The 40,437-nt window shown below is 73.1% G+C and carries 43 protein-coding genes (1 of these 43 running past the window's edge); 25 read left to right on the top strand and 18 right to left on the bottom strand.

Features of this window, described 5'->3' with window-relative positions; translation table 11 throughout:
- The 3 genes from L332_RS29940 to L332_RS27400 all read right to left on the bottom strand — a co-directional run.
- The coding region (locus tag L332_RS29940) for an SDR family NAD(P)-dependent oxidoreductase (protein ID WP_144061102.1) at positions 1–239 on the bottom strand (239 nt) is incomplete at its 3' end.
- An 8-nt stretch (positions 240–247) separates the two neighbouring features.
- Complete coding sequence (locus L332_RS27405) at positions 248–1,762, bottom strand: CoA-acylating methylmalonate-semialdehyde dehydrogenase (protein WP_021011554.1); 1,515 nt, start codon at positions 1,760–1,762, stop codon at positions 248–250.
- 90 nt (positions 1,763–1,852) lie between these two features.
- A complete protein-coding gene (locus L332_RS27400; RefSeq protein WP_021011553.1) occupies positions 1,853–3,013 on the bottom strand; it encodes an iron-containing alcohol dehydrogenase in 1,161 nt (386 codons plus the stop codon).
- 135 nt (positions 3,014–3,148) lie between these two features.
- Between L332_RS27400 and L332_RS27395 the strand changes: the two genes are divergently transcribed.
- Complete coding sequence (locus L332_RS27395; RefSeq protein WP_021011552.1) at positions 3,149–4,045, top strand: LysR family transcriptional regulator; 897 nt, start codon at positions 3,149–3,151, stop codon at positions 4,043–4,045.
- A gap of 168 nt (positions 4,046–4,213) precedes the next feature.
- Here L332_RS27395 and L332_RS30810 read toward each other — a convergent pair whose 3' ends face one another.
- From L332_RS30810 to L332_RS27380, 4 genes are all read right to left on the bottom strand, one after another.
- The gene (locus L332_RS30810) at positions 4,214–4,438 is read right to left on the bottom strand and encodes a fumarylacetoacetate hydrolase family protein (RefSeq protein WP_268743641.1); all 225 of its coding nucleotides are present in this window, start codon (positions 4,436–4,438) and stop codon (positions 4,214–4,216) included.
- Positions 4,439–4,521: 83 nt separating this feature from the next.
- Positions 4,522–5,781: an alpha-hydroxy acid oxidase gene (locus tag L332_RS27390; RefSeq protein WP_021011550.1), complete on the bottom strand. Its 1,260-nt coding sequence runs from the start codon at positions 5,779–5,781 to the stop codon at positions 4,522–4,524.
- Positions 5,782–5,825: 44 nt separating this feature from the next.
- Positions 5,826–7,157 (bottom strand): MFS transporter, encoded by a 1,332-nt coding sequence (locus L332_RS27385; protein WP_021011549.1) that lies wholly within the window; start codon positions 7,155–7,157, stop codon positions 5,826–5,828.
- A 125-nt stretch (positions 7,158–7,282) separates the two neighbouring features.
- Positions 7,283–7,984, bottom strand: coding sequence for a FadR/GntR family transcriptional regulator (locus tag L332_RS27380; protein WP_021011548.1), 702 nt, complete (start codon positions 7,982–7,984; stop codon positions 7,283–7,285).
- Between the two features lie 63 nt (positions 7,985–8,047).
- Here L332_RS27380 and L332_RS27375 point away from each other — a divergent pair, with 63 nt between their 5' ends.
- From L332_RS27375 to L332_RS27350, 6 genes are all read left to right on the top strand, one after another.
- Entirely contained in the window at positions 8,048–8,290 is a 243-nt protein-coding gene (locus tag L332_RS27375; protein ID WP_021065117.1) for a hypothetical protein, read from the top strand.
- Positions 8,287–8,724: a type II toxin-antitoxin system VapC family toxin gene (locus tag L332_RS27370; protein ID WP_021011546.1), complete on the top strand. Its 438-nt coding sequence runs from the start codon at positions 8,287–8,289 to the stop codon at positions 8,722–8,724. The genes L332_RS27375 and L332_RS27370 overlap by 4 nt, the downstream gene beginning before the upstream one ends.
- Before the next feature lie 89 nt (positions 8,725–8,813).
- Positions 8,814–10,268, top strand: a complete 1,455-nt coding sequence (locus L332_RS27365) for a DUF3375 domain-containing protein (protein ID WP_021011545.1) — start codon at positions 8,814–8,816, stop codon at positions 10,266–10,268.
- Positions 10,265–10,975, top strand: a complete 711-nt coding sequence (locus tag L332_RS27360) for a DUF4194 domain-containing protein (RefSeq protein WP_021011544.1) — start codon at positions 10,265–10,267, stop codon at positions 10,973–10,975. Before L332_RS27365 ends, L332_RS27360 begins: the two co-directional genes overlap by 4 nt.
- Before the next feature lie 2 nt (positions 10,976–10,977).
- Positions 10,978–14,301 carry an ATP-binding protein gene (locus L332_RS27355; RefSeq protein WP_041204152.1) on the top strand — a complete coding sequence of 1,108 codons (3,324 nt, stop codon included), beginning with the start codon at positions 10,978–10,980 and terminating at the stop codon, positions 14,299–14,301.
- 26 nt (positions 14,302–14,327) lie between these two features.
- Positions 14,328–15,446 carry a Wadjet anti-phage system protein JetD domain-containing protein gene (locus L332_RS27350; protein WP_158316740.1) on the top strand — a complete coding sequence of 373 codons (1,119 nt, stop codon included), beginning with the start codon at positions 14,328–14,330 and terminating at the stop codon, positions 15,444–15,446.
- Here L332_RS27350 and L332_RS27345 read toward each other — a convergent pair.
- The 3 genes from L332_RS27345 to L332_RS27335 are packed head-to-tail and all read right to left on the bottom strand — an operon-like array spanning position 15,437 to position 16,654.
- On the bottom strand, positions 15,437–15,694 hold the full coding sequence (locus tag L332_RS27345; RefSeq protein ID WP_021011542.1) for a type II toxin-antitoxin system RelE family toxin: 258 nt from the start codon (positions 15,692–15,694) through the stop codon (positions 15,437–15,439). The genes L332_RS27350 and L332_RS27345 overlap by 10 nt on opposite strands.
- Positions 15,691–15,951 (bottom strand): type II toxin-antitoxin system prevent-host-death family antitoxin, encoded by a 261-nt coding sequence (locus L332_RS27340; protein ID WP_021011541.1) that lies wholly within the window; start codon positions 15,949–15,951, stop codon positions 15,691–15,693. The genes L332_RS27345 and L332_RS27340 overlap by 4 nt, the downstream gene beginning before the upstream one ends.
- A 55-nt stretch (positions 15,952–16,006) precedes the next feature.
- Positions 16,007–16,654 carry a hypothetical protein gene (locus tag L332_RS27335; RefSeq protein ID WP_021011540.1) on the bottom strand — a complete coding sequence of 216 codons (648 nt, stop codon included), beginning with the start codon at positions 16,652–16,654 and terminating at the stop codon, positions 16,007–16,009.
- Positions 16,655–16,805: 151 nt separating this feature from the next.
- On the opposite strand from L332_RS27335, the gene L332_RS27330 reads away from it, so the two are divergent.
- The 5 genes from L332_RS27330 (at position 16,806) to L332_RS27310 (ending at position 23,100) form a co-directional block, all read left to right on the top strand.
- On the top strand, positions 16,806–17,738 hold the full coding sequence (locus tag L332_RS27330; protein WP_021011539.1) for an SDR family oxidoreductase: 933 nt from the start codon (positions 16,806–16,808) through the stop codon (positions 17,736–17,738).
- Between the two features lie 102 nt (positions 17,739–17,840).
- Positions 17,841–18,239, top strand: coding sequence for a VanZ family protein (locus L332_RS27325; protein ID WP_021011538.1), 399 nt, complete (start codon positions 17,841–17,843; stop codon positions 18,237–18,239).
- A 102-nt stretch (positions 18,240–18,341) separates the two neighbouring features.
- Positions 18,342–19,370, top strand: a complete 1,029-nt coding sequence (locus L332_RS27320) for a 3-oxoacyl-ACP synthase III (protein WP_021011537.1) — start codon at positions 18,342–18,344, stop codon at positions 19,368–19,370.
- The gene (locus L332_RS27315) at positions 19,367–22,126 is read left to right on the top strand and encodes an alpha/beta fold hydrolase (protein ID WP_021011536.1); all 2,760 of its coding nucleotides are present in this window, start codon (positions 19,367–19,369) and stop codon (positions 22,124–22,126) included. Before L332_RS27320 ends, L332_RS27315 begins: the two co-directional genes overlap by 4 nt.
- The gene (locus L332_RS27310) at positions 22,123–23,100 is read left to right on the top strand and encodes an NAD-dependent epimerase/dehydratase family protein (RefSeq protein WP_021011535.1); all 978 of its coding nucleotides are present in this window, start codon (positions 22,123–22,125) and stop codon (positions 23,098–23,100) included. Before L332_RS27315 ends, L332_RS27310 begins: the two co-directional genes overlap by 4 nt.
- 62 nt (positions 23,101–23,162) lie before the next feature.
- Here the strand turns inward: L332_RS27310 and ctlX are convergent, their stop codons facing one another.
- Together ctlX and L332_RS27300 are read right to left on the bottom strand one after the other, a co-directional pair.
- Positions 23,163–24,164, bottom strand: a complete 1,002-nt coding sequence (gene ctlX / locus L332_RS27305; protein ID WP_021011534.1) for a citrulline utilization hydrolase CtlX — start codon at positions 24,162–24,164, stop codon at positions 23,163–23,165.
- Positions 24,165–24,240: 76 nt separating this feature from the next.
- The gene (locus L332_RS27300) at positions 24,241–24,639 is read right to left on the bottom strand and encodes a cupin domain-containing protein (RefSeq protein WP_021011533.1); all 399 of its coding nucleotides are present in this window, start codon (positions 24,637–24,639) and stop codon (positions 24,241–24,243) included.
- A gap of 55 nt (positions 24,640–24,694) precedes the next feature.
- Here L332_RS27300 and L332_RS27295 point away from each other — a divergent pair, with 55 nt between their 5' ends.
- From L332_RS27295 to L332_RS30480, 3 genes are all read left to right on the top strand, one after another.
- Positions 24,695–25,024 carry a cupin domain-containing protein gene (locus tag L332_RS27295; protein WP_021011532.1) on the top strand — a complete coding sequence of 110 codons (330 nt, stop codon included), beginning with the start codon at positions 24,695–24,697 and terminating at the stop codon, positions 25,022–25,024.
- 4 nt (positions 25,025–25,028) lie between these two features.
- A complete protein-coding gene (locus L332_RS27290; RefSeq protein WP_021011531.1) occupies positions 25,029–26,009 on the top strand; it encodes an NAD(P)H-quinone oxidoreductase in 981 nt (326 codons plus the stop codon).
- 283 nt (positions 26,010–26,292) lie between these two features.
- Entirely contained in the window at positions 26,293–26,439 is a 147-nt protein-coding gene (locus L332_RS30480; RefSeq protein WP_021011530.1) for a hypothetical protein, read from the top strand.
- A 23-nt stretch (positions 26,440–26,462) separates the two neighbouring features.
- Here the strand turns inward: L332_RS30480 and L332_RS27285 are convergent, their stop codons facing one another.
- Positions 26,463–26,747 (bottom strand): hypothetical protein, encoded by a 285-nt coding sequence (locus tag L332_RS27285; RefSeq protein ID WP_021011529.1) that lies wholly within the window; start codon positions 26,745–26,747, stop codon positions 26,463–26,465.
- 172 nt (positions 26,748–26,919) lie between these two features.
- Here L332_RS27285 and L332_RS27280 point away from each other — a divergent pair, with 172 nt between their 5' ends.
- Positions 26,920–28,461: a flotillin family protein gene (locus L332_RS27280; RefSeq protein ID WP_021011528.1), complete on the top strand. Its 1,542-nt coding sequence runs from the start codon at positions 26,920–26,922 to the stop codon at positions 28,459–28,461.
- Between the two features lie 67 nt (positions 28,462–28,528).
- On the opposite strand, the gene L332_RS27275 is transcribed toward L332_RS27280, so the two are convergent.
- Together L332_RS27275 and L332_RS27270 are read right to left on the bottom strand one after the other, a co-directional pair.
- Complete coding sequence (locus L332_RS27275) at positions 28,529–29,239, bottom strand: SRPBCC domain-containing protein (protein WP_052588758.1); 711 nt, start codon at positions 29,237–29,239, stop codon at positions 28,529–28,531.
- 2 nt (positions 29,240–29,241) lie between these two features.
- The gene (locus tag L332_RS27270) at positions 29,242–29,598 is read right to left on the bottom strand and encodes an ArsR/SmtB family transcription factor (protein ID WP_021011526.1); all 357 of its coding nucleotides are present in this window, start codon (positions 29,596–29,598) and stop codon (positions 29,242–29,244) included.
- A 101-nt stretch (positions 29,599–29,699) separates the two neighbouring features.
- Here L332_RS27270 and L332_RS27265 point away from each other — a divergent pair, with 101 nt between their 5' ends.
- From L332_RS27265 to L332_RS27250, 6 genes are all read left to right on the top strand, one after another.
- On the top strand, positions 29,700–30,476 hold the full coding sequence (locus tag L332_RS27265; protein ID WP_021011525.1) for an SseB family protein: 777 nt from the start codon (positions 29,700–29,702) through the stop codon (positions 30,474–30,476).
- Between the two features lie 68 nt (positions 30,477–30,544).
- A complete protein-coding gene (locus L332_RS27260; RefSeq protein ID WP_021011524.1) occupies positions 30,545–31,609 on the top strand; it encodes a 2,3-butanediol dehydrogenase in 1,065 nt (354 codons plus the stop codon).
- A 174-nt stretch (positions 31,610–31,783) separates the two neighbouring features.
- Positions 31,784–31,924 (top strand): hypothetical protein, encoded by a 141-nt coding sequence (locus tag L332_RS30475; protein ID WP_021011523.1) that lies wholly within the window; start codon positions 31,784–31,786, stop codon positions 31,922–31,924.
- Between the two features lie 2 nt (positions 31,925–31,926).
- The gene (locus tag L332_RS29630; protein WP_021011522.1) at positions 31,927–32,556 is read left to right on the top strand and encodes an ArsR/SmtB family transcription factor; all 630 of its coding nucleotides are present in this window, start codon (positions 31,927–31,929) and stop codon (positions 32,554–32,556) included.
- A gap of 84 nt (positions 32,557–32,640) precedes the next feature.
- A complete protein-coding gene (locus tag L332_RS27255) occupies positions 32,641–33,927 on the top strand; it encodes an MFS transporter (protein ID WP_021011521.1) in 1,287 nt (428 codons plus the stop codon).
- Positions 33,928–34,060: 133 nt separating this feature from the next.
- The gene (locus tag L332_RS27250) at positions 34,061–34,552 is read left to right on the top strand and encodes a glutathione peroxidase (RefSeq protein WP_021011520.1); all 492 of its coding nucleotides are present in this window, start codon (positions 34,061–34,063) and stop codon (positions 34,550–34,552) included.
- Positions 34,553–34,734: 182 nt separating this feature from the next.
- Here the strand turns inward: L332_RS27250 and L332_RS27245 are convergent, their stop codons facing one another.
- The 3 genes from L332_RS27245 to L332_RS27235 are packed head-to-tail and all read right to left on the bottom strand — an operon-like array spanning position 34,735 to position 37,872.
- On the bottom strand, positions 34,735–35,916 hold the full coding sequence (locus tag L332_RS27245; RefSeq protein ID WP_021011519.1) for a thiolase family protein: 1,182 nt from the start codon (positions 35,914–35,916) through the stop codon (positions 34,735–34,737).
- A gap of 30 nt (positions 35,917–35,946) precedes the next feature.
- Positions 35,947–37,107, bottom strand: coding sequence for an acyl-CoA dehydrogenase family protein (locus tag L332_RS27240; RefSeq protein ID WP_021011518.1), 1,161 nt, complete (start codon positions 37,105–37,107; stop codon positions 35,947–35,949).
- A 6-nt stretch (positions 37,108–37,113) separates the two neighbouring features.
- Positions 37,114–37,872, bottom strand: coding sequence for an SDR family NAD(P)-dependent oxidoreductase (locus L332_RS27235; RefSeq protein ID WP_021011517.1), 759 nt, complete (start codon positions 37,870–37,872; stop codon positions 37,114–37,116).
- Between the two features lie 241 nt (positions 37,873–38,113).
- On the opposite strand from L332_RS27235, the gene L332_RS27230 reads away from it, so the two are divergent.
- The 3 genes in view from L332_RS27230 to L332_RS27220 are tightly spaced (each overlapping or abutting the next) and all read left to right on the top strand, a layout consistent with a single transcriptional unit that may run on beyond the window.
- Positions 38,114–39,292: an acyl-CoA dehydrogenase family protein gene (locus L332_RS27230; RefSeq protein WP_021011516.1), complete on the top strand. Its 1,179-nt coding sequence runs from the start codon at positions 38,114–38,116 to the stop codon at positions 39,290–39,292.
- Complete coding sequence (locus L332_RS27225) at positions 39,289–40,350, top strand: 3-hydroxyisobutyryl-CoA hydrolase (RefSeq protein WP_021011515.1); 1,062 nt, start codon at positions 39,289–39,291, stop codon at positions 40,348–40,350. The genes L332_RS27230 and L332_RS27225 overlap by 4 nt, the downstream gene beginning before the upstream one ends.
- Positions 40,347–40,437: the 5' end (the start) of an enoyl-CoA hydratase-related protein gene (locus L332_RS27220; RefSeq protein ID WP_021011514.1), read on the top strand. 686 nt of this gene lie beyond the right edge of the window; the window shows 91 of its 777 coding nt (coding positions 1–91); the start codon lies at positions 40,347–40,349; its stop codon lies off the right edge, out of view. The genes L332_RS27225 and L332_RS27220 overlap by 4 nt, the downstream gene beginning before the upstream one ends.

Below are 40,437 nucleotides of genomic sequence, written 5' to 3'. Positions count from 1 at the left end.
TAGGCGACGTCGGCGAGCGCCTCGACCTCCGCGGCCTGAGAGACATCCGTCCGCACGGCGACCGAGCGGCGGCCGAGCGCGAGCAGCTCGTCGCGCACGCGCTCGGCCGCCTCGAGCTCGATGTCGGCGACGACGACGTCCATCTCGGCTCCGGCGAGCGCGAGCGCGATCGAACGGCCGATGCCGCCGCCACTACCGGTGACGACGGCACCCCGCCCGCGCAGGTCTGCCCTACGCATGCGCTATCTCAGTTCTCGGGGAAGCCGAGGTTGAGACCGCCGTGGCTCGGGTCGAGCCAGCGCTGCGTGATCGCCTTCTCGCGCGTGAAGAAGTCGAAGCCGGCGGCGCCGTAGGCCTTCGCGGAGCCGAAGAGCGACTGCTTCCAGCCGCCGAACGAGTGGTAGGCGACGGGCACGGGGATCGGCACGTTGATGCCGACCATGCCGACCTGGATCTCGTTCTGGAACTTGCGGGCGGCGCCGCCGTCGTTCGTGAAGATCGCGGTGCCGTTGCCGAAGACACCCGTGTTGATGAGCTCGACGCCCTCCTCGAACGACTTGATGCGCACGACCGAGAGGACGGGGCCGAAGATCTCCTCCTGGTAGGCCTTCGACGAGGTCGGCACGTTGTCGAGCAGCGTCGGGCCGAGCCAGAAGCCGTCGGCGTCGCCGTCGACCTCGATGCCGCGGCCGTCGATGACGACCTTCGCGCCGTCGGCCTCGGCGATGTCGATGTAGCCGGCGACCTTGTCGCGGTGCTGGCCGGTGATGAGCGGGCCCATGTCGGTGCCGCGGCGGCCGTCGCCGATGCGCAGCGTCGCGACGCGCTCCTGCACCTTCTCGATGAGCGCGTCCGCGATCGAGTCGATCGCGAGCACGACCGAGACGGCCATGCAGCGCTCGCCCGCCGAGCCGAAGCCGGCGTTGACCGCCGCGTCGGCGACGAGGTCGAGGTCGGCGTCGGGGAGCACGAGCATGTGGTTCTTGGCGCCGCCGAGCGCCTGCACGCGCTTGCCGTGCTTCGCGGCGGTCTCGTAGATGTACTGCGCGATCGGCGTCGAGCCGACGAACGAGAGCGCCTGCACCTCGGGCGCGGTCAGCAGCCCGTCGACGGCGACCTTGTCGCCGTGCAGCACGTTGAAGACGCCGTCGGGGAGGCCTGCCTCCTTGAGCAGCTCCGCCATCCACATCGCGGCCGACGGGTCCTTCTCGGACGGCTTCAGCACGACGGTGTTGCCCGCCGCGATCGCCACCGGGAAGAACCACAGCGGCACCATCGCGGGGAAGTTGAACGGGCTGATGATGCCCACGACGCCGAGCGGCTGCTTGACCGAGAAGACGTCGACGCCGGTCGAGACGTTCTCCGAGAACGCGCCCTTGAGCAGGTTCGGGAACGCGGTCGCGAGCTCGACGACCTCGAGCCCGCGCGCGATCTCGCCGCCCGCATCCGAGAGCACCTTGCCGTGCTCGCTCGTGATGATCTCGGCGAGCTCGTCGCGGCGCTCGTTGAGCAGCTCACGGAAGCGGAACATGATCGCCTGCTTGCGGGCGATCGACAGGTCGCGCCAGGCGGGGAAGGCGGCCTGGGCGGCGTCGATCGCGGCGCGCACGTCGGCGTCGTCGGCGAGCGCGACGTGCTTCGTCACGACGCCGCGGGCGGGGTCGTAGACGGGCGCAGTGCGGCCGCTGCCCGACTCGTGGGCGGCGCCGCCGATCCAGTGGTGGACGGAGGCCGTCTCGGTGGACTGCTCGGTGATGGTCATGGATGCTCCTGGTTGCGTTGGGTTCGTGGGTGGGCTTCGACACGGTCTGCGCCTTCGGCGCGGACCGGCTCAGCCAGCGGGTGGGGAGGCCTACTCGTAGATGGCGGCGTAGAGCTGCTCGATCTCCTCGGCCGTCGGCACGCGCGGGTTGTTGTTCGGCGAGCCGGAGGCGAGCGCCTGCTGCGCCATGACGGGCACGCGCTCGCCCCACTCGGCGCGGTCGATGCCGCGAGTGGCGGGCGTCGGCACCTCGACCTCGCGGGCGAGGGTGCGCAGCTCCTGCACGAGCGCGTCGGCGGCCGCGGCGTCGGAGTCGGCCTCGGTTGCGACCCCGAGCGTGCGCGCGCACGTCGCGTAGCGCTCGACCGCGTGCTCGACCGAGAAGGCGGTGATCTCGGCGAACAGCATCGCGTTGGCCATGCCGTGCGCGATGTGGAAGTGGGCGCCGAGCGGCCGGCTCATGCCGTGCACGAGCGCGACGGAGGCGTTCGAGAACGCCATGCCCGCGAGCGTCGCCGCGGTCATCATCTCCTCGCGCGCCTCGCGGTCGTCGCCGTCGCGGTAGGCGCGGCGCAGGTAGCGGCCGATGCGCGAGATCGCGGCGAGCGCGTAGGTGTCGGAGATCGGGTTGGCCTTGCGGCTCACGTACGCCTCGATCGCGTGCGTGAGCGCGTCGATGCCGGTGTCGGCGGTGAGGCGTGGCGGCATCGAGACGGTGAGCTCGAAGTCGACGACTGCGGCCTTCGGCAGGTAGCCGGGGCCCGCGCACAGCATCTTCTCGTTCGTCTCGCTGTCGGTGATGATCGTGAACTGCGTCACCTCCGAGCCCGTGCCGGCGGTCGTCGGCACCGCGATGACCGGCAGCGCCGGGCCGGTGAACTGGAACGGCGCCTTGAGCTCGCGCATGTGGCCGCCGCGCACCGCGAGCGCCGAGAGCGCCTTCGCCGTGTCGATGGGGCTGCCGCCGCCGAGCGCGACGATGCTGTCGGCCTCGTGCGCGCGGATCGCCTCCAGCCCGTTCTCGAGCGAGTCGGTCGTCGGGTCGGGGATCGTGCCGTCGTAGACCGACGCCTGCAGGCCCGCCGCCGTGAGCGCATCCGCCACCCTCGCCGCGAGGCCCGTCGAGACGAGGAAGCCATCGGTCACGACGATCGGCCGCTCGGCCCCGAGGGTCTGGAGCAGCTCGCCGATGCTGTCGACGCCGCCCGCGCCGAATCGGAGGATGGGAGGGGTGTTGATGTCGATGCTCACCGGTTGCACGCCTTCGTGGTCGGACCCGTCAGAGGGTGTGGATGCGTCCAGCATCGCCTGGCACGGATGCAGGCGTCAACGACCAAGCGCGCAGGTGCGACTGCAGAAGTGCAGGGCGGCGGGCACAATGGATGCGTGGATGCCGAGAACCTGCGATTCCTGCTCGAGGTCGCGCGAACGGGGCGCTTGCGAGACGCCGCGGCGCGCCTGGAGGTCGACGAGACGACGGTCTCGCGGCGCATCAGCCGGCTCGAGCAGGAGCTCGGCGTGCGCATGTTCGACCGGACGCCGCAGGGGTGGCGGGTCACCGACTCGGCGCGGCTGATCCTGCCGCACGCGGAGGCGGTCGAGTCGAGCGTCGCGCGTGCGCTCGAGGCGGTCGTCTCGCGACCGGGGGAGCTGAGCGGCACGGCGCGGCTGCTCGCGCCCGACGGCTTCGGTGCGAACGTGCTCGTGCCCGGGCTGCGGCCGCTGCTCGACGCACATCCCGGTCTCTCGCTGGAAGTCATCACGGCGACGAGTCACGACCTCATCACGGCGCGCGACTTCGACGTCGCCGTCACGCTCGAGAAGCCCTCGCCGCGGGCGGCGGCGGTGCGGCACCTCGCCGACTACGAGCTGCGCGCTTACGCGTCGCGCGACTACCTCGCGCGGCACGGCACGCCGGGCTCGATCGACGAGCTGCGGCGCGACCACGACCTCATCTGGTACGTCGAGGCGCTGCTCGACGTCGCGCCGCTGCGGATCCTCGACGAGCTGCTGCCGCGCGGTCACGCGCGCCTGCAGACGAACAACATCACCGGTCAGCACAGCGCCACGCGCGCCGGCCTCGGCATCGGGATCCTGCCGACCTACATCGGCGGTGCCGACCCCGAGCTCGTCGGCGTCCTGCCCGAGGCGCTCAGCATCAGCCGCACCTACTGGCTCGTCGTGCCGCGCGACCTGACGGAGCTGCTACGCGTGCGGATCATCACCGAGGCGATCGATGCGCTCGTGGCTGAGCACCCGCACCTGTCGGTGCGGACCCGCTGACCCGCTCCGAATGCGCGCTCACGGCTCGCCAGAGAGCTCGCGTCGAATTGCGTGCCGTCGGGCGCTTCACGACGCGGCATTTCACCGAACGTGCCGTCATCGCTGTCGTGGCAAGGCGGCCGAACCTGCTTCGCTGCTTAGGAATTCACTTCCGGCACGCGCGACATCTCATGTCGACGGGCGTAAGCGGACGCGGCTCCGGAGCGTCTCGACGCCTCCGAGCTCCGTCTCGAGCAGCTGGCCAGGCTGCAGGTGCTGCGGCGGCTGCATGCCGTGGCCGACGCCGCCGGGCGTGCCGGTCGCGATGGCCTGGCCGGGGCGCAGCCGCACGATGCTCGAGCAGAATGCGATGAGGTCGGCGACGCCGAAGACGTCGTCTGTGACGTGCGCGATGCCGCTTAGTCGCGAGCGGCGCAGCGGCAGACGCAGAAGGGCCGCCCGGCGAACCGGGCGGCCCTCGGCCTGCGATCGTGAGGTCAGCGCACCGACGGCACCGACGCATCCGCCTGCACCGGCATCAGCCGGCGCAGCTGCGTGACGTGGCGGGGCTCGAGCTCCTCGAGCGACGAGACGCCGAGCAGCGCCATCGTGCGCGCGATCTCCGAGCGGAGGATCGCGATCGTGCGGTCGACGCCCTGGCGGCCGCCGGCCATGAGGCCGTAGAGGTAGGCGCGGCCGATGAGCGTGAACTTCGCGCCGAGCGCGACCGACGCGACGATGTCGGCGCCGTTCATGATGCCCGTGTCGATCATGACCGTCGCATCCTTGCCGACCTCGCGCACGACCTGCGGCAGCAGGTGGAACGGCACGGGGGCGCGGTCGAGCTGGCGGCCGCCGTGGTTCGACAGGATGATGCCGTCGACGCCCAGGTCGATGAGCTTCACCGCGTCGGGCACGTTCTGCACGCCCTTCACGACGAGCTTGCCGGGCCACATGCTGCGGATGACGTCGAGGTCCTCGTACGAGATGGTCGGGTCCATCGCCGAGTTCAGCAGCTCGCCGACCGTGCCGCCGGTCGTCGAGAGCGACGCGAACTCGAGCTTCGGCGTCGTGAGGAAGTCGAACCACCACCACGGGCGCGGGATCGCGTTCGCGATCGTCTTGATCGACAGCTGCGGCGGGATCGAGAAGCCGTTGCGGGTGTCGCGCAGGCGCGCGCCGGCGATCGGGGTGTCGACCGTGAACATGAGCGTGTCGAAGCCCGCTGCCGCCGCGCGCTCGACGAGGCCGTAGGAGATCTCGCGCTGCCGCATGACGTAGAGCTGGAACCAGTTGCGGCCGTTCGGGTTCGTCGCCTTGACGTCCTCGATCGTCGTCGTGCCGAGCGTCGAGAGCGTGAAGGGGATGCCCGCGGCAGCCGCGGCACCGGCGCCGGCGGTCTCGCCCTCCGTCTGCATGAGGCGCGTGAAGCCCGTCGGGGCGATGCCGAACGGCATCGCGCTCGGGCCGCCGAGCACCTCGGTCGACATGTCGACGCGCTCGGCCGGGCGCAGGATGTCCGGGTGGAACTCGACGTCCTCGAACGCCTGCCGCGCGCGAGCGAGCGAGACCTCGCCGTCGGCGGCGCCGTCGGTGTAGTCGAAGGCGGCCGCGGGCGTGCGGCGCTTCGCGATGACGCGCAGGTCGTCGATCGTGAGCGCGTTGTTCAGCCGGCGGCGGCGGCCGTCGAGGTCGGGCTTCTTGAACTGCATGAGCTCCATGAGCTCGAGCGGCTTGGGCAGTTGGCGCTTCACCATGCTGTGCCTCCTGGTTCCTTCTGGTCGGGGATGCGTGGGGTCGCTCAGCGAGCGACGGTCTCGGCGGCGACGTCGAAGTCGGTCGGCTCGCGGTGCGCGACGTGCTTGATGAAGAACGACGCGATCACCGAGAGCGAGGCGCAGACCGCGACGTATGCGGCGATCGGCCACCACTGGCCGCCGCTGACCTCGAGCAGCCACGCGGCGATGAGCGGTGCGGTGCCGCCGAAGATCGCGGCACCCACCTGGTAGCCGAGCGTCGCGCCGGTGTAGCGCACCTCCGGGCTGAAGCTCTCGGCGATGAGCGTGCCGAGGATCGCGTTGACGCTGCCCCACAGGATGCCGAAGGCGACGATCGTCGCGGCGAAGACCGCCCACGTCTCGCCGATGTTGAGCACCCAGTAGTAGGGCACGACGAGCACGATCGTGGTGATCGCCGAGAAGCGGTAGAGCACCGGTCGGCCGACCTTGTCGGAGAGGTGGCCGAAGAACGGCATCCAGATCGTCGCGACGAGCGCGGCGGCGGCGACCGCGAGCAGCACCGTGTTCTGCCGCACGTCGAGGATGTTCGTCGCGTAGGCGATCACGTAGGTGCCGAAGATGTAGAACGGGCCGGTCTCGGCGGCCTTCGCGCCGATCGAGACGAGCACGGCGCGCCAGTGCTTCGTCAGCACCTCCTTGATCGGCAGGCGCAGGCGCGCGCCGGTCTCGCGGATGCGCTTGAACTCGGGCGTCTCGTCGAGGCCGTTGCGGATCCACAGGCCGATGAAGACGAGCACGATCGAGCCGACGAACGGCACGCGCCAGCCCCACGAGAGGAACTGGTCCTCGGGCAGGAGCGTCAGCAGCGCGACGACGGCCGAGGCGAGCAGCAGGCCGAGCGAGATGCCCATCTGCGGCACGGCGCCGTAGAGACCGCGGCGGTGCTTCGGCGCGTACTCGTAGGCGAGCAGCAGCGCGCCGCCCCACTCGCCGCCGATGCCGATGCCCTGCAGGATGCGGAACAGCAGCAGCAGGATGGGCGCGGCGATGCCGATCGCGGCGTAGTCCGGCAGTAGGCCGATCGCGACCGTGCCGCCGCCCATGAGCATGAGCGTGAGGAAGAGCGTCTTCTTGCGGCCGATGCGGTCGCCGATGTGGGCGAAGACGATGCCGCCGACGGGGCGGAAGAAGAAGGTGAGCGAGAACGACGCGTAGGCGAGCATCGTCGAGAGGAACGGGTCGTCGGTGGGGAAGAAGGTCTTGTTGAAGACCAGCGCCGCGACGGTGCCGTAGACGAGAAAGTCGAACCACTCGATGACGGAGCCCGAGAGGCTGCCGATGAGGACGCGGTAGTTGAGGCGCTCCGGCGGGGCTGCCGTGGACGTGCTGGACAAGAGCTCTCTCCCTCGAGAAGGTGCACGGGATGTGGTCGAACCATGTGGTCAGACCACAGAGACAGTAGGGGAACGGCGTTGCGGGCGTCAAGCGAGCGGATGCGTCGGCGCGCGCGCCGCGCGGATCACGCGTCGGGCGTAGGCGCGCTCTGCGAGGTCTCGCGGTAGTAGCCGCGGATGTGGGCGCGGATGCGCTCGGCGGCGCCGGCGCGGTCGTCGGCGCGCAGCCGCTCGAGGATCCCGCGGTGCTCGCTCCGCAGCCGCACGGCGGTCGACGGCCAGTCGGGGAGGGCCTCGGCGCGCTCCCGCGTGTGGTCCGCGATCGAGGTGCGCAGCGCATCCATCAGCGTCGACAGCAGCGGGTTGTGCGCGGCGCGCGCGATCGTGACGTGGAACTCCGCGTCGAGCTCGAGGAAGTCGGGCACCGCGAGCGCGGGGTCGTCCATGCGGTCGAGCAGCGCCTCGGCGGCGGCGAGGTCGCTCGCGCCGAGCTCGGCGTGCTCGGCGCTCCACGTCTCGAGCAGCAGCCGCGCCTCGTAGATGTGCTCGTGCTCGACGTGGCGCGTGGCGAGCTGCATGCTGAGCGCGAGCGCGAGCGCCTGCTCGGGCGCGGCGGTGAGGATCGTGCCCGATCGTGGGCCCGAGCCGGTCGATGTGCGGATGGTGCCGAGCGCCTCGAGCACGCGCAGCGCCTCGCGCAGCGATCCGCGGGAGATGCCGAGCGCCTCGGCGAGCGCGCGCTCGCCGGGCAGGTGATCGCCGATCGTGAGCCTGCCGCTCTGCAGCTCCTCGGTCACCCACGCCATCACGCGCTCGTGCGTCTTCATCGCTCCCGAGTATCCCAGCGGCTCGACCGGTCCTGCCGCGCATGCACCTGCTACAGTATGCTCATGAAATCGGAGCGGCTGCAGGTGCTGATCGAGACCGAGCAGCGGGTGCGGCTCGAGCAGCGGGCGGCCGACCGCGGCGTCTCGGTGGCTGCCCTGGTCAGGGACGCGATCGACCTGGTGTACCCGCCGCACGGCGATCGCCGCGCGGCCGCGGCAGCCGACATCCTCGCGGCCGAGCCCATGGCCGTCGGCGACCCGGCGGCGCTCCGCGCAGAGCTCGACGAGCTGCGGGGCGGCGCGTGATCCTGCTCGACACGAGCGTGCTCGTCTACGCCGTCGGCGCAGAGCATCCGCTGCGCGAGCCGTGCCGTGCCGTCATCGCCGCCGTCGGCGACGGCACGCTCGCGGCCACGACGACGGTGGAGGTGCTGCAGGAGTTCGCTCATGTGCGCGCTCGGCGGCGCGGGCGCGACGACGCCGCGGCGCTGACCGAGCGCTACGCGACCGCCTTGGCACCGCTGATCAGCGTCGACGCAGGCGATCTCTCGGCCGGGCTGCGCCTCTTCCGGGAGCACGAGCCGCTCGGAGCCTTCGATGCCGTGCTCGCGGCCGTTGCTCAGCGCCGCGACCACGTGCGAGCGCTCGTCTCCGCGGATCGCGGCTTCGCGAGCATCCCGGGCCTGGTGCACCTCGACCCGGGCGCGAGCGGCTTCCGCGCCGCGGCCGGCATCGGCTGAAGCGCGCCGGGAGCGCATCCCGCGGCTCGCGGGCTCGTCGCGTGCGCGTCACCGGCCTCCGCCAGAATGGACGTCATGGGGGCTCGACGATGACCACGGTCAGCGCCGCGCTGCGCCTGCAGCGGCTCGTCGCCGACGACCCCGCGCTCGCGCTGCTGCGCGCCGAGCACGCGCCGATCATCGTCGCGCTCCTCTCGCGGCTGCTCGGCGGCGAGGTGCGCCGCCGCCCGGCCGAGGAGTTCGTCGACCTCGTCGACGCCGACCTCGATGCGCTGCGACCGCACTTCGAGCTGCCGCAGACCGGCAAGGCCTACGCGGCCGCGTGGCGCGCGGCGGGCTGGCTCGTGCGGCGGCCCGCGGCCGAGGCGCGCGCCGAGACCGTCGAGCTCTCGCCGGCGGCGCTGCGGGCGATCCGCGTCTTCGAGCAGCTCGAGCAGCCGCGGGCGACCGCCACGGAGTCGCGGCTCATGACCATCCGCGACCAGGTGCAGCGCCTCGCGATCGAGACCGACCCCGACGGAGCGCGCCGGCGCGAGGCGCTCGAGCGCGAGCGCGCCGCGATCGACGCGCAGATCCGAGCGATCGGTGAGGGGCGCTTCGAGCCGCTCGATGCGGCGCGCACGAAGGAGCGGGTCGCCGAGATCTTGCGGCTCGCCGAGGACGTGCCCTCCGACTTTCAGCGCGTGCGATTCCGCTTCGACGAGCTGAACCACGAGCTCATGGCGAGCCTCCTCGACGCCGACGAGTCGCAGCGCACCGTGCTCGAGGACATCTTCCGTGGCGTCGACCTCATCGAGCAGACCGACGAGGGGCTCACGTTCGCCGCGTTCTCGGTCCTCGTGCTCGATGCCGAGCGCAGCGAGGCCTTCGAGGCCGACATCGCGAGCCTGCTCGAGCGCGACCTCGGCGACGCGATGTCGATGTCCGAGCGCCGGTTCCTGCGCACCTTCCTCCGCGAGCTCAAGCTCCACAGCCACGAGATCCACGGCGTGCTCGCCGAGTTCGCCCGCGGCTTGCGCCGCTACGTGCAGTCGCAGGACTTCCAGCGCGACCGCGCGCTCCAGCGCTCCATCCGCGCCGCGCTCGCGACCGCGCTGCGAGCGGCCGAGCACGTCAAGCCGTTCCACGCGAGCGGCGTCGAGCTGCCGCTCACCTCCGTCGAGCTCTCGAGCATCGGCGCGCTCACCGCCCACGACCCATCCGAGTTCGCGATCGACGAGCACGTCGTCGCCCACGAGCCCGGGCTCGCGGACTACGAGCAGCTCAAGGCCCTCGCGCGCGACACCGAGATCGACTTCGAGGAGCTCACCGGCGTCGTCAACGCGCGGCTGCGGGGCGCCGAGGCGCTCACGGTCGCGCAGCTGCTCGCCGACTGGCCCGCCACGCAGGGCGTCGCGAGCGTCGTCGGCCTCATGACGCTCGCGATGCAGCACGGCAGCGTCTCGGGTGACGAGACCGAGACGCTCGTCTGGCCCGGCGTCGACGGCACGACCCGCAGCGCCGTGGTGCGCAGCCACCGCTTCGTCGAGAGGATCCCGACATGACCGATCCGCACGCGGCAGCGCTCAAGCACGCCGCTCCCGACGAGGAGAGGGCGGATGCGTCGACCGGCTCGAGCGCGCTCTGGCCGGGGGATTCGGGCCGGCTGCGCGAGGACTCGCGGCGCGCGCTGCTCGAGCTCATCCAGGGCCCCTACCTCTCATCCTCCAACCGCGGCCGGCTGTGGGTCGCGCTGCTCGCCGACGCCGACGAGATCCGCTCGCGCCTGCACGAGCTCTTCCTCGAGCTCGTGATCGACCGGAACGACGAGATCGCGTTCGTGCGCCCGGTCGACGCGGGCGAGCGCCCGGTGCCGCTCGCGGTGCGCTCGCGCGCGCTGACGTTCATGGACACGCTCATGCTGCTCGTGCTGCGCCAGCGCCTGCTCGCCGCTCGCGGCGAGCGGCGCGTGTTCGTCGATCGCAGCGACGTCTTCGAGCAGCTCGCGCCCTACCGGGTCGCGCGCGACGAGGCCGACTTCGAGCGCCGCATGAACGCATCCTGGACCAAGCTCATGAACAAGCTCGGCCTCATCCACCGCGCCGGCGGCGACGATCGAGTCGAGATCTCGCCCGCGCTGCGGCTCATCTTCGACGACGACCGCGTCCAGTCGCTGCGCCGCGAGTACGAGCGCGTGCTCGAGCGCGGCGGTGAGGCGGCGCTCGACCTCGACGCCGCCGCCGACGCCGACGACCGGGAGCTGACGCCGTGACGATGCTCGAGATCGAGGGGCTCGAGGTGCTCGAGCCGACGGCGCAGTGGCGCCTCGCCGAGGTGCAGCTGCTCAACTGGGGCACCTTCGACGGCCTGCACCGAGTGCCGATCGCCCGCAAGGGGCAGCTCATCACCGGCAGCTCCGGCTCGGGCAAGTCGTCGCTGCTCGACGGCATCGCCGCTGTGCTCACGCCCGACGGCCTCCTCCAGTTCAACGCCGCCGCGCAGGGCGCGGGCGGCGGGCGCGGCGACCGCAGCATCGTCAGCTACGTGCGCGGCGCGTGGTCGAAGACCGCCGACGAGGAGCAGGATCGCGTCGTCAGTCGCTTCCTGCGCCCCGGCACGGTCGTGAGCGGCGTGCTGCTGCGATACCACGACGGGGCGGATGCGGTGGTGGCGCTCGCGCGGCTCATGTTCCTCAAGGGCACGTCGACCGACAAGGGCGACCTGCGCGACGCGTACCTGCTCGAGCAGGGCGAACTCGACCTCGAGCGGCTGCGCGGCTTCGTCACGAGCGGCGCGAACGGCATCGACACCCGCGCGCTGCAGCGCGCCCATCCGAAGGCGGTGCTGACGACGAGCGGCAAGCACGCGAAGTTCTACGCGCGGCTGCAGAGCGTGCTGGGCATCGGCGGCGACAACGCGCTGCAGCTGCTGCACCGCACGCAGTCGGCGAAGAACCTCGGCAGCCTCGACCATCTCTTCCGCACCTTCATGCTCGACCGGCCGGCGACCTTCGCGATCGCCGACAACGCGGTGCAGCAGTTCGGCGAGCTGGATGCCGCCCACCGGCACGTCGTCGACCTGCGCCGCCAGCGCGACGCGCTCATGGTCATGCGCGAGCTCGGCGACCGCTACGACGACGCATCCGCCCGCGCCACCGCCGCCGGCGAGCTGCGCGACCTCGTGCGGCAGTTCGAGGCGCGCGAGCGGCTGCGGCTCGCGCGGCAGGAGCGCGCGGCGGCCGAGATCGCGGCGCAGCAGGCGAGCGCGGCGCTCGCGGTCGCGCGCGAGGCCGACGAGGCCGCGGCCGACGACCACCGGCTCACGCAGCAGGCGCTCGATCGCGCGGGCGGCGCCGATCTCGTGCAGCTCGACGTCCGCATCCGCGACGTCGAGCGCGAGGCCGGGCAGCGACGGGCGCGGCTCGAGCGGCTCGCGCGCCAGCTCGCCGACGTCGGCATCGAGCGGGTGCCCGGCACCGAGGAGCAGTTCGCCGGGCTGCGGGCGCTCGCCGAGGATGAGCTGCGGCAGCCGCCGGCGAAGCTCGACATGGAGCACCCCGCGGTGCAGCGGCTCGCCCGGTCGACCGAGCGCCGACGACGCATCGACGACGAGCTGCGAGCGCTCCGCGATTCGCGCAGCAACGTCGACGCGCGGCGGCTGGGCGTGCGCTCCCGGCTCGCCGAGCACCTCGGCGTGCCCGAGCGGGCGGTGCCGTTCGCCGGCGAGCTGCTCGAGGTGCTGCCGGGCGAGCGCCGGTGGACGGGCGCGATCGAGCGAGTGCTGCGGCCGCTCGCCACGACGCTGCTCGTGCGCGCCGAGCACCTCGCGGCCGCGCGGCGCTGGATCGACGCGGAGTCGCTTGGCACTCGGCTCGTGTTCGAGGTCGTGGAGGCGGACGTGCCCTCGCCGCGCTCGCTCGCGAGCGACGCGTCGCTCGTGCGGAAGGTCGTCGTCGCGAGCGGCAACTTCCACGACTGGCTCGCGCACCGGCTCTCGGAGCAGTACGACATCGCGTGCGTCGAGACCGCCGACGAGCTCGACCGCTTCGCGCGCGCCGTCACGATCCGAGGGCAGGTGAAGCGCTCGGCCACGCGCTACGAGAAGGACGACACGCACGCGGTCGACGACCCGACACGGTGGCTGCTCGGCTCGAGCGAAGCCCGCCTCGAGGCGCTGCTCGCGCAGCGCGTCGATGCGGACGCCGAGGCGAAGGAGGCGCATCGCGAGGTCGAGCAGCTGCAGGCCGACGTCGAGCTCAGCACTCGCCGGCGGCAGCAGCTCAGTCAGCTCGTGACCGAGTCGTGGGAGCAGTACGACGCGAGCAGCGCGGCCGCCCGCGTCGCGCAGCTCGAGCGGCAGCGGCTCGTGCTCACGAGCGCGAGCGGTGACCTCAAGCGCGCGGCGGCGGCTGAGCAGGAGGCGCGGGTCGCCGCGACGGCCGCTCGCGCCGCCGCCGACGAGGCGCTCGCGGCAGCCCGCGCCGCCGTGCGCGAGCTCGAGGGCCTCGCCGGCGCGATCTCCGAGGCGGAGCGCTCCATCGCCGCTGACGGCCGCGGCGAGCTCGCGCCCGAGCCTGTCGAGCAGCTCGAGGCGCGGTTCCGCGAGGTGCGGCGGCGCATGACGCTCGCCGAGCTCCCGGCTGCCGCGCGCGAGGTCGAGGGGCGGCTCGGCAGGGAGCGCGAGCGCGCGATCGGCGAGCGCGACCTCGCCGCGCAGGACTTCGCGGCGGCCGCGACGAGCTTCAAGGAGAAGTGGACCGTCGCATCCGCCGACCTCGTCGCCCGCGTCGACGATCGCGCCGGCTTCCGGGCGCTGCTCGAGACGATCGAGGCGAACGACCTGCCCTCGCAGGAGCAGAGCTTCCGCCGGCTGCTGCGGGCCAAGTCGAGCGACGTGGTCGGCTTCCTGCGCAAGGAGCTGCTCGACGCGCCGAAGGAGGTGCGGGAGCGCATCGCGCCGGTGAACGAGTCGCTCGGGCGGTCGCAGTTCGACCGCGACCGCTTCCTGCGCATCCGGGTGAAGCTCACGCGCGGCGACGTCGTGCAGCGCTTCATGCAGGAGCTCGCGCGGATCGCCGAGGGCAGTTGGGACGACGAGGACGCCGCGTCGGCCGAGCGCCGGTTCGAGGTGCTCGCGCAGCTGATGGCGCGCTTGGGCTCGAGCGAGCCGGCCGACCGCAAGTGGCGCGAGCTGTGCCTCGACACCCGGCTGCACGTCTCGTTCCTCGCCGAGGTCGTCGACCGCGCCGGGCTCGTGCTCGAGACGTACGACTCCGGCGCGTCGCTCTCGGGCGGGCAGCAGCAGAAGCTCGTAGTCTTCTGCCTCGCGGCGGCGCTGCGCTACCAGCTCACGCAAGAGGGCTCGGAGCGGCCTCGCTACGGCACGGTCATCCTCGACGAGGCGTTCGACAAGGCCGACAGCAGCTACACCCGCATGGCGATGGACATCTTCGTCGAGTTCGGCTTCCACATGGTGCTCGCCACCCCGCTCAAGCTGCTGCAGACGCTCGAGCCCTACATCGGCGGCGTCGCGGTGGTGCAGAACCCGACGCAGCGGCAGTCGACCGTCGACCAGCTCGGCTTCGAGCGATCGCGGTGATCCCGGTCGACGAGGCTCGCGCTCGCGTGGCAGCGCGGGTTGCCGCGCTCGCCCGGGACTGGGCCGCCGATCCGGCGGCCGCGGCCGGCGCGGTCGTGCGCATCGCCCTGCACCCGCCGAGCGAGCGGGACGCACTCGCACAGCAGGGGGCGGTGATCGCCTGGCGCGACGCCTGGACGGCGGCCGCGACCGAACCCGGGGTCGCGCTCGAGTGGGCGACCCGCAGCTGGAGCCGTCTCGGCGCCCAGTCGGTGCCGGCGCGCGTCGCCATCGAGGGAGCGGATGCGCTCGCCCGCTTCGCCGGGCGAGAGACGGCGGATGCGTGGGCGCGCGTGCGCGACCGGGTCGCGGCCGCGATCGAGGGACTGGGCGGCGGCGCGGCGGTCGCCTCAGCCGCGCGCTCGCACGCCACCGCGCTCGCAGCCTATGGCGACGACGAGTTCCAGACGGTGCTCGACGTCTCGCGCTGGCTCGCCGAGCACCCGGTCGATGGCATGCGGCCGCGTCAGCTGCCCATCCGCGGCGTCGACTCGAAGTGGTTCGGCGCGCACCGCGCGGTGGTGTCGGCGCTCGTGCTCGCGGCGAGCGGTCGGGAGTCGCTCGGCATCGTCGGCGATGCGCAGCAGTTCCGGGTGCGGCTGCTCGACGAGCGCGTGCTCCCGGGCGCTCCGCGGGCCTTCGGCGCGTCGGTGGATGAGCTCGCGGTGCTCCGCGTGGAGGCCGACGCGGTGCTCGTGCTCGAGAACCTCGAGACGCTGCTCGCGCTGCCGCCGATGCCCGGCGTCGTCGCGGTGCACGGGGCCGGCTACGCCGCCGCCGAGCTCGCGCGCATCCCGTGGCTCACGGGTGCGCGAGTGCGCTACTGGGGCGACCTCGACTCGAACGGCTTCGCGATCCTCCACCGGCTGCGGTCGGCGCTGCCGTCGGTGGTGAGCGTCGTCATGGACGAGGAGGCGCTGCTCGCGCATCGCGACCTGTGGGTGCGGGAGCCGAAGCCGGCTCGGGGCGCCTACCCGACGCTCGAGCCGTTCGAGCAAGCGGCGCTCGACCGCGTGCGCGACGAGGGCGACGTGCGCCTCGAGCAGGAGCGCATCCCGTGGGCATTCGCGCTTGAGCGGCTCGACGCCGCACTCGCTCAGCGGTAGACGATGTCGCGCCTGCCCAGGGTCACGACGACCACGAGCAAGCGGTCGTCCTCGATCGCGTAGACGACGCGGTAGTCGCCGCTGCGCACCCGCCACTCCGGCCGCCCGGTGAGCTTCCTCGCTGCTGGCGGCCGCGGAGCCTCGGCGAGCAGCTCGAGCATCGCCTGCACGCGGCGCTTGCCGTCCGGCGGCAGCTTCCGAAGGGCGCGCGCTGCCGAGGGGAGCAGCCCAACGCGGTAGCGCTTCACGACAGGCCGAGGTCGCGCCTCACCTCATCCCACGGCACGGGCACCTCGTCGAGCCGCTCGGCCTCGTCCTGGGCCGCTGCCGCCGCCCTGATGTCCGCGAGCTCTTCCGCGTCGTCGAGCAGCCGTCGCAGCACGTCGGCGTCGACGATCGCGGCGACCTCGCGATCGCGGCGCGTGAGGTAGACGGGTGCGGTCCGCGCCCGGTCGACGAGTGTCGAGAGCCGGTCACGCGCGGCGGTGATGGTGACCCGATCCATGGCGCGAGGGTAGCGCCGCTGCCCGAGAATGGGAAGAAGTGCCGGTCTTGCCATGTCAGCCCACGAAGCCAGACGGCAGCATCGGCTTGGCGGAGAGCTCTCCCGGGCGCATGCCGACCGAGAGCAGCAGCGCCATCATCACCTCTTCCGCGACGGTCCACACCGAGCAGCCCGGCACCATCGAGACCGCTGGGTTGCCGTGCTCGCACCGCTCCCACTCGAGCTGGGCGAAGCGCGGCGGGAGTGGTGCGGAGTGCATCAGGTGCAGCTTCCAGCCGCCGTCCTCCTCGATGCAGACGGTGATTCCGGCAGGCGCATCGACCGGCACCCGGCCGTCCGGCCACGGCTCGTGCTCGTGCACCGAGCACGGTTGGATGCCGCGCGCGGCGATGTCCTCCGGGAGGAGCGCGGCGACAGGGACGACCGAGGCGGCACCGCCGCACATGCGCACGTGGTCGAGCACTTGCACGAGCTCGTGCAGATCGTGCTTCCAGACCGGGTTGCCGAGGCGCGAGCCTCTCAGCATCCGCCTGGCCTCCGCATCGCCCTCGCGCGGGCCGAGCGGCGTCTGTGCTCGCAAGCGCACCGGTGCGCCGGCGTGCCGCGCGACCTGCTCGGCCTCGGAGCGCGTGCGCCCGATGCACTCGAACGAACCGCCTCCCGTGACGTCGAAGGTGAACCGGTGGGTCGCATCCGCTCTCATGTCCGCAGGATGCGCGCGGTGGTCGCGGCTTCGCGCGAGCCGGACGACCGCCTGTGGAGAACCGCCGCCTCCACACGCGCTGTGCGTGAGCCGGACGCCGCGCTCAGGCCCGCTGACTACCGTGCTGACCCCCGACGCGAAGGAGCCAGCCATGACCGACCAGACGCACGCCGACGACGCGCACCTCGAGACCACCGACCAGCTGACGTTCCAGAACCCCGTCGACCGCTACCCGGCGATCGAGCCGCCCGAGCAGCACCAGGAGGAGCCGGGGCTCGACTCCGAGATGACGCCGAAGAGCGACCGCGGCGAGCACTCCTACCGCGGCACTGGCCGGCTCCAGGGGCGCAAGGCGCTCATCACCGGCGCCGACTCCGGCATCGGTGCGGCCGTCGCGATCGCGTTCGCGCGCGAGGGCGCCGACGTCGCCATCAACTACCTGCCCGCCGAGGAGTCCGACGCGCAGTGGGTCAAGGGGATCATCGAGGCCGAGGGCCGCACGGCCGTCCTCCTCCCCGGCGACCTCACCGACGCATCCTTCTGCGAGACCATCGTGACGGATGCGGTGCAGGGCCTGGGCGGGCTCGACATCCTCGTGAACAACGCGGGCAAGCAGATCGCCCGCGAGAGCCTCGAGGAGCTCCCCGACGAGCAGCTCGTCGAGACCTTCCAGGTCAACATCCTCGCGATGTTCCGCATCACGAAGGCGGCCCTGCAGCACCTGCAGCCCGGCTCGACGATCATCAACACGACCTCGGTCGTCGCCTACATGGCGCCGCCGGTGCTGCTCGACTACGCCTCGACGAAGGCCGCGATCAACAACTTCACGAAGGGGCTCGGGCAGCAGCTCGCGCCGAAGGGCATCCGCGTCAACGCGGTCGCGCCCGGCCCGATCTGGACGCCGCTGCAGCCGACCGACGGCCAGCCGAAGGAGGAGCTGCCGGAGTTCGGCAAGTCGACGCCGCTCGGCCGCGCCGGCCAGCCGACCGAGCTCGCGCCCGCCTACGTGTTCCTCGCCTCGCCCGAGTCGAGCTATGTGATCGGCGAGACGCTCAACGTGAACGGCGGCATGCCGACGCCGTGACGCGGCTGCAGATGTGAGGCGATCGGCTGCCGTCCGCTCCGGCCGAGCGCCGATCGTCGCACATCTGCGTCGCCTCGCTGCGCGGAGTGCGACGATCGACGCATGAGCGCGACGACCTGGCGGCGGACCATCACGGTGCTGTTCGCGCTCGCGCTCGTCGCGCAGCTCGTCGTGCTCTACGTGCCCGACCCGCCCTCCGACATCCCGGCGCCGCCCGGCTCCGACAAGCTCGTCCACTTCGCAGTGTTCGCGGCGCCGGCGCTGCTCGGCGTGCTCGCGGGGCTTCGGCCGCTGTGGCTCGGCGCGGCGCTCGCGGCGCACGCCGTGCTGTCGGAGGTCGTGCAGCACCTGCTGCTGCCCGGCCGCTCGGGCGATGCGTGGGATGCGTTGGCTGACCTCGCCGGCGTCGCCGTCGGCCTCGCGGTCGGCTGGCTCGCGCGCCGCAGCGCGAGCGGCACGCTCGGTGCGCGCGATCGCGACCCCAGGCATCCGGCACGCTGAAGCCGAGGCGTTTCCCACGCGCCCATGCAGACCGACCACAGGTCGCGTCGATACCGTTATCGATGCGCGACCGCGCCCAGCCGCCTCCTACGGAGACCCCATATGACAGGCAACGCGACCACCCGCTTCGACAACGTCGCCCTGCTGTCGGTCGCGAGCACCCTGCCCAGCCGGGTGACGACCTCCGAGGACATCGAGCACCGCCTCGGTGACGCGCTCTCGCGGCTGCGCCTCAAGGGCGGGCTGCTGCGCCGGGTCGCTGGCGTGCTCGAGCGCCGCAACTGGGATGCGACGGCGGGGGAGTCTGCTGACGCCGCGACCGTCGACGCGGGTCGCCGCGCGCTCGCCGAGGCGGGCGTCGAGCCGGGCCAGGTCGGGCTGCTCATCAACACGAGCGTCACGCGCAAGCACCTCGAGCCCTCGGTCGCCGTGCGGCTCCACCACGAGCTCGGCCTGCCGACGAGCGCCATCAACTTCGACGTCGCGAACGCGTGCCTCGGCTTCGTCAACGGCATGAGCCTCGCGAGCGGCATGATCGAGGCCGGACAGATCGACTACGCGATCGTCGTCAACGGCGAGGACGCCGACGACATCCAGGTCAACACGATCGACCGGCTGCTGCGCGACGACGTCGACCGCACCGGCTTCCTGAGCGAGTTCGCCACGCTCACGCTCGGCTCCGGCTCGGCCGCCGCCGTGCTCGGCCGCGCCGACAAGCACCCCGACGGCCACCGCATCCTCGGCGGCGTCACGCGCGCCGCGACGCAGTTCCACGACCTGTGCGTCGGCAGCGTCGACGGCATGTACACGAACGCGAAGGAGCTGCTGAAGGGCGGCCTCGACCTCGTCGTCTCCGCCTGGCGCGAGGCGGCGCCCGAGTGGAACTGGTCGAAGATGGACCGCTACATCACGCACCAGGTCTCCTCGGTGCACACGAACGCGATCATCAAGGCGGCGGGCCTCGACCCGGCCCGCGTGCCGACGACCTTCCCGCGCCTCGGCAACGTCGGCCCCGCATCCATCCCCATCACGCTCGTCGAGGAGCGGGGGAGCCTGCAGCGCGGCGACCGGGTGCTGCTCATGGGCGTCGGTTCGGGCCTCAACACGGCCATGATGGAGCTCGCCTGGTGACTGCTCCCGCCGCTCCCGCCGCGCTGCCGCCGACGGGGCTGCCGGGGCTCGACCCCGCGTGGAGCCGGCTCGTCGCCGTGCCCGGTGCGGGGGCGGATGCGGGCCTCACCCGCACGTGGCACGTCCTGGACACGGGTGCCGAGCTCGAGCGCCTCGGCGCGACACCCGCCGGCACGATCCTGGCGGTGCACGGCAACCCGACGTGGAGCTACCTCTGGCGGTCGATGCTCGCCGCGTCGGTCGCGGCCGCCGCGGCGGGCGAGCCCGCGTGGCGCGTCATCGCGGTCGACCAGCTCGAGATGGGCTACTCCGAGCGCACCGGGCGGCATCGCCCGCTCGCGCAGCGCGTCGCCGACCTCTCGGGGCTGACGGATGCGCTCGGCATCGAGGGCGCGGTCGTCACCCTCGGGCACGACTGGGGCGGCGTCGTCTCGCTCGGCTGGGCTGTCGACCACCCGCAGCTGCTCGCGGGCGTCGCGCTGCTCAACACCGCGATCCACCACCCCGACGGCGTGCCCGTGCCGGCGCCGCTGCGGCTCGCGGGGGCGCGCGGCGTGCTCGCCGCCTCGACCGTCGCGACGACCGCGTTCCTCGACACGACGCTCGCGCTCGCGAGCCCGCCGCTGCCGGCGGAGGTGAAGGACGCCTACCGTGCGCCCTACGGCTCGGCCGACCGGCGCGGCGGCATCGGCGGCTTCGTCGCCGACATCCCCGCCGACGCCTCGCACGAGAGCCGTCCGGAGCTCGACCGCATCGCCGCGGGCGTCGCGGGGCTCGAGGTGCCGGCGCTCATGCTGTGGGGGCCGAAGGACCCGATCTTCAGCGACCGCTACCTCGACGACCTCGTCGACCGGCTGCCGCACGCCGACGTGCACCGCTTCGAGGGCGCGAACCACCTCATCGCCGAGGAGCGCCCCTACGCCGAGGCGATCCTCCAGTGGCTCGACACCACCCCCTCCGCTCGTCGAGTAGGCGCCGAAGGCGCCGTATCGAGACGGGAGGGACAGGTCTCGATACGTCGCCCTGCGGGCGACTACTCGACCAACGGGGTGGTCGTAGACGACCATTCGACCAACGGGGCGGAGGCGTTCCGCCCCCTCTGGACCGGCCTCGACGCCCGCGCGACCGACGACGATGTGGCCGTCATCGACATGGCGACGAAGCGCGGCCCCGCCCGCCGCGTCACGTGGCGCCAGCTCCACGACCGCGTGCTCGACCTCGCTGCGGGCCTCGCCGAGCTCGGCGTGCAGCGGGGCGACCGCGTGTCGCTCCTCGTCAAGCCCGGACCCACGCTCACCGCCGTCATCTACGCGTGCCTGCGCATCGGCGCGGTCGTCGTCGTGGCCGACGCGGGCCTCGGCGTCAAGGGGCTCACGCGCGCCGTCCGCGGCGCGTGGCCCGACGTCATCATCGGCGAGCGGCTCGGCCTCACCGCCGCCCGCGCGCTCGGCTGGCCCGGCATGCGCATCTCCGCCGAGCGGCTGCCCTACGCCGCGAAGGCAGCGCTCGACGTCTCGCACAGCCTCGGCCAGGTCGCCGCGCTCGGCGCCGCGATCCGCTCGAGCGGCGAGGCGCCGCCGCCCGAGCCCGGTCCCGCCGACGAGGCCGCGATCCTCTTCACCTCCGGCTCGACGGGCCCGGCGAAGGGCGTCGTCTACCGCCACGGCCAGCTGAGCGCCCTCCGCGACGTGCTCGCCCGCCACCTCGAGATCACGCCCGAGACCGGGCTCGTGACCGGGTTCGCCCCCTTCGCGCTGCTCGGCCCCGCGCTCGGCACCCGCTCGGCGACGCCCGACATGGACGTCTCCGCGCCGCGCACGCTCACCGCGACCGCCGTCGCGGCGGCCGTCCGCGAGTCCGACGCCGGCATCGTCTTCCTCTCGCCGGCGGCGGTGCTCAACGTCGTGGCGACGGCGGATGCGCTCGGTGCCGACGAGCGCGCCGCGCTTGCGCGCGTGCACACGTTCCTCTCCACCGGGGCGCCGATCGGCGAGGCCCTGCTCGCCTCGGCCGCCGAGGTGATGCCGAACGCGACCCCGCACACGCCCTACGGCATGACCGAGTGCCTGCTCGTGACCGACGTGACGCTCGAGGGCATCCGGGCCGCCGCATCCGCCCCTGACGCCGGCGTCTGCGTCGGCAGGCCCATCGGCGACAATCGCGTGCTCGTGAGCGCGCTCGACGCCGACGGCCGAGCGACCGGCGCGCCGAGCGCCGAGCCGGGCGTGCTCGGCGAGATCGTCATCGCCGCGGGGCACCTCAAGGATCACTACGACCGCCTCTGGCTCACCGACCGCATGGCGGCGCGCGAGACCGAGGCGCTCGTCGACGCGGACGCGCCCCGCTGGCACCGCACCGGCGACCTCGGCCACCTCGACGCCGAGGGGCGCGTGTGGATCGAGGGCCGCACGCAGCATGTCATCGTCGCCGCCGACGGCCCGATCGCGCCCGTCGGCCCCGAGCAGGACGCCGAGTCGGTCGACGGCGTGCGCCGCGCGGGCGTCGTCGGCGTCGGCCCGCACGGGCTGCGGCAAGCCGTCGCGGTCGTCGAGACCATCCCGCCCGTCGCGCGCCCCGGCCTCGCCGAGCCGGAGCTCGCCGCCGCCGTGCGCGAGCGCTCCCGGGTGCCGCTCGCGGCCGTGCTCGCGGTGCCGCAGCTGCCGACCGACATCCGCCACAACTCCAAGATCGACCGCTCGCGCCTGTCCGACTGGGCCGAGCGCGTGCTCGCGGGCGAGAAGCCGAGCGCGCCGTGATCGTCGTCGTCACCGGCGCGTCCGGCTTCCTCGGCCGCGCGGTCGCCGCCGAGCTCGTCGCCGCCGGCCACGAGGTGCGCACGCTCCAGCGGCGCCCGTCGCAGGTGCCCGGGGCGACGGATGTCCTGGGCTCCGTCACCGACGCATCCCTCGTCGCGCGCGCCCTCGACGGCGCCGAGGGCGTCGTCCACCTCGCCGCGAAGGTCTCGCTCACGGGCGACCCGGCGGACTTCCGGCGCGTGAACGTCGACGGCACGCGCACGATGCTCGACGCCGCCGAGCGCGCGGGCGTCTCGCGCTTCGTGCAGGTCTCGTCGCCCTCGGTCGCGCACGCGGGTGCGGCGCTCGCGGGCGTCGGCGCCGAGCCGGCCTCGCCCGAGCACGCGCGCGGCGGCTACGCGCGCACCAAGGCGGAGGCCGAGCTGCTCGCGCTGTCCCGCGGCTCCGCCTCGATGCGGGTCGTCGCCGTCCGGCCGCACCTCGTGTGGGGCCCGGGAGACCCGCAGCTCACCGAGCGCATCATCGGCCGCGCGCGCCGCGGCACGCTGCCGCTGCTCGACGGCGGCACCGCGCTCGTCGACTCGACCTACGTCGACAACGCCGCGAGCGGGATCGTCGCGGCCCTGGGGCGCGCCGACGCCGTGCACGGCAACGCCTACGTCATCACGAACGGCGAGCCGCGCGCGGTCGGCGACCTCATGGCCGGCATCTGCCTCGCCGCGGGCGTGCGGCCGCCGCGCTTCAGCGTGCCCGCCGGCCTCGCGAAGGCGGCCGGCAGCGCGATCGAGCGCGCCTGGGCGATCCGGCCGGGCCAGGACGAGCCGCCCATGACGCGGTTCCTCGCCGAGCAGCTCTCGACCGCCCACTGGTTCGACCAGCGCGAGACGCGCCGCGACCTCGACTGGGCGCCGAGCGTCTCGATCGACGAGGGCCTCCGCCGGCTCGCGGCGCACTACCGCTCCGCCGGCGGCTGAGCTCTCATCCCGCGGGCTGCGCCGGTCCGCGCGCGAAGCGCGACCGGCGGAGAGGTCCTCGGCTACGCGAGGAGCCCGCTGCCCTCCGCGGCGAGCGCGTCGTCTGCCGCCGCGTGCCCCGGCCGCACGCCCGGCCGCGGGTCGAGGTGGATGCCGGCGATCATGCAGCGCACCGAGCCGCCCGAGAGCTCGAGCGTCGGGATGTCGACCGCGACGATCTCGGCCGAGCGCTCGATCGCGGCGACCTGGTCATCGCGCAGCGAGCGCCGGGCCCGCGCCGACATCGCCACGATCGGCCGCCAGCTGCCGTCGGCGTGCCGACCGGTCAGCTCGATCGCATTGCCGGCGAACTCGCCGACCTGCGCCTCGGTGAGCTCGACGACCTGCCGGCCGTGCACCGACAGCCGCTCGCGGAGCGCTTCGCGACGCGACGCATCCGGCACCATCTCGAGCGCGAACATCGCCATGCGGGTGCCGATCCAGCCGAGCACGTTGGTGTGGTAGACCGGCAGGCCGCCCGAGTCGACGGCGTCGAACGCCATCGGCTCGTAGGCGAAGTCGGCGCAGAAGCGCTCGAGCGCCACCTGGTCGGCGCGGTGGCTGCGCGCCATGTAGGCGACGCGGGAGTCGTGGTCGATCACCATCGCGCCCGTGCCCTCGAGGAAGATGCCGTCGGCCTCGAGCCCGGAGTAGTCGACGATCGTCTGCACCCGGTAGTGCGCCTTGAGCATCTCGAGCACGTCGCCGCGGCGCTCGTGCCGCCGGTTCGCGGCGAACATCGGGAAGACGCCGACCATGCCGCCCGGATGCGTCGAGATCCAGTTGTTGGGGAAGACGCTGTCGGGGCGCGTGGGGTCGTCGTCGTCGAAGACGTGCACCGTCACGCCCGCCGCGCGGAGCGCGTCGGCGACCGCGTCCATCTCGCGCGTCGCCTGCGCCGACAGGGCCGCGGGGTCGACCGCGGGCGGGTCGGCCTGGAAGGCGTTGTCGGCGGCCGTCGCGGGGTTCACGCGGAACCGGCGCGAGCGCACGAGGATGACGGCGGAGGGGGCGACGTTGCTCACGAGAGCCGAATGTAGCGCGCGCCGACGCCCCAGGCGGGCACCGGGCGAGCGATCTTGATCGAGGGCTGAGCGCGCGTCAGTCGGCGGGCCGCGCGCCGATGCCCAAGCCGCCCTTCCGCCGGTGCACCGAGAGGTAGCGGAGGCCCTCCTCGCCCGCGGTCACCGCGCGCCGCGCGCCGCGCGGCAGCCACACGATCGCGCCCGCTCGCAGCGCGACCGGCTCGCCGCCGGTCTCGAGCGTGCCGGCGCCCGCGAGCACGTGCCACAGCACGTCCTCGGCCGGCCCGTCGTGCGGCTCGATGCGCCCGAGCGGCGGGAGCGCGATGACGTTCGCGTCGAGGTGCCGCTCGGGCTCCGCGAGCCGCCACACCGCGCCGCGCTCGTCGGCCGCGCCGGTGCGCGCGGCGAGCGCTGCGCCGTCGGCCACGACGCGAGGCGTGCCGAGCGCGCCCTCGTGACCCACCGCATCCGCCATGTCCGCCTCCGCGGCCAGGCTAGAGCCCCGGCGCGATCCCCGGCATGCTGGGGGCATGGACGCCGTGCACCTGCCCACCCTCGCCGACGAGCTGATCGCGACCGCGCGCGAGGCCTCGAGCGGCCGCGCCGGGCGGTCGACCCGCTCGGGCCGCGGGCTGTCGCTGCGGCAGACGGTGCTCGCGCTCACCGAGGGCAACGGCATGGACGACCACTCCGCGAACGGCGAGGGCACGCTGCACGTGCTCGTCGGCCGCGTGCGGCTGCGGTGGGGGAGCGCGTCGGTCGAGCTCGCGGCGGGCGACGTCGTCGACATCCCCGACGAGACGCACGCGGTGGATGCGCTCACCGACGCGGTGCTGCTGCTCACGATCGCGGTGCGGTGACGTCGTGAAGGCGATCCGGCAGCGCGCGGCGGGCGAGCCGCTCGAGTGGGCGGATGCGCCCGATCCCGTCGCGGGGCACGGCGAGGTCGTCATCGACGTCGTCGCGACCGCCGTCAACCGGGCCGACGTCATGCAGGCGGCGGGCAAGTACCCGCCGCCGCCCGGCGCCTCCGAGATCCTCGGGCTCGAGTGCTCTGGCACGATCACGGCGCTCGGCGAGGGCGTGGAGAGGTTCACGCTCGGCGAGCCGGTGTGCGCGCTGCTCGCAGGCGGGGGCTACGCCGAGCGGGTCGCCGTGCCCGCGACGCAGGTGCTGCCCGTGCCTGCCGCCATCGCGCTCGACGAGGCGGCGGCGCTCCCCGAGGCGGTCCTCACCGTCTGGACCGCGATCCGCGACGTGCCGCCGCCCTCGCCCGACGGCCTCGCGCTCGTGCACGGGGGCTCGGGCGGCATCGGCACGATGGCGATCCTGCTGCTGCGCGCGCTCGGCTGGCGCGTCGCGACGACCGCGAGCGCGCGCCACCACGACCTCGTGCGATCGCTCGGCGCCGAGCTCGCGATCGACTACCGCTCGGAGGACTTCGTCGAGGCGGTGCTCGGCGCGACCGAGGGCCGCGGCGCCGAGGTCGTGCTCGACGTCATCGGCGCCGACTACCTCGACCGCAACATCGACGCGCTCGCCCTCGACGGCGCCCTCACGGTCATCGCCGTGCAGGGCGGCTCGAAGGCGGAGGTCGATCTGCGCCGGCTCATGCAGCGCCGCGTGACGCTCCGCGCCATGACGCTCCGCGCGCGACCGATCGAGGGGCGTGGATCGAAGGCGGATGCGGTGGCCGAGGTGCGCGAGCACGTCTGGCCGCTCTTCTCGACCGGCGAGATCCGCCCGGTGATCGGCGCGACGATGCCGCTCGCGAAGGCGGGCCGCGCGCACGAGCTCATGGGCTCGGCGGACGCCCCGGGCGGCAAGATCCTGCTCGTGCGGTAGGCGTCGCGCGGCGCGCTCGCGCGATCCAGTCGCGCCGACGCGACCCGTTGTCGCGGCGTCCAGACCCCGTCTCGCCGACGCGACCCCTTGCAGCGCCCAGGCGACCCCTTCTCGGCGACGCGACCCGCTGCAACGGCTCGCGTCGGCGGGAACGGGTCAGATCGGATTCGGGCGGCACGTCGCCGCCGTCGGCGCCTTCGCGACGGCGTGTCGCGACGCCCCTCCCATGTTGGTGGCCGGTGGTGGGATCGAACCCGAGGGCTCGATTCGAGGAGGCATCACCATGGCACGCAGCGAGCGCAGCACGCGCTTCGGGACGGCGAAGACATCGTGGCTCCAGCGCCACACCGTGGCGGTAGAGGCCGAGCACCAGCTGCTCGAGCACGACCGGCTGCGAGCGCAGGTGCAGGCCACGCGCGGCCTGCTCTGAGGCCAGCGGTCGTCCAAGGGACGTCAGCGCGCAGGGTCGGGGCGGGAGTCTCGAGACATCGGTTCCCCGCGGCCGTCGAAGGTCCCCTCGAAGTGCATCGCCCACGCGCCCTCGACCTGTCGAGTGCCAGTGCGGCGGTAGTGCGCGTAGGCGCCATCGACTGGGCCGATCCGCAGCGCGACGTCGATCACACACACGAGGTGATCGGGGAAGGGGAGCAAGCGTCGCCGCACGCCGTTGTACGGGCCGCCGACGAGCAAGCACATGGCGCCGTCGCGGGGAATCGGCACTTCGATCGTCGAACCCATTCGCACGCTCCCATCGGTCGACCCGGAGTGTCGCGCATTCGGCAGAGCCTCGTGCGAGCTCTCCACAGGGGTGTCTGCGGCGGGATATCGAGCATTCGTCGCGCCTGGCGCTGGATCGCATGGAGCGCCCGTAGCGTGCGAGTGTCACGCACCACGCACCTAGGGAGCCTCCGTGCCCGATCTGCTCAGTCCCGTCGTCATCCTGATCGTCGTCGCGGTCGTCGTCGTCGCGATCCTCATCGCCGCGGGCGTCCGCCGCTACCGCATCGCCGAGCCCGACGAGGCCATCATCGTCACCGGCCGGAAGGGCAAGACGACCGTCGACGCATCCGGCCACTCCTTCACCGACCTCTCGGGGCAGAAGGTCGTCACGGGCGGCGGCGTCTTCGTCATGCCGTTCGTGCAGAAGTCGTTCAAGCTCTCGCTGCGCTCGCGGCGGCTGCTGTTCAACACGACCGCGCAGACCAAGAACGGCATCACGATCCACGCGCAGGCGGTCGCCGTGATCAAGGTCGGCGGCACCGAGGAGATGATCCGCAACGCCGCCCAGCGCTTCCTCTCGCAGCAGGAGGAGATCGAGTCGTCGACGCAGGAGGTGCTCTCGGGCTCGCTCCGCGGCATCATCGGCCAGCTGACGGTGCTCGACATCATCCACGACCGCAAGGCACTCGCGGATGCGGTGCTGCAGGCCGCCGAGGACGCCCTCACGAAGCAGGGCCTCGTCGTCGACACGCTGCAGATCCAGGAGATCAACGACAACCAGAACTACATCTCGAACCTCGGCGTGCCCGAGTCGGCCGCCGTGCAGCGCGCTGCGGCGATCGCGAACACCGAGGCGCAGAAGGCCGCCGAGCAGGCGTCGATCGAGGCGAAGAAGCAGATCCTCGAGGCCAACCGAGTGCTGCAGCTGCAGGAGGCGGCGGTGCGGGCCGAGACCGACAAGGCCGTCGCGCAGGCTGCGGCCGCGCAGCCGCTCGAGGAGGCCGTGCAGCGGCAGGCGATCGTCGCGCAGGAGGAGATCACCGCCCAGCGCGAGGCCGAGCTGCGCGAGCAGCAGCTCAACGCCGAGGTGCGCAAGGTCGCCGACGCCGAGGCCTACCGCATCCAGGTCACCGCCGAGGCGAACGCGAAGGCGAAGGCCACCGAGGCGAACGCCGAGCGGGCAGCGCGCGAGGCGCGCGCCGAGGCCGTGAAGGCGGAGGGCAACGCCGAAGCGGCCGTCACCGAGGCGCGCGGCGCCGCGCAGCGCACCGCGCGCATCGCAGCGGCCGAGGCCGCGAAGGCCGAGGGCGAGGCCGAGGGCGTCGCGACCGCCGCGCGCGGCCGCGCCGAAGCCGAGTCGATCGGCGCGAAGGGCCTCGCCGAGGCGCAGGCGATCGAGGCGCGCGCGAAGGCGCTCACCGAGAACGCGCAGGTCGTGCTCGCGCAGGAGCTGCTGAAGGTCATGCCCCAGGTTGCGGATGCGTTCGGCAAGGCCTACGCGTCGTCGCAGATCACGGTCGTCTCGGCCGACGGCACCGGCAAGCTCACGGGCGACATGGTCGGCAACATGGCCTCGATGACGCAGATGATGAAGGACGCGACCGGCATCGACCTGCAGGCGATCGTGAACGCGACCGCGCAGGGCCAGGCGGCCGGCTCGGCGATGGCCTCGAAGGGGCAGGCCGGTCCGCTCCTCGCGCCGGGGCACCCCTCGGCGCCCGAGTCGGCGTAGCGCCGAGCACGACAGCGGCCGAGCCGGCACCGCGCCGGCTCGGCCGCTCCGCGCGTCGGGGCGAGCGTCAGCGCGCCGCGTGCGCCGGGTCGCCGCCCGTCGGATCGGCGCCCTCGCCGCTCGTGCCCGGCTCGCCGGCGTAGAAGCCGAAGGTCGCGGCGGCTTGCCGACGCGCGGTCTCGCGGTCGGTGCCGGCGAGGATCGATGCCTCGGCCCACGCGTCGGCCGCGCCGCGGTTGAAGGCCATGCCCTCATCGCTCAGCGCCCACGCCTGCCCCTGCTCGGGCGTCATCGCCGTGTCGGGCGCGGAGAGGTGCAGCGCGAGCCCGAGGAGCCCGCCGTCCCAGCCGACGCCGGTGGCGCCCGGGCCGAAGGTCTCCCACATCTCCGCCGGCACGTCCGCCTCGCGCGCGACGTGCTCGAGCTCGAAGCGGGTCGAGTCGCCCTCGCCCGTCAGCCGCACCTCGAGCCACGACATCCCGCCGCCGAACTCCCACGTCACGCGGTAGCGCGCGCGGTCGCCGGCGGGCGGATCGCACTCGAGGATCTCGCCGCCCGCGTTGCCCTCGGTCTGGTAGCGGCCGCCGAGCCGCAGGTCCCCCGAGACCGGCAAGAACCACCGCGCGATCCGCGCGGGATCCGTCACGGCGCTCCACACGTCGTCGATCGGGGAGGGGTAGCGCTGCGCGAGCGACTGCACGCGCGCGGGCGCGCCGTCGACCTCCGTGCTCCCCACCGTGCGCTCGACCGCGCCGAGCTGCGCCTGCACATCCACCATGGTCATCCCTCACTCGTGTCGCGCTCCGCGTCGAGCCGCCGCTGCCGGCGCCCCCGCGCGAGCTCGGTGTCGAGCGCCGCGAGCCGCGGCGCCCAGTAGCGGTCGAACGCGCTGAGCCACTCGCTCGCCTCGCGCGGACCGGCCGCATCGACCGCGTAGAGGCGCCGTCGCCCCTCAGGCCGCACGCTCGCGAAGCCGTGCTCGCGCAGCACCCGCAAGTGCTGGCTCACCGCCGGCTGGCTGATGCCGAACTCCTCGCCGATCGCCTGCGCGAGCTCGCCCGCGCTCGACTCGCCGTCGGCGAGCAGCTCGAGGATGCGTCGCCGCACCGGGTCGCCGAGGACGTCGAGCGCATGCATGCGAGCACTGTTGCACCGTCGCTTATATAAGTCAAGAGTGAAGTGTGCATCTTCTGCAGATTCTCGGCCCGGGGAGAGCGCGTCGTGGGTAGCGTGGGCGCATGGCAGAGCTCGTGGACAACGACCGGGTGCGGCGCGCGGTGGCGGCCTTCGCCGCCGAGCCGAAGCACGAGACGATGCTCGACGTGCTGCGGGCATGCCTCACGGGGGAGCTGCTGCTCGACGTGACGGGCTCCGAGCTCAACATCTCCGAGGGCCGGCTGCACACGGGATCGAAGCTGCGCATCAACCAGCGCGTGGGCCCTGACGGGCAGCGGGCCCTGCTCGCCTTCACGAGCAACGACGAGATCGCGCGGATCCACCCGGAGGGCACGCGCTACCAGTCGATCGGCCAGCCCGCGGCCGCGGTGCTCGAGCTCGCGCGGCGCCAGGGCGCGGCGTGGCTCTACATCGACCCCGCCGAGAAGACCGCGGCGCTCTCGGCCGCCGACATCGACTTCGCGCTGCGGCACCCGCGCAACGACCGGCTGAGCGCCGCGATCGCCGCGGTCGATGCCGGGACGGCGCCGCGCGCCGAGGCGATCACCGCGCTCGTCGCCGAGGGGCCGCTGCTGCTCGCTGGTCAGCGCGCCGAGGGGCAGGGTGACGACGAGCCGCCGCAGCTGCGCGTGACGCGCCGCGACGACGGGAGCATGGCGCTGCTCGCCTTCACCTCCGCGCCCGAGATCCTCGCGCGCGACCCGCAGGACGGCATCGTCACGACCACCACGACCCACGTGCTCGAGCAGCTGCAGCAGGGGCCGTTCGCCTCGATCGTCATCAACCCCGCTGGCCCGTGGATCGAGCTGCGCCGCGAGGAGCTCGTCGCCGCGGGCTGAGGTGCGTCCAGCGCGCTCGGATGCGCGCGCGCCATGGTGGAGGCTCCATCGACGAAGGGAGTCGCACCATGAAGGCAGCGATGTACTACGGCAAGGAAGACATCCGGGTCGAGGAGGTGGACGAGCCGGAGACGCGCCCCGGCACCGTCAAGATCGCGCCCGCGTTCAACGGCATCTGCGGCAGCGACCTGCACCTGTACCACGACGGTCCCATCCCGCCCGCGCCCTCGGCCGACCAGCCGCATCCGCTCTCGAAGGAGACGCTGCCGGTGGTCATGGGCCACGAGTTCTCGGGCGTCGTCGAAGAGCTCGGCGAGGGCGTCGACGGCCTCGAGGTCGGCGATCGCGTCGTCGTCGAGCCGCTCATGGTCGACGGCACGTGCCCGGCGTGCGTGGCGGGCAAGTACAACCTGTGCGAGCAGATGGGCTTCATCGGCATCTCGGGCCTCGGCGGCGGGCTCAGCGAGCGCATCGTCGTCGACCGCCGGTGGGTGCACCCCGTCGGCGACCTGCCGCTCGACCAGGCCGCGCTCATCGAGCCGCTCGCCGTCGCGCTGCATGCCGTGAAGCACGCGGGCGCCGAGGAGGGCCAGACGGCCGTCGTCGGCGGTGCGGGCCCGATCGGCCTGCTCCTCGCCGCGGTGCTCAAGGCGAGGGGCCTCCGCGTCATCGTCTCCGAGATGTCGACCGCGCGCCGCGAGAAGGCGCGCGACACGGGGGTCGCGGATGTCGTGGTCGACCCCGCGAAGCAGGACCTCGCCGAGGTCGTGCGCACCGAGACCGAGGGTGCCGGTGCCGACGTCGCGTTCGACGCGGCGGGTGTCGGCGTCGTCGTGACGCAGCTGCTCGACGTGCTCGGCCCCGGTGGCCGGCTCGAGATCGTCGCGATCCACACGAAGCCCTACGAGCTCGACATCACCGCGAGCCTCACGATGCAGGATCGGGTCATGGGCGCGTCGATCGGCTACGCGAACGACCACGCCGAGGCGATCGAGCTCGCGCGCAGCGGCGCGGTCGACCTCGCGCCCTTCATCACCGGGCGCATCGTCGTCGACGACATCGTCGAGCAGGGGTTCCGGCAGCTCATCGACAACAAGGAGCACGAGGTCAAGATCCTCGTCTCGATGCGCTGACGCGCAGCGCCCGAAGGCCCTCGCTCACTCGGCGAGGGCCTTGTCGATGCCCCGCGACACGCCGAAGCAACCTTTTCGAAAGAACTCTTGCGAAGCGATCCCTTTGAAAGTAGTCTTTCGAATGTCGGCACCCGAAGCCATCGCACCGCCGGCACCGATCGAGGAGGGAATCCCATGGGACGCACCGAACGCATCCGCCACCGCATCGGCGTGCGCGTCGAGGAGCGGCACCGCGCCGGTCTCGAGGCCGAGCGTGCCGCGCGCCGATTCGAGCGCATCCGCGCCGAGGCCATGAGCCAGCGTGGTTGGATCTGATCGTGGCTGAGGAGACCGACGTGCAGGGAGCGGCCGAGCAGGCCGCCCGGCGGAAGGCGGACATGCCCGACCTCCGCTCGAGCGACCCCGCGCTGCTGCGGGCGCTCGCGCACCCCCTGCGCGTCGAGATCCTCTCCGTGATCGACGAGCTCGGCGAGGCGACCGCGACCCAGATCGCGGAGCGCGTGGGCGAGAGCCCCTCGAACTGCTCGTTCCACCTCCGCACGCTCGCGAAGGTCGGGTTCATCGAGCGCTGCGAGGCGCAGGGCACGTCGAAGCCCTGGCGCGCCGTGCACCGCAGCCGCGACCTGCGGCCCGACCCGGCCGACCCCGCATCGATCCGCACGTCCGCGACCATCGGCGCGCTCTACGTGCAGCACGAGGCCGCGCGCGTCGTCGACTTCTTCACGAAGCACGGCGCCGAGGGGGAGTGGATCGAGGGGACGACGGTCAACCTCTCGACCTTCTGGGCGACCCCGGCAGAGCTCAAGGAGCTCGCCGAGGCGATCGCGAAGGTGACGGAGCGCTTCCACGGCCGCGAGGCCGACCCGGCGACCCGGCCCTCCGGCAGCCGCAAGGCTCACTTCTTCGCCACCCTCAACCCCGATCTCGACGGCGAGCCGACGCCGTAGCGGCGCGCCCCCGTCGAGCAGTCCACCCCACCCGCACTCGCCTCCCGGCGCGCGATGGCGCGCGCCCGCGCAAGGAGCCCCGCGATGACGACCACCGCATCCGCCCCCGCCGCCCGCAAGCCGCCGTCGCCCATGCGGCGCCCCGCCTACCGCCGCCTCATGGTCGGCTGGGTCGCGACGAACCTCGGCGACAGCGCCCTCTACCTCGTGCTCGCCATCTGGGTGCGCGAGCTCACCGGCTCCGATGCCGCGGGCGCGCTCGTGTTCCTCTTCATCGGCCTGCCGGCGCTGCTCGCGCCGTTCGCCGGCCAGCTCGCCGACCGCGTGCACCGCCGGCCGCTCCTCATCGGCACGAACCTCGGCACCGCCGCCGTCGTGCTGACGCTCCTGCTCGTGCAGGGCGCCGAGCAGGTCTGGCTCATCTACGCCGTGACCTTCGGCTACGGGCTCGCCGCCTACCTGACCGCCGCGGCGCAATCGGGGCTCCTGCGCGACCTGCTGCCCGACGAGGAGCTCGCGGGCGCCAACGGCATCTTCACCTCGATCGACAACGGCATGCGCATCGTGAGCCCCGCGCTCGGGGCCGCGCTCTACGTCGCCGCCGGACCCGCCGCGGTCGTCGTGCTCGCCGCCGCCGGCTTCCTCACGATGGCGGTGCTGCTCACGACGATCCGCATCCGGGAGTCGGAGCCCGAGCCGCGCCTCGAGGGCGAGACCTACTGGCACGAGCTCTCTGGCGGCTTCCGCGCGCTGCTCGCCGACCCGCTGCTGCGGCTGCTGACGATCGCGACAGCGCTCGGCTTCGGCATCACGGGGCTCCTGAACGCGACGATCTTCCCGCTCGTCGAGCACGGCCTGCAGGAGGGGCCGGCTGCGCTCGGTCCCGCGCAGGCGATCCAGGGCGTCGGCGCGCTGCTCGGCGGCCTGTGCTCGGCGGCGGTGCTGCGGCGGCTCGGCGAGCGACGGCTCGTCGCGGCGGGGCTCGCGCTCCTCGGGCTCGGCACGGTCGTCGCGTTCGTCGCGGTGCAGTGGCCGCTCGCGGAGGCGTGGATGCGCTGGGGCGCGATGGGCGGCGCGCAGGCCCTCATCGGCTTCGGCGTGCCGTGGATCATCGTCGGCGTCGTCACGCTGCGCATGCGGCTCACGCCGCCGCGGCTGCAGGGCCGCACGTCGGCGGCGCTCAACGTCTCGATCAACGTGCCGCAGATGCTCATGCTCGCGCTCGGCAGCGCGCTGGTGACGGTCGTCGACTTCCGCTGGCTCGTCGCGGTCGCTGCCGCCGGGGTGCTGGTCGCGGCCTTGGCCGCGTGGTCAGGCCGGCGCCTCGACGCACCAGCCCCGCCCACCGCATCCGCCACCCCGCCCGCCTGAGCCGGCCGGGTCGCAGAGTTCCCGCACTCTGCCGTCCTGAGGCCCGGAGATCGCAGAGTTCCGGCACTCTGCGGGGAGCGAGCGGGTGCGCGGCTCTCGGGGCGCGCATAGCAACGCGCGGCAGAGTGGCGGCATGACGACGCTCAGCGACTTCCAGGCAGAGGCCCTCACCGGCGAGCAGGTCGACCTCAAGGACTTCGAGGGCAAGGTCGTGCTCGTCGTCAACACCGCGAGCCAGTGCGGGCTCGCGCCGCAGTTCGAGGGGCTCGAGCAGCTCTACCGCGAGCTGCAGGACGAGGGCCTCGTCGTGCTCGGCTTCCCCTCCGACACCTTCAAGCAGGAGCACGACTCGGCCGACCAGATCGCCGAGGTGTGCCAGAAGAACTACGGCGTCAGCTTCCCGATGTTCGCACCGATCGAGGTCAACGGCCCGTCGACGCATCCCGTCTTCCAGTGGCTCAAGGACGAGAAGAAGGGGATGCTCGGGGGCGCGATCAAGTGGAACTTCACCAAGTTCCTCGTCGGGCGCGACGGCCGCGTGATCGAGCGCTTCGCCCCGACGACGACGCCCGACGAGCTGCGGCCGCAGGTGGAGCAGGCGCTCGCCGCACCGTCGGTCGAGTAGCCGCCGGAGGTGGCGCCCCCCTCCGCTGGTCGAGTAGCCGCCGGAGGCGGCGCCCCCCTCCGCTGGTCGAGTAGCCGCCGGAGGCGGCATATCGAGACCGGCCTGCTCCGTCTCGATACGCGCGCTGCGCGCGCTACTCGACGAGCGGGGGCGCGCGCTGCGCGCGCTACTCGACGAGCGGGTCAGTCGAGACGCTCGATGATCGTCGCGTTCGCCATCCCCGCGCCCTCGCACATCGTCTGCAAGCCGTAGCGGCCGCCGCTGTGCTCGAGCTCGTTGACGAGCGTCGCGAGCAGCCGCGTGCCGGACGAGCCGAGCGCGTGGCCGAGCGCGATCGCGCCGCCGCGCGGGTTGAGGCGCTCGAGGTCGGCGCCGGTCTCGCGCAGCCACGCGAGCGGCACCGACGCGAACGCCTCGTTCACCTCGAACGCGTCGATCTCGTCGATGCGCATCCCGGCCCGGTCGAGCACCTTCGCCGTCGCCGGGATCGGGCCGGTGAGCATCATGATCGGGTCGTCGCCCACGACCGAGAACGCGACGAAGCGGGCGCGCGGTCGGAGGCCCAGCGCATCCGCCTTCTCGCGCGACATGATGAGCGCCGCCGAGGCGCCGTCGGTGAGCGGCGAGGAGTTGCCGGGCGTGATGCTCCACTCGATCTGAGGGAAGCGCTCCGCGTAGCGCGGGTGCTCGAACGAGGGCTTGAGCTCGGCGAGCCCCTCGCGCGTCGTCGAGGCACGCACGGTCTCGTCGCGCACGTGCTCGCCCGCCGGGGTCGCGATCGGCACGACCTCCCCGTCGAAGCGGCCGTCGGCCGCGGCCGCCGCGGCGAGCTCGTGCGAGCGGGCGGCGAGGTCGTCGAGCTCGGCGCGGCTGAAGCCCCACTTCGCGGCGATGAGCTCGGCCGAGATGCCCTGGTGCACGAGCCCGTCGGGGTAGCGCTCGGCGAGCCTGGCGCCGTGGATGTCGCGCTCGATCGCGGCGGTGCCGAGCGGCAGCCGGCTCATCGACTCGACGCCGCACGCGATCACGACGTCCTGCGAGCCGGCCATGATCGCCTGCGCCGCGAACGTCGCGGCCTGCTGGCTCGAGCCGCACTGCCGGTCGATGGATGTGCCGGGCACGTGCTCGGGGAAGCCGGCGGCGAGCAGGGCGTTGCGCGTCACGTTGCCCGACTGCTCGCCGACCTGCTGCACGCAGCCGCCGATGACGTCGTCGACGATCGCGGGGTCGATGCCCGTGCGCGCGACGAGCTGCTCGAGCACGCTCGCGAGCAGGTCGACCGGGTGCACGCCGTGCAGCGCGCCGCCCGGCTTGCCCTTGCCCGACGCGGTGCGCACCGCGTCGACGATCACTGCCTCACGCATCCGTCATCCCCTCCGCCGCCGCTGCATCGCTCACGCCTTCGAGCGCTTCGCGATGTCGCGCGCGATGATCTCCTTCATGATCTCGGTCGTGCCGCCGTAGATCGTCTGCACGCGCGAGTCGCGGAACGCGCGCGAGATGGGGAACTCGTCCATGAAGCCGTAGCCGCCGTGCAGCTGCAGGCTGCGCGTGATGACGCGCTGCTCGAGCTCGGTCGCCCACCACTTCGCCTTCGAGGCGTCGACGGTCGTGAGGTGCTGCTCGTTGAGCGCCAGGATGCAGCGCTCGACGTAGGCGCGCGTCACGTCGAGCTCGGTCTCGAGCTCGGCGAGCGTGAAGCGCACCGTCGGCAGGTCGCCGACCGCGCCGCCGAACGCCTGCCGCTGGAAGACGTACTCGCGGCCCCAGTCGTAGGCGGCCTCGGCCGACGAGAGCGCGCCGCACGCGATCGACAGCCGCTCGCGCGGCAGCCGCTGCATGAGGTAGACGAGGCCCTGGCCCGGCTCGCCGACGACGTTCGCGGCGGGGATGCGCACGTCCTTGAAGAAGAGCTCCGCCGTGTCCTGCGCGTGCAGGCCGAGCTTCTTGAGCTTGCGGCCGCGCTCGAAGCCCGCCATGCCGTCCTCGACCAGGAAGAGCGTGAAGCCGCGCGAGCCGGCCGCCGGGTCGGTGCGCGCGAAGACGAGCACCTTGTCGGCGTGGAAGCCGTTCGTGATGAAGGTCTTCGAGCCGTTGAGGATCCAGTCGTCGCCGTCGCGCACGGCGTTCGAGTGGATGCCCTGCAGGTCGCTGCCCGCGCCGGGCTCGGTCATGCCGATCGCGCCGATCGAGGTGCCGGCGGCCATCGGCGGCAGCCAGCGCTCGAGCTGCTCGGGTGTGCCGAGGTCCATGAGGTAGGGGAGCACGATGTCGTCGTGCACGCCGAGCGTCGCGTTGACGGACGCGGCGCCGATGCGGGCGAACTCCTCGCTGATGACCATGCGGAAGCGGTAGTCGTCGACGCCCATGCCGCCGTGCTCCTCGGGCACGGCGATGCCGATGAGCCCCGCCTCTCCCATGAGCGGGTAGAGCTCGTCGCCGATCATGCCCGCCTCCTCCCACTGCGCGTAGTGGGGCGCGATGTGGCGGGCGGTGAACTCGCGCACGCTCTCGCGGAACGCGTCGTGCTCGTCGTCGTAGAAGCTCGAGCGCATCGTGACCTACCTCGCTGCCATTCGGATGGAGCCGTCGAGCCGGATGGTCTCGCCGTTGAGCATGGGGTTCGCGACGATCTGCGTGACGAGGAGCGCGTACTCCTCGGGCTTGCCGAGCCGGGCGGGGTGCGGCACCTGCTGGCCGAGCGAAGCCTGCGCGGCCTCGGGCAGGCCCGCGAGCATCGGCGTCTCGAACAGGCCCGGCGCGATCGTCATGACGCGGATCTGCAGCGCCGCGAGCTCGCGCGCGAGCGGCAGCGTCATGCCGGCGACGCCCGCCTTCGACGCGGAGTAGGCGGCCTGCCCGATCTGGCCGTCGAAGGCGGCGACGGATGCGGTGCTCACGATCACGCCCCGCTCCTCGCCGATCGGCTCGAGCGCGGCCATGCGCTCGGTGGCGAGGCGGATGACGTTGAACGTGCCCACGAGGTTGATGTCGATGACGCGCTGGAAGGTCTCGAGCGGGAAGACGCCGCGCTTGCCGAGCACCTTCGCTGCGTCGGCGACGCCGGCGCAGTTGACGACGAGGCGGAGGTCGCCGAGCTCGGCGGCGACGTCGAGCGCCGCGGCGACCGCGGCCTCGTCGCGCACGTCGGTGGCCGCGAAGCGCGCGCCCTCGAGCTGCTCGATGGCCTGGGCTTGCGGAGTGCCGCCGAGGTCGGCGACGACGACCTTCGCGCCGGCCGCGAGCAGCGCGCGCGTGGTCGCGAGGCCCAGCCCCGATGCTCCGCCGGTGACGAGGGCGACCTGCCCGGTGATGTCCATGCGCACCCTTCGCGGCGCCGCCATCGGCACCATCGCCCCCGAACCTAGCGACCGCATCCGCCCACCTCAACTGAGAGGTCTTCAACCGGATAGCCGGTGGGGCGCGACACATATCTCCTCCCCCCACCGCCTGTCCGGTTGAAGACAGAGCGGGGTGGCGCGTCGGGCGCGGCGAGTGGTAGATATGTGGACGTCCACCGAACTGAGTGGACGCGCAAGCATGCGACGAGGAGGTCGTGCCGTGAGCACCGCCAGCCTGACCCATCCCGCCGAGACGACCTCGGCGATCAGCGCGGAGGAGCGCGCCGCGCTCGTCGAGGCGGTGCGCGACTTCGCCGACGCCCGCCTCGCGCCGTTCGCGAACCAGCGCGACGCCGACCACGAGTTCCCCGTCGAGACGCTCCGCGAGGCGGGCTCGCTCGGCCTCGGCGCGATCGTCGTGCGGGAGGACGTCGGGGGATCCGGCCTCGCCCGCGTGGACGCATCCGCGATCTACGAGGAGCTCGCGCGCGGTGACATCGCGGTCGCCGCCTACATCTCGATCCACAACATGGTCGCGTGGATGATCGACACGTTCGGCACCGACGAGCAGCGCCGCGCGTGGCTGCCTGGGCTGTGCTCGATGGAGCAGCTCGCGAGCTACTGCCTCACCGAGCCCGGCGCCGGCTCCGACGCCGCGGCGCTCGCGACGAGCGCCGTGCGCGACGGCGACGACTACGTGCTCACCGGCACGAAGCAGTTCATCTCGGGCGCGGGCACCTCAGCGGTCTACGTCGTCATGGCGCGCACGGGCGAGCCGGGCGCGGGTGGCATCTCGGCGTTCATCGTGCCGGCCGACGCGCCGGGCCTCTCGTTCGGGCCCGACGAGCACAAGATGGGCTGGAACGCGCAGCCGACGAAGCAGGTCGTGCTCGACGGCGTGCGCGTGCCAGCCGCCAACCGGCTCGGCGAGGAGGGCGACGGCTTCGGCATCGCGATGCGCGGCCTCAACGGCGGTCGGCTCGGCATCGCCGCGTGCTCGATCGGCGGCGCGCAGTTCGCGCTCGAGCGCACGATCGCCTACGTCAAGGACCGCTCGACCTTCGGCGCCCCGCTCGCCACGCGGCAGCACGTGATGTTCCAGCTCGCCGACATGGAGACCGAGCTGCAGGCGGCGCGGGCGCTGCTCGTGCAGGCCGCGGCGAAGCTCGACGCGAAGGCGCCCGACGCGCCCGCCGCGTGCGCGATGGCGAAGCGATTCGCGACCGACGCGGCGTTCAAGGTCGCCGACGAGGCGCTGCAGCTGCACGGCGGCTACGGCTACCTGCACGAGTACGGCATCGAGCGCGTCGTGCGCGACCTGCGCGTGCACCGCATCCTCGAGGGCACGAACGAGATGATGCGCATGATCGTCGGCCGCTCGCTCCTGGGCGCGCGATGACGGGCGAGCACGTCCGGACGGAGGTGCGGGGCGCGCTCGGCGTCGTCGTGCTCGACCGGCAGGCGGCGCTCAACGCGCTCACGCACGAGATGGTGCTCGAGATCGCGGATGCGCTGCGGCAGTGGGCGGACGACCCGCGCGTCGAGCGCGTGGCGATCACGGGCGCGGGGCGGGCGCTCTGCGCGGGAGGCGACGTCGTCTCGCTCGTCGACGACATCCGCGCGACGGGCGGCGAGAGCGCCGGCCGCTTCTGGCGCGACGAGTACGCGCTCAACGCCGCGATCGCCCGCTACCCGAAGCCCGTCGTCGCGATCCAGCACGGCATCGTGCTCGGCGGCGGCGTCGGCCTGTCGGGGCACGCGAGCCACCGCGTCGTCACCGACTCGACGCGCATCGGCTTCCCCGAGGTGACGATCGGCTTCGTGCCCGACGTGGGCGCGACGTGGCTGCTGACCCGCGAGCCGGGCGAGCTCGGCACGCGCGCCGCCCTCACGGGCGACCACTTCGGCGCCGCCGACGCGATCCTGCTCGGCCTCGCCGACACCTACGTGCCAGAGCGCCGGCTCCCCGAGCTCCTCGCGGCGCTCGAGACCGCCGAGCCCGACGAGGCGATCGGCCGCGTCGCCGCCGAGCCGCCGGAGGGCCGGCTCGAGGGCGAGCGGGCGATGCTCGACGCGGCGCTCGCGGGCGACGACGTGACGGCCCTGCTCGAGCGGCTCGACGCATCCGGCCCCGAGGGGCAGGCGATCGCGGCCACGATCCGCAAGCGCTCGCCCTTCGCCGTCACCGTGACGCTCGCGGCGCTGCGCCGCGCGCGCGAGCTGCCGAGCCTCGAGGCCGCGCTCGTGGAGGAGTACCGCGTCTCGCGCGCGACGACCCTGCAGCCCGATTTCGCCGAGGGCGTGCGCGCCCAGCTCATCGACAAGGATCGCGCGCCGCAGTGGCGTCCCTCCTCGCTCACGGACGTGACGCCTGCCATGGTGGAGGCGAGCTTCGCAGCGCCGCCGGAGGGCGACCTGCGGCTGCCCGCCGTCACCGAGCACGAGGAGCACGCATGACTGAGCACGAGACCATCCGCGTCGAGCGGCAGGACCGCGTCGCCTGGATCCACCTCGACCGCCCCGAGGCGCTCAACGCGCTCAACG

The organism is Agrococcus pavilionensis RW1 (assembly GCF_000400485.1).
Lineage (GTDB): Bacteria > Actinomycetota > Actinomycetes > Actinomycetales > Microbacteriaceae > Agrococcus > Agrococcus pavilionensis.
The sequence above is the reverse complement of the archived record's forward strand: the minus strand, read 5'-3'. Positions and strand labels throughout refer to the sequence as shown.

Bases quoted from the DNA above. Each gene is read 5' to 3' on its own strand.
- L332_RS27405 (WP_021011554.1), bottom strand. From the start codon at position 1,762: ATGACCATCACCGAGCAGTCCACCGAGACGGCCTCCGTCCACCACTGG.
- L332_RS27390 (WP_021011550.1), bottom strand. From the start codon at position 5,781: ATGGTGAAGCGCCAACTGCCCAAGCCGCTCGAGCTCATGGAGCTCATG.
- L332_RS27380 (WP_021011548.1), bottom strand. From the start codon at position 7,984: ATGAAGACGCACGAGCGCGTGATGGCGTGGGTGACCGAGGAGCTGCAG.
- L332_RS27375 (WP_021065117.1), top strand. From the start codon at position 8,048: ATGAAATCGGAGCGGCTGCAGGTGCTGATCGAGACCGAGCAGCGGGTG.
- L332_RS27365 (WP_021011545.1), top strand. From the start codon at position 8,814: ATGACCACGGTCAGCGCCGCGCTGCGCCTGCAGCGGCTCGTCGCCGAC.
- L332_RS27360 (WP_021011544.1), top strand. From the start codon at position 10,265: ATGACCGATCCGCACGCGGCAGCGCTCAAGCACGCCGCTCCCGACGAG.
- L332_RS27355 (WP_041204152.1), top strand. From the start codon at position 10,978: ATGCTCGAGATCGAGGGGCTCGAGGTGCTCGAGCCGACGGCGCAGTGG.
- L332_RS27340 (WP_021011541.1), bottom strand. From the start codon at position 15,951: ATGGATCGGGTCACCATCACCGCCGCGCGTGACCGGCTCTCGACACTC.
- L332_RS27335 (WP_021011540.1), bottom strand. From the start codon at position 16,654: ATGAGAGCGGATGCGACCCACCGGTTCACCTTCGACGTCACGGGAGGC.
- L332_RS27330 (WP_021011539.1), top strand. From the start codon at position 16,806: ATGACCGACCAGACGCACGCCGACGACGCGCACCTCGAGACCACCGAC.
- L332_RS27325 (WP_021011538.1), top strand. From the start codon at position 17,841: ATGAGCGCGACGACCTGGCGGCGGACCATCACGGTGCTGTTCGCGCTC.
- L332_RS27320 (WP_021011537.1), top strand. From the start codon at position 18,342: ATGACAGGCAACGCGACCACCCGCTTCGACAACGTCGCCCTGCTGTCG.
- L332_RS27300 (WP_021011533.1), bottom strand. From the start codon at position 24,639: ATGGCGGATGCGGTGGGTCACGAGGGCGCGCTCGGCACGCCTCGCGTC.
- L332_RS27295 (WP_021011532.1), top strand. From the start codon at position 24,695: ATGGACGCCGTGCACCTGCCCACCCTCGCCGACGAGCTGATCGCGACC.
- L332_RS30480 (WP_021011530.1), top strand. From the start codon at position 26,293: ATGGCACGCAGCGAGCGCAGCACGCGCTTCGGGACGGCGAAGACATCG.
- L332_RS27285 (WP_021011529.1), bottom strand. From the start codon at position 26,747: ATGGGTTCGACGATCGAAGTGCCGATTCCCCGCGACGGCGCCATGTGC.
- L332_RS27275 (WP_052588758.1), bottom strand. From the start codon at position 29,239: ATGGTGGATGTGCAGGCGCAGCTCGGCGCGGTCGAGCGCACGGTGGGG.
- L332_RS27270 (WP_021011526.1), bottom strand. From the start codon at position 29,598: ATGCATGCGCTCGACGTCCTCGGCGACCCGGTGCGGCGACGCATCCTC.
- L332_RS27265 (WP_021011525.1), top strand. From the start codon at position 29,700: ATGGCAGAGCTCGTGGACAACGACCGGGTGCGGCGCGCGGTGGCGGCC.
- L332_RS27260 (WP_021011524.1), top strand. From the start codon at position 30,545: ATGAAGGCAGCGATGTACTACGGCAAGGAAGACATCCGGGTCGAGGAG.
- L332_RS30475 (WP_021011523.1), top strand. From the start codon at position 31,784: ATGGGACGCACCGAACGCATCCGCCACCGCATCGGCGTGCGCGTCGAG.
- L332_RS27255 (WP_021011521.1), top strand. From the start codon at position 32,641: ATGACGACCACCGCATCCGCCCCCGCCGCCCGCAAGCCGCCGTCGCCC.
- L332_RS27250 (WP_021011520.1), top strand. From the start codon at position 34,061: ATGACGACGCTCAGCGACTTCCAGGCAGAGGCCCTCACCGGCGAGCAG.
- L332_RS27245 (WP_021011519.1), bottom strand. From the start codon at position 35,916: ATGCGTGAGGCAGTGATCGTCGACGCGGTGCGCACCGCGTCGGGCAAG.
- L332_RS27240 (WP_021011518.1), bottom strand. From the start codon at position 37,107: ATGCGCTCGAGCTTCTACGACGACGAGCACGACGCGTTCCGCGAGAGC.
- L332_RS27235 (WP_021011517.1), bottom strand. From the start codon at position 37,872: ATGGACATCACCGGGCAGGTCGCCCTCGTCACCGGCGGAGCATCGGGG.
- L332_RS27225 (WP_021011515.1), top strand. From the start codon at position 39,289: ATGACGGGCGAGCACGTCCGGACGGAGGTGCGGGGCGCGCTCGGCGTC.